The sequence below is a fragment of the Flavobacterium cryoconiti genome (genome assembly GCF_048158645.1).
Taxonomy (GTDB): Bacteria; Bacteroidota; Bacteroidia; order Flavobacteriales; family Flavobacteriaceae; genus Flavobacterium; species Flavobacterium cryoconiti.
On the sequence record NZ_JBLNKW010000008.1, the window covers coordinates 115,344 to 173,014 of the forward strand.

Consider the following 57,671-nt stretch of genomic DNA (forward strand, 5'->3'; position numbering starts at 1 on the left):
ATAAAGCAGATGCAAACGAAGTGGTAAACATTGAAAGTATTGCGTAATCCTAATATTTAGTAAATTAAATATTTATAAAACCATCAATTAATAGTTGATGGTTTTTTTATGGATAAAGATTATATTTGTTAAAATTTTTTGAGTTTAAAAAACATCTTTAATACCACATTCTTAATTTATGTTATTTTCCCTGATTATACCAGTTTACAATCGCCCAGATGAAGTTGATGAACTTTTGGAAAGTTTGTCCCATTCAACTTACAACGAAATTTTTGAAATTGTTATTATTGAAGATGGTTCCACTTTACCTTGTAAGGATGTTGCTCAAAAATATGGAGACAGACTGGATATTTCCTATTATTTTAAAGAAAATTCTGGTCCAGGTGATTCTAGAAATTACGGAATGACAAAGGCTAGAGGAGATTACTTTATTATTTTTGACTCGGATTGCATTATTCCTGAAGCGTATTTAAATGAAGTAGAGAAAGCATTAAAACAAAATTATGTAGATTGTTTTGGTGGTCCGGATAAAGCTTTGGATAGTTTTTCGGATATTCAAAAAGCAATCAATTTTGCGATGACATCTTTTCTTACTACAGGTGGAATTAGAGGTGGTTCTGAAAAAATTGATAAATTTCAGCCTAGAAGCTTTAACATGGGATTGTCTCGAAAAGCTTTTGAGGCTTCCAAAGGTTTTGGAAATATACATCCTGGTGAAGATCCGGATTTATCAATTCGTTTGTGGAATTTAGGTTTTGAGACTAAACTTTTTCCTAAAGCTTATGTGTATCACAAAAGAAGGATTGATTGGGATAAATTTTCTGTTCAGGTGAATAAATTTGGTAAAGCAAGACCCATTCTCAACAGTTGGTACCCACAATATAACAAGCTTACTTTTTTCTTTCCTTCGGTTTTTATAATAGGATTTTTTACTTCATTAGTATTATTGGTTTTCAATTTTGATAAACTATTGCAGTTGTATTTTGTTTATTTTTTGGTATTATTTTTGGTGTCTACTTATCAAAATAAAAGCTTCAAAATAGGATATTTATCTTTAATAGCTGTTTGGAAACAATTTTATGGTTATGGAACAGGATTTTTGGAATCATTTATAAAAATCATCATTCTGAAACAAAAACCACAAGAAACTTTTCCTGAGTTATTTTTCAAAAAATAATATGACAAAAATAATTGGCTTAACCGGGGGTATTGGAAGTGGTAAAACTACTATTGCTACTATTTTTCAATCATATGGCATTCCAGTTTATATTGCTGACGATGAGGCAAAAAAAAATATGCAATCATCAGAAATTATTGAAGCCATTAAAAAGGTATTTGGTAATTCTATTTTTGAAAATGATGTATTGAGTAGAGAAAAATTGGCCGAAATTGTATTTAGTAATTCTGAAAAACTAGAGCAACTCAATAAAATTGTTCACCCTGCCGTAAAAAAACATTTTGATGAATGGATTTTGAAGCATAAAGATAATCCTTACGTTATTTATGAAGCTGCTATCTTATTTGAAAGTGGTCGTTATAAAGATTGCGATGTGATTATAAGTGTCACAGCTCCAGTAGAATCAAGGATTCAAAGGGTTATTGAAAGAGATAAAACGACTAGAGCACTTGTTTTGAAAAGAATAAATTCACAATGGACTGATGATCAGCGTATTTTGAAAAGTGATTTTGTTATTGAAAATACTTCTATTGAAGCTGTAAAAACAGAAATTCTTAAAATTCTTAAAATTTTAAAGATTAAACAAAATGTGTCTTAGATGTTAATCTTTGGTTAATGTATTATTTAATATATTGTTAAAATACTAATTTTGTCTCGATGAATAAACTTTTTTTTAGATTGCTTGTATTGTTGATGAGTTTGTCCCTGATAGGAATAATTCTTGTTCAGGTGTATTGGTTTAATACCTCATTTAAGAATAATGATGAACAATTTAAATTTCATGTTAAGCAAGTTATTGGTAATGTGGCAGATAAGCTTCAGCAACAAGAGGCTTATAGTTTTTATGATAAATACAATCATTATAAAGATAGTACAGGAAAGATTCCTAAAAAAAATGATTTATTAGAATTTTATTATGTTCAAAAAAATCCTAGAACGAATAAAACAATAATATATTCAAATAGTATTATATCTGAAGATTATAATATCTCTTCAACGTTCTTTGATAAAAAATTTGATAGCGAAAGGTTTAAGAGTTTTAATTCTAAACGGGTTACCGAAGTTTATAACAATAATAATATTGATAATCCAGGTGTTCAACAAAGTCTGATACCAGATGTTCGAATTGAAAAATCTGGAAATTTAGATGTTTTAGATAATGCACAGTTTGAAATTTTCTTTAAAGATATTGCCTCTGCAATGCCTCTTGAAGAAAGGGTTTCAAAAGAAATATTAAATAAACTCATTAAAAAAGAATTAGAAGAATATGGTGTTAATACCAAATTTGAGTTCGGAATTTATAATAATAATTTGGCGACTAAAATAAAATCTAAAGATTTTAAATATGACAAAAACGCCACGTATTCTATTCCAATATTTACTGACAATGAAGGAAATAGTAAATACCAATTATTGGTTACTTTTCCTCATAAAAAGAAATATTTATTGTCAGATCTCGTTAGTATAACTATACTATCAATCATATTTACGCTTATTATTCTCATCGCATATTCAAGTGCTTTGAACCAATTGATTCGTCAACGTCATATATCTGAAATTAAAACAGATTTTATTAATAATATGACTCATGAGTTTAAAACTCCTATAGCGACTATTAATTTGGCTTTGGATGCCATTAAAAATCCAAAAATTATTGATGATAAAGAGAAGGTCTTTAGGTACCTCCAAATGATTCGGGATGAAAATAAACGAATGCACGCACAGGTTGAGAATGTTTTAAGGATTTCTAAACTAGAGAAAAAAGAATTGGATATTAATAAAGATTCTAATAATATCCATGATGTAATTAATGATGCCATTGAACATGTTAATTTGATATTAGAAGATAGAGAAGGAACGATTACAAGTCATTTTGATGCCAATAGAACTACCGTTTTAATAAATGATGTTCATTTCACGAATGTGCTAGTAAATATTTTAGAAAATGCTATAAAATATTCTCCAAATACACCAATAATCGACGTGTTTACTGAAAATGTAAAAGATATGGTTATTATAAAAGTAAGAGACAACGGTTTAGGAATGAGTAAAGTCGCTCAAAAAAGAATATTTGAAAAGTTTTATAGAGAACATACCGGAGATATACATAATGTTAAAGGGCACGGACTCGGTTTAGCATATGTAAAAAGAATAGTTGAAGACCATAACGGTCAAGTTTATGTAGAAAGTGAAAAGGGAAAAGGAAGTACCTTCATAATAAAATTACCATTAATAAATTAGGAATATGGAAAATGTAAATAAAAAAATACTTTTAGTGGAGGATGACCTTAATTTTGGTGCAGTACTAAAAGATTATTTAATGCTAAATGATTTCGATGTCACTTTGGCTAAAAATGGAATGGAAGGATTTGAAAAGTTCAAAAAAGATACTTACGATTTGTGTATTCTAGATGTAATGATGCCATATAAAGATGGATATACACTAGCTAAAGAAATCAGAGAAAAGAATAATGAAGTGCCTATTATTTTCTTGACTGCTAAATCTATGAAAGAGGATGTATTGAAAGGATATAAAGCAGGTGCCGATGATTATTTGAATAAACCTTTTGATTCTGAAGTTTTGTTAATGAAAATCAAAGCAATTATTCAAAGAAAATCTTCTGATACCAAAGCGGAACAAGTACAATTTGAGTTTAATATTGGTAAATTCCATTTGAATTCTAAACTTCGTTTCTTAACTTTTGCAGATGAGGAACCAATTAAATTATCTCCAAAAGAGAATGAACTATTAAAAATGTTGATTCTTCATGAAAATGATTTGATGCCAAGAGAATTAGCTTTAACAAAAATATGGAGAGATGATAACTACTTTACTTCAAGAAGTATGGATGTGTACATCGCTAAACTAAGAAAATACCTGAAACTGGATGAAGATGTTGAAATCTTGAACATCCACGGTGAAGGATTCCGACTAGTTGTTAAGAATAAAACAGCAGTATAAAAGTAAAGCTTCGAGAAATCGGAGCTTTTTTTTGGAAACTATTTATTTCGTGAGTTGTTGAAACAACAAATTTATTCTATTTCCAATTCAATTGTAAAGCGAAGCTGGTTTTATCTTCTTTCGTAATACTAAAAATGGTTTCATTATCAGAAATGTTTTCATGGATGATTACTTCGTCTTTTAAAGACAATTCCTTTAGGAAATTCATTTCAAAACTTTTAATCCTTTGATTCAGAATTAATTTTTCATCAACTAAATCCAAACACCATTCCAGGTATTTGACATTATTGACATGATTTACAATATCTAAATCCGACAAGAATACTATTTTTTCAAAGACGATTTCTTTTTCATGATTGAAATTAATCTTAGAAAAACCTTCCTGAGTGGCTTTTTTTTCTGGATATAATTCAAAATGTGCAAACGGCAAGGCTAATCCTTCCGGTCTGCGGGTTTTAGTGTTGAAAACGGCCCAGAAAGTCTCGGAACCTACAATTTTTTCTCCATTTACATGCATTTCTAAAGCACGCACCGAACGGGAATTTTCTAGCGAATTGATCCACGTTTTCACCGTTAAAATATCTCCCCATTTGGGTAATTTAGTAATTTCAACACGCATTCTGCTTAAAACCCAAGCTTGGTTGAATTCCTGCATATCCAAAAAACTAATCCCGCCAATTTCAGAATGTGCCGCAGCCGTTAACTGCAAAATATTACACAAATCAGTATATTTTAAATACCCATTTGGTGCGCATTGCGTGAAATTGATTTCCCAATCTTTGCTTAGAATGGATGTGAAGTTAGGAGAGATGGGCATTGTTTTTAATTTATATATTTATATTTTCGTTTGTATATTCCACTTTGATATTGTTCTTTTCCTAGATATTTTATTTTATTGTCTTTCAATTCTTTTGTAAAATCATCAAAATTATAATTAAATAGTTTTATGAGTTCAAATTGATTTTCATCTTTAGTATATATTACAATAGATTTTGTAGTGTAATTAAAAGGAATTCTTCCATATGAAATTTCTGAATTTGAATAACCCTTAATTTCTTTAAGTCTGATATTTACAATTTTAAATTTCATTACTTGGTAGAATGAAATATCGTTAGTATTTAATCGTGCAAAAGTAAAATGATTTGAAAGTTGATAATAAAAATAGACAAAAATAAATGTAGTAAATATCAATGGAAAAACTGCCCAAAATCTATTTGGGTCATTAATTATAAAAGTAAGTTTTAAAATTAAATAAGATTGAAATAAATATAAAAATTAGAATTCCAAAAAACATGAGGAAAACAAAATTTAATATTAACCAAAGCAAATTAGGATAAGTTCTAATAATTTTCATTTATTACCTTTATATAATCAACAATAACTTCATATGGAGTTTCAAAATCAAACCATTTGGTATTTTCATTTCTTTTGAACCATGTTAATTGACGTTTAGAAAACCGTCGGGTGTTTTTCTTTATTTCTTCAATGGCAAATTCCAATGAAATTTCCCTGTCAAAATAACTAAATAATTCTCTATAACCCACGGTTTGTAAGGCATTCAACTCTTTATTTGGGAATACTGTTTTTGCTTCCGCCAATAAACCTTCGTTTATCATGATATCAACACGTTGATTGATTCGGTTGTAAATTATCTTTCTGTCCGCTTCTAAACCAATTAAAATAGGAGTAAAGTTGCGTGTGTTTTGCTTCTGGTTTAAAAACGAAGAATACGGTTTTCCAGAACCCAAACATACTTCCACAAAACGCATCATTCGTTGTGGGTTTTGCAATGTTTGCGGATTTTCGATTGTCAAAGTTTTATAATAATCAGGATCTAGGGTTTCTAGTTTTTGTTGTAAATATCCAATTCCTAATTTTTCGTAATTAGCTGTTATTTCTGAGCGGACAGCAGCGTCAATTTCGGGAAATTCATCAAAACCTTTCAAAATTGCATCTACGTATAATCCTGAACCACCAACCAAAATCGCATAATCATTCGTCAAGAATAATTCGTTGAGTTTGGTAATTGCTTCTTTCTCGAAATCACCTACGGTATAATTCTCAAATATGGATTTGTTTTGGATGAAATGATGTGGTGCTACTGCCAATTCTGTTGCGCTTGGTACAGCTGTTCCAATGGTCATTTCCTTGAAAAACTGTCGGCTGTCACAGGAAAGAATATCACATTTGAAATAATTGGCTAATACAATACTCAAGGAAGTTTTTCCTATAGCCGTAGGTCCGATAATAGTTATTAGGTATTTCATGTTTTTTATAACGAATTGCCGAAATAAATTTCAACTAAAATTTGATTATTTTCAGCGTTTTACTTTTTCGAACATGACTTTGAATAATATTTCGGGTGTCACGGTTGTTCTGCATTGGGATTATTATGTTTCTAAGAATTTCGATATTGTTAATTTGATAGTTTAAATCATAAAAAGCATATCCTTTGTAAATCCCGTTTTCGATTAAAACTGCACTGCGCTCGTTGATAGTTCTTCCTCTGTCTATAAGGACCATATTTTGATTTTCGAAACTGTTTTTGTCTATAAATTCCTGAACTCTTGCATTGTATTCTTCTGGAGAAATATTGCCAATACAAGCGCCGTCACACTCTTTTATAGTGTATTGAAAACAGTTTGTTTTTGAAACATACAAACCCGTTAATTTTTGGCATAAATTGTAATGGGAAGTGATTCTGAACAAAGCATTTTTTCCTTCTTGTAACGAAGTAAATGAAGTTATCTCTTTTTTTCGTCCGTCTGCTTTTTGAAGTTTCAAATTGAGATACCCTTTTTCGTCTTTTTCGGCATACAAAGCCAATTGGAAAATACTTTTTCTTTGCGCCCGATTATGAATTGGTTTATTGACTTTTATTTCTTCACTTTCTTTTAAAAGTGCAATTAGTTCACTTCCGGTTTCATCGTATGTTACTGTGAAAACTTCGGCTTGTATTTTTTTGCATTTAGCAGAAGTTCCCGTGAAATGTTGGTTGATGCGTTTTTTTATGTTTCGGCTTTTGCCAATATAAATCAGATTTCCTTTTTCGTTATGAATGTAATACGTTCCGGTTTTTGCGGGTAAACTTGAAACAATATCTAATAATTTGGGCGCAATTCCTTTTTCAATTTCTAGTTTAATGAAATCTTTGACAATTTCTTTTTCTAAATCTTTCTCTAAAAGGATTTTGAATAATTTCACTGTTGCCAATGCATCACCACTAGCTCTGTGTCTATCTGCCATTGGAATTCCAAGGGCACGAACCAGTTTGCCTAAACTATGGGAAGGTTGCTCCGGTAATAATTTTTTTGACAATTCGACCGTACAAAGGGTTCTTGCTTCAAAATCATAGCCTAATCGTCTGAATTCAGTTCTTAATATTCTGTAATCAAAAGAAGCATTATGGGCGACAATAACACAATCATTCGTCATTTCGATAATGCGTTTGGCCACCTCAAAAAACTTGGGAGCAGAACGCAACATGGCATTATTAATTCCAGTCAGTTTCACTACGAAAGGCTGAATTGGAATTTCGGGATTAACTAAACTGATGAATTGATCCACAACTTCGTGACCGTCAAATTTATAGATGGCGATTTCTGTGATTCCTTCTTCGTTGAATTGTCCTCCAGTGGTTTCTATGTCGAGTATTGCGTACAAATTTTAGTCTTCAGTGTTCCTTTTTTAGTAATCAGTTTTTTAAGTAGTAATTTTCAAATCTGAAATTAAAAATATTAATCCTCAATCAAAAATCAAATTATCTTCCCCCAAAGATACTACTTCCTATTCGAACCATCGTGCTTCCGCATTCAATTGCGAGTTGATAATCACCAGACATTCCCATTGATAATATTGATACCGTAGAGACGCGATTAATCGCGTCTCTACTGCGAATCGCATCAAAAATCGATTTCAAATGAAGGAATTCTTTTTTGATTTGATTTTTATTGTCTGTAAATGTTGCCATACCCATCAGTCCTACAATTCGAATGTCTTTCATTTCCATAAATTCATTTGATGATAGGAGATAAGCAAGTTCTTCCTCGTCAAGACCAAATTTAGTTTCCTCTTCGGCAATATGAATTTGTAATAAGCAATCGATAATTCTATTGTTTTTTTGAGCTTGTTTGTTGATTTCCTGCAATAATTTCAAACTATCCACTCCATGAATCAAGCTCACAAATTGTGCCATAAATTTGACTTTATTGGTCTGAACGTGACCAATCATATGCCATTGAATGTCTTTGGGCATTTGTTCCCATTTTTCAGCCATTTCCTGGATTTTGTTTTCACCAAAAATCCGTTGACCGGCTTCATAGGCTTCAATCAAATCAGCAACGGGCTTGGTTTTTGAAACCGCAACAAGCGTTACATATTCGGGTAATGTGGATTTTATTTTGAGAAGGTTTTGTGCGATTGACATATTAAATAAATTGTTTAGCAATCTTCTCTGCTTTTTTGCTTTCAGAATAATCGTAGAAACCTTCTCCGGTTTTTACTCCCATTTTTCCTGCCCGAACCATGTTCACTAATAATGGGCAAGGAGCATATTTTGGATTTTTGAATCCGTCGTACATTACATTTAAAATGGCTAAACACACATCAAGACCAATAAAATCAGCTAGTTGTAAAGGTCCCATTGGGTGACCCATTCCTAATTTCATAACCGTGTCAATTTCATAAACACCTGCCACCTTGTTGTATAACGTTTCGATGGCTTCATTAATCATGGGCATCAAAATTCTATTGGCAACAAAACCAGGATAATCATTTACTTCAACCGGAGTTTTACCTAATTTCTCAGATAAATCCATAATGATTTTAGTCACTTCGTCGCTCGTATTGTAACCACGAATGATTTCCACTAATTTCATAATTGGCACCGGATTCATAAAGTGCATTCCAATAACACGCTCCGGATGTGCTACAACAGCTCCAATTTGTGTAATGGAAATCGAAGAAGTATTAGTTGCCAAAATTGTATTATGAGAACAAGCTTCGTTTAATTGCTTGAAAATATTCAGTTTCAATTCAACATTTTCCGTAGCTGCTTCAATTACTAAATCTACGCCTACGACGCCATCTTTGATGTCTGTGTAAGTGATTATATTGGTGATTGTTTTGGCTACATCTTCTTGAGTGATGGTTCCTTTGGTCAACATTCGGTCTAAATTGGCAGCAATAGTTGCCATTCCTTTATCCAAAGATTTTTCGGAAACATCAATTAATTTTACGGTAAAACCACTTTGGGCAAAAGTATGGGCAATTCCATTTCCCATTGTTCCTGCACCTATAACTGCTATTGTTTTCATTGGTATTTTGTTTAAAGTCAAAAAAGTTTAAAGTTTAAAGTGTTATTGAATCCTTTAAACCTTAAACTTTTAGCGTATTTTTTAATTTATTTTTTAAAACAATTGATAATTTGGTATGCCACTCTTAAAGCTTCTGTTGCTTGTTCTAATGTTACAACCGGAGTAGTATTATTGTTGATGGCATCAGCAAATGATTCCAATTCGTCAAGAATAGCATTGTTTTGTTCTACATCAGGATTCGAGAAGTAGATTTGTTTTTTTACACCTTCAGCATTTTGTAGAATGATATCAAAATCACCAGGAACTTCTGGAGCATCTTTCATTTTTACCACTTCGCATTTCTTTTCAAGAAAATCAACTGAGATATAGGCATCTTTCTGAAAGAAACGCGATTTACGCATGTTCTTCATCGAAATTCTGCTCGCGGTTAAATTAGCAACACAACCGTTTTCGAATTCGATTCGGGCATTGGCAATATCCGGAGTTTCACTTATAACGGAAACGCCACTGGCATTGATATTTTTTACTTTGGATTTTACAACGCTCAAAATAGCATCAATATCATGAATCATCAAATCAAGAACTACGGGAACATCCGTACCACGAGGATTGAATTCCGCCAAACGGTGCGTTTCAATAAACATCGGATTTTCAATCATGTTTTTGGTAGCGATAAACGCTGGATTGAAGCGTTCTACATGTCCTACTTGTCCTTTGATGTTATATTCTTTGGCTAAAGCAATTATTTCTTCCGCTTCTTCAACAGTTGTAGAAATGGGTTTTTCAATAAAAACGTGCTTTCCTGATTTGATAGAAACTTTAGCACATTTGTAATGAGAAAGGGTAGGAGTTACGATGTCTATAACATCAACAGCATGAATTAATTTGGCTATAGTCTCAAATTGTTTGTAGCCAAATTCAGCAGCGATTTTGGCTCCATTTTCAAGATTTTCATCATAAAAACCAACCAATTCATATTTTTCTGATTGTTGTAATAAACGCAAATGTATTTTTCCTAGATGACCGGCACCTAATACTCCAATTTTCAGCATAATTATGTAATTTGTACAAAAATAGCAATTAATTGATTAATTTTTTATTGATAATGAACAATTATTTAATGTATTTTAAATTCAATTTTCAATATTTGATATTAGAAATTGTTTTCTATTTTTGCCAAAATAAAATAGTAAACTTTGAAAGACACAGCCAAACATCAAGGACTTCGGAATCAGTTAGTAAGCACTTTGGAACAAAAAGGGATTACGGATAAAAGTGTTTTGGCTGCGATAAAAAAAATCCCAAGACATTTGTTTTTAAATTCTAGTTTTGAAGATTATGCCTACCAAGACAAAGCATTTCCTATTGGCGCAGGCCAAACTATTTCTCAACCGTATACAGTAGCTTTTCAATCCCAATTATTAGAGGTTAAAAAAGAGCATAAAATTTTAGAAATTGGAACAGGTTCTGGGTATCAAACCGCTGTTTTGTGTACCATGGGAGCAAAAGTATTTAGTGTCGAAAGACAAAACGAATTGTTTAAACAAACTTCTATTTTATTCCCAAAATTAGGTATTCGTCCCAAACATCTTTCTTTTGGAGATGGATACAAAGGGTTACCAAGTTACGCACCTTTTGATAGTATTATTGTAACTGCGGGAGCTCCATTTATTCCCCAGCCTTTGATGGCGCAGTTAAAAATAGGAGGAAGGTTGGTTATTCCATTAGGAGAAGATGTCCAAATTATGACTTTACTAATCAGAAAAAATGAAACGCAATTCGAGAAACATGAGTTTGGAGAGTTTCGATTTGTACCGTTATTAGAAGATAGAAATTAATACTGAAACCCGCTAAATAGCGGGTTTTTATTGACCAATAATACTTAGATAACGTTCTAAACTTTCTTTTTCCATTTGAGCTATAAATAACAAAAAATCTTCTTTATTGTTTTTAGTTTGAGCCGTTTCCAGTGTTTGGTAATATTGCATTCTACTTTCATAATCACCTTTTATATTAGCGATGATATAGCCATGTTGCAACAAAATTAAGTTCATCACCAAGCGCGACGTTCTGCCGTTTCCATCGATAAATGGATGGATAGTGACTAAGCGTTCGTGCATTTCAGTAGCCAAAACGATAGGATGAAGACTGTTTTTATTGGTTTCAAACCAAATGAAAAAATCTTCCATTTCTTTGGCAACCAGAAAAGGTTGCGGAGGTATATGACTGCTTCCCTGTATCATGACCTGCACTTTTCTATAGCGACCTGCATCTTCAGGATGGATTCCTCTTAAAATAAGATTGTGAATAGAAAGTACTTCTCGTTCATTTATGGAAATATTTTTTTGCGTCAAATCTTTAATGTAAGCAATCGCTTCCTGATGATTAATTACTTCAAGATGTTCCCGCATACTTTTACCCGAAATTGTCAAACCTTCATTGATAACCAAATCAGTTTCACGAAGTGTCATCGTATTTCCTTCGATACGATTACTTTCAAAAGTGTATTCTAATTCTAATGCCTGAGCAATACGATAACTGTCAAAAGCTCTAAAAGAATCTAATTTTGTCTTCAAGGAATCTATTTCATCTAACATTTTTTGCAATGTTGTGGATAGCTTTTTCTTGGATGCTTTACTTTGGTATCTTATTTCTTCCTCAGCAACCAGCAATGCTTTTAATGCAAATTCATCTTGACCTATTTCATAAATAATTTTCTCTTTAAGCCAAGCTACCATTATTGTTTCTAAATCTATTTCAAGTAAAGCCGCAAGTTTCAAAACTTGATCTCTGGTAGGTTTTCTGGTGCCACTTTCAAATTTACTAATTAAGGCTTGATCAATTCCTAAAAGTTGAGCCACTTCTCTAGTTTTGAGTCCTTTTTGTTCTCTTGCATTTTTGAGTAGTGTTTTCATTTTATAAAAAATGTTTTAAATTGTCTTGACAAATTTAGTCATTTTTATTTAATGAAAAAACAAAAATATGACTTAATATTTAATTTAAAATGATTTTTTTATTCTGTCAAGGTCACGTTTAGTATCTTGTTCTTTTAGCGATTCGCGCTTGTCATAGGTTTTCTTTCCTTTACAAAGACCAATTTGTAGTTTAGCCATTCCTTTTTCATTAGTGAATAATTTCAAAGGAATAATAGTTAGTCCTTTGGCTTGAACGCTTTTGACTAATCCTTTCAATTCTCTTTTATTCAAAAGTAATTTACGTTCACTTCTGGCTTTGTGGTTGAATTGATTTCCAAAAGTATATTCTTCAATATAAGTATTGATAGCAAAAAGTTCATTGTTACTAAATTCACAAAAACTCTCGGTAATATTAGCCTTTCCTAATCGAATGGATTTAATTTCAGTTCCTGCTAAAACAATTCCAGCAGTAAATGTCTCGATTATTTCATAGTCGAATTTGGCTCTTTTATTGTAGATATTTATTGTTTTCAGCATAGGAATACAAAGGTAGAAACAAATCTACGAAACACCAATTGTTTTTATATAAATACTTAAATTTGCAAAATGGAAAATTCGAAATCAAAAGACCCTTTACACGGAATAACACTTCAAAAAATTGTGGAACAATTAGTTGAATATTATGGATTTGATACTTTGGGAGAGCTCATTAAAATTAAATGTTTCACAGATAATCCAAGTGTAAAATCCAGTTTGACTTTTTTACGGAAAACAGATTGGGCTAGAAAACAAGTGGAAGACTTGTATATTAAATCATTGCCTAAATTTCCTAAATAGATTTTAATTTAATTTATAAGAAATCATAACTCCTCCTCGATAAGGCAACCATTCTCCACTTTTGTTATAATCTTTTGCCTTGTCGTAACGTTCGTTAGTACCAACATAATATCCTTTGTAAAAGCCTTGATGGGACCCCCCCCCAAGGAAACAATCCAAGATAAATTTGTTATTGATTTTTTTCTGGTATCCTATTGTAGCTCCTATCATATAGCCGAAACCATTTTCATATTGATTGAACTTTGAATGAATCCCTTTTGATACTTTATACAATGATCCTCCTATATGTGCACCTGCATAAAAACCGTTATATTTTTCTTTGAAAAAATAACGATATTCTGGTATAATGGTTAGGAATTCATAAGGTAATCCATTTATAGATTTCCAAGGAGAAACTAAAATATCAAATTGGAAAGTAGATTTTTTTCCAATACTAGTTTCAATTCCTATGTTTGGTACAGCAACTAAAGCTGTCAATGCATTTACTTTTACATACGTTTGACTTTGAGAATGGATTGAAAAGAAAAGAATTGCAATTACTAATAATTTTTTCATGTTGAAGTTTTCCGAATGCTTTAGAAAAAGCATTTATTTTGGCGGCAAATATAAAGATTATTCTTTCAAAGGAGCTAGTAATTCGGGGTTTTATACTGACACTTTATTGAAATTTTTAAATTATATTTTATTCAAAAGAGAATAAATAACAGTATCTAAAAAGCGTCCATCGTAAAATTCATTTTCTTTTAAATGCGCTTCTTTTATAAAACCGTTTTTTTGTAAAACTTTTTCAGAACCAAAATTTTCAGGATCAATTATAGCTTCAATTGAATGCAGCTTAATTACATTAAAACCATAATCGACAACTTCTTTTACAGCTTCAGGAATAATTCCTTTTCCATTAAATTCAGGAAGTAGCATATAGCCAATTTCGGCGCGAAAATGTTCCGGTTTTATTCTGTAATGTCCAATAATTCCAATTAGTTTTGGGTCGTTTTTCAAAGTAATTCCCCAATTTATACCTTCATTATTTTCGATTTTAGCATCAATCATTGCAATATGTTCCAAGGCATCTTCTTTTGTTTTTAATAATGGTCTTGGAATATATTTCATCGTTTCCGGATTAGAACGTAAAGCAAAAATTTCATTTACATCATTCGCATCAACACGTCTTAATAAAAGACGTTTCGTTTCTAAAATTGGAAATGGATTAAAATTTATAGATAACATATGTTGCTACTTTTTTATAAATTAAAGGATTTCGATGTTAAATTCAGAATCGAAAGTTTCATTTTTATTCAGAATTTGAATGCCTTCTTTTTCAAATATATTCCCCGAATTTTCGCCTGTATCCGAATAGCCAAACCAAGGTTCTATACAAAGAAATGGAGCATCCATTTTTGTCCAAATTCCTAAACTTGGAAAATCCTCAAAATTCACTTTTAAGAAAGGTTTTTTATTTTCTAAAATAGTTAATGATTTAGATTTTAATGTTTTGAAAATCAAGGCGTCATTTTCGAATAATGGGTAAGTTAATGGAATCTGTCTTTCTTGGGTTTCCAGTTTTTTTGTTTTATTTGAAATCAAATCATTTTCAAGAAGATAATATTGTAGAGGATCTTCTTTTTCAAATTGAATGGAATAATTTTCAAAATTCCCTGGTAAAGCAAATGCAGGATGTGCTCCAATAGAAAATGGTATTTGTGAATTTCCTTTATTTATAACTTTATAAGCGATGCATAAATTACTGCTTTCTAAAGTATAAATGATTTGTAATTCAAATTCGAATGGATATACTTTTAGCGTTTCTTCAGAAGATTGTATCGAAAAAGTGGCGCTATTTTCCTTTTTTTCAATTAATTCAAATTCCATTTCTCTTGCAAAACCATGACGAGATAAATGATACTTTTTATTATCGTAATCAAAGGAATTATTTTTCAATGTACCCACAATCGGAAACAAAATAGGAGAGTGTTTACCCCAAAAATCAGGATTTCCTTCCCAGATATATTCTTTATTGAAGTTGTTTTTTAGTGAACATAATTCGGCACCGAAGTTGTTTATTGTAGCGGTTAAAAATGTATTTTTAATGACTGTTTTCAAAGCAGTTTCTGTTTAAATTTAGATTGTAAATATATTTAAAATTTGTTTAATAGTATAAATTAGTTAAAATCTATACTATTTAATAGTACCCTTTTTAATAAATTGTTTTTTTGTTACAATGTGAGTTATTTTTCATTTATTTGTTATAATATTTATTCAATAATTTTTTTTTAATGTAACAAAAGTATTCACTTTTATACTTATTGTTAATCAAACAGATAAAAAGTAAAAAATCAATCAAATTATGAAAAACAATTTCATTAAAGCTACATTGTGTTTAGCTTTCATTTGTGGAGTTTCTTCGCTTCAGGCACAAGATACAAAAGCAAATGTGTCAAAGTATGATTATCATGATGCCTTTGCACCAGGATTTTATACAAAAAATGGAACAGAAACGCGTTCTGCGAGTGGTCAACCCGGTTCAAAATACTGGCAAAATAGAGCTGATTATCAATTAACGGCAAATTTAAATGATAAAACCAGTGAAATCATTGGAACTGAAACGTTAACGTATACTAATAATAGTCCAGATAAATTGACTTTTCTTTGGATGAATGTTGACCAAAATTTATTTAAAAATGATTCTCGTGGAAATGCCGTTATTCCAGTAAGCGGAAGTCGTAACGGAGCAGACGGAGAAATTTTTGACGGAGGTCACAAAATCAAATCAGTTAAAGTTATCGCAACAGTTGGAGGAAAAGTTATTGAAAAAGCAGCAAAATTTACTATTGTAGATACTCGCATGCAAATTATTTTGCCACAAGAATTAAATGGTAATGGTACTTCAATTAAAGTTAAAATTGACTTCTCTTATATTTCACCAAAATACGGTTCAGACAGAACAGGAGTTTTAGATACTAAAAACGGTAAAATTTTCACTATTGCACAATGGTATCCTAGAATGTGTGTGTATGATGATGTAAAAGGTTGGAATACTTTACCTTATATAGGTGCCGGAGAGTTTTATTTAGAATATGGAGATTTTGATGTATCTATCACAGCACCGGCTAATCATATTGTAGTTTGTTCCGGTGATTTACAAAACCCTTCAGAAGTTTACACAGCTGAACAGCAAAAACGTTGGGTTCAAGCTGCTGCAAGTGACAAAACGGTTATGATTCGTACAGCTGCAGAAGTTACAAATCCAAGTTCTAGACCTGCAGGTAAAGCAACTTTGACATGGAAATTTAAAATTAAAAATTCTAGAGATGTTGCTTTTGCTTCATCAGCAGCTTTTATTATTGATGCTGCCAAAATTAATTTACCAAGCGGAAAAAAATCTATTGCAGTTTCAGCTTATCCAGTTGAAAGCGATGGTCAGGAAGCTTGGAGTCGTGCTACTGAATACACTAAAACATCTATTGAAAACTATTCAAAACGTTGGTTTGAATTTCCTTATCCTGCTGCCACAAATGTTGCCGGTAATGAAGGAGGAATGGAATATCCTGGAATTGTTTTTTGTGGATGGGAATCTAAAGGAGATGATTTATGGGGAGTTACTGATCACGAATTTGGTCACGGTTGGTTTCCTATGATTGTAGGTTCAAACGAAAGATTATTTGCTTGGATGGATGAAGGCTTTAATACATTTATCAACTCATTGAGTTCAGTAGATTTTAATAATGGAGAATACAAGCAACCTGCTACAGACATGCATCGTTCATCAAACAGAATGACAAATGCTGAAATTGAGCCAGTTTTCTCTGCACCAGATGCATTAAAAGAAGCAAATTTAGGTGTTTTGGCTTATTTTAAACCAAGTGCAGGATTAATTATGTTACGTGAGCAAATTCTTGGAAAAGAACGTTTTGATTATGCTTTTAGAACGTATACAGAACGTTGGGCTTTCAAGCACCCAACTCCAGATGACTTTTTCCGTACCATTGAAAATGTTGCCGGTGAGGATTTAAACTGGTTCTGGAGAGGCTGGATTATTAATAACTGGCGTTTTGACCAAGCAGTTTCTAAAGTTAAATATATAAAAAATGATCCTGCAAAAGGAGCTATTATTACTGTAGATAATTTAGAGAAAATGCCATTTCCAGTAATTTTGGATATTAAGTCTAAATCGGGCAAAGTGACTAGAGTTAATCTTCCTGTAGAAATTTGGGAACGCAACAAAAGTTGGTCTTTCAAATCAAATACAACTGAAGAAATTGATACAATAACACTTGACCCAGGGCATGTCTTTCCAGATGTTAATACGGATAATGATACTTGGACTTCAGGTAAAGGAGAATTAGAGAAAGATGTAATCTTAGATGCTTACTTGGGATCGTTTTCAAGTAAACAAATTCCTGTAAAGCTTGTTTTTTCTGAAGATAACGGAGTTCTTGTAGGGAAATCGGAAGGACAACCTAATTTGACTCTTGTTGCTGCTGGAAAAGATAAATTTGTTTTTGATGCAGCGGGACTTACTATTCAATTTAATGAAAATAAAAGTGAGTTTACTTTAGGAGTTAACGGTCAGAGTTTCTTATTTACAAGAGATAAATAGTAGTATATTATAATTACAAAAAACGCCAACTGAGAAGTTGGCGTTTTTTTTTTGCTTTATGTTTAAAGGTAAATGTTTATTTTTTATTCAGGAATTTGTTGACTCAAACAATGTAAAGTTCCAAAGCCCCAAATGAAATCAGTGGAGCTAATCCCAATGATTTCTCTATCAGGAAAACATTCTGAAAGGATGTTCAACGCTTTTCTGTCATTACTATCGTTAAAAGTAGGAACCAATACACAATTATTCAAAATAAGGAAATTAGCATAACTGGCTGGCAATCGTAAGCCATCAAATTCCAAACGTTTGGGCATTGGTAAAACCACAATTACTGGTGATTTGCCATTTTCTAATTTAGCATTTTGCAAGCGTTTTAAATTGTCCTGTAACGGTTTGTAGTTGCTGTCTTTAGGATCAGTTTCTACAATAGTTACAATCGTATCTTCGTTTACAAATCGACATAAATCATCAATATGACCGTGGGTATCATCGCCTTCAATTCCGTCACCTAACCAAATCACATTCGTAATTCCAAGATATTCCTTGAAAACTACTTCATAATCGGCTTTGGTGAAATTTGGATTTCTAACCTGAATATCAGGATGCATCAAGCATTCTTCTGAAGTCAGTAAAGTTCCTCTTCCGTTGCTGTCAATAGCACCGCCTTCAACAATTACCGGTTTTCCTTTGTACATTACGGGAGTAACCGGAATATTTAGAAATTCTCCCACTTTGGCAGGAACAAATTTATCTAATTGAATGTTTTTATATTTCGCCCAACCATTAAAATTAAAGTTTAAGGCTTCTCTTTCGGTTCCGTTTTTAACAATTATCGGACCTGAATCACGCATCCAACTTCTATTGGTTTTATGAATGATGTACGAAATATTTACAAGCTTAACATGAGCTATTTCCAGCATCACATTAACTTTTTCTTTCTGGTTTTCATCAGCAACCACTAAAAATACTTGCTCGAAAGTAGCCACTTTTTTAATGAATTCCACAAAAGCCCATTGAACCGCTTCGTATTTTCCTGGCCAATCCTTACCGTTGTGTGGAAAACAAAGTAAAATCCCTTGTTGTTTTTCCCACTCAGCAGGAAATCTTCTATTATTGGTAGTACTCATAATTAGTCGATTGCTCTTTTTGTAATATCACCAAAAGCGTCTATTCTTCTGTCTCTGAAAAAGGGCCAGTTCTGACGTACATTTTCCTGTAAGTCTAAGTCTACTTCGGCAATCAAAATTTCTTCTTTATCGTGTGAGGCTTGCGCCAAAATTTCGCCTTGTGGTCCCGCTATAAATGAAGATCCCCAAAACTGAATTCCTACCGTATCAGGCAAATATTGCTCTAAACCAATTCTATTTGCCGCAGCAACGTATACACCATTCGCTACCGCATGTCCTTTCATTACACTCATCCAAGCGCCATGTTGATTCTCACCGTATTGCTCTTTTTCTTGTGGATGCCAACCAATTGCTGTTGGGTAAAACAACACTTCAGCGCCTTGTAAAGCTGTCAAACGAGCTGCTTCAGGATACCATTGATCCCAACAAATTAATGTTCCAATTTTTCCTTTTTGAGTCGGAATAGTTTTGAAACCTAAATCTCCAGGCGTGAAATAGAATTTTTCATAAAAATGAGGATCATCCGGAATGTGCATTTTACGATACAATCCTGCTTCTGAACCATCTGTGTCAATGATGTAAGCGCTATTGTGGTAGATTCCGGCCATTCTTTTTTCGAAGAAAGGAACAATAATTACCACGCCTAATTCTTTTGCCAAAGCACTGAAAGCAATAAACGAAGTACTGTATAATGGTTCTGCCAAAGCAAAATTATCTACATCTTCACTTTGACAAAAATAATGACTGCTGTATAATTCTGGCAGCGAAATCACTTCGGCACCAAGGTTGGCGGCATCACGAACCCAACTCAAACATTTTTTCAAGTTGTTTTCGGCAATATCATTAAGATTCAATTGAATGACCGCTATTTTGTATTTCTTATTTGGCATGACTAAAATTTTAGACTGCAAAAATAGTGAATTTTATAAAGAGTAGAAAATAGGGGTAATGTGTTTTTTAGGTTTTAAATAGTCTTGAGATATATTGTATTGGATTTTAGGAACTACACTGAAGTCGAGAGAATTTGTCTAGTGATATAAAGAGCATTTACCAATTGTATCAAGAATTTGAGCTGGAGAAAAAATTAATATAAAATTGGCATTAACAAAGTTAAGGAGGCTTTATTTTTGTATAGGGTATTATAACTGACAAAACGGATTAAGTTTTGCTTTGCCAGAATACAGTAATATATAATTCATTAATTTTTATAATTATGACAGAAGAATTCAAAATCATTGAGAAAGAAGACATTGCTTCTCTTAAGTTCCCAACAACAGATGTTCTTGACGATGATAACGAAATAAAAACTAGAATAAGTGATATCAATAGGGCTTTATCATTGGGTAATTTAGAACATTCAAAAATTAAAATTTTCTTTGAAGACAACGAATCCAAAAAAATAGTAGATACTACGGTTTGGGCTGTTACAGACAAAAATGTTATCTTAAAGCAAGGCGTGATGATTCCAATTCACAGAATATATAAGTTGTTTTAGGGTATAGATTTTTTAATTATTTAGAGCGGTTGTTTTCATCACTCCCTTTGCCAGTACAAGCGTCCGGCTTATGACTATTGCGATGTGAATCCAAAACTTTTTATTAAAACGGGTAATTTTTAGTTACTATTCACTCAAAACGTTTCGGTATTTAGTATTACCGTTTTTAATTACTTTTGAAAAAAAATAATATGGGGTTCAAACATGTATTTATAGCCAAATTAGATTGGCTTTTTTCTAAAAAGGAAGCGGCGACGTATACTAAAAGTCATACCATAACGATTGCCGGTAAGGCTGTTTTAAATGTTTCGGCTGCTAAAACTTTCAAAGGAGATCCTGCTTTGTACAATCCTGAAGACCTGTTATTGAGCAGTGTGGTTTCCTGTCATATGATGTCTTACTTATATGTTTGTAAACAAAATGGTATCGACGTGTTGTCATATACAGACGAAGCGGAGGCAACTCTGGAGGTTTTGGCCGACGGTAGCGGACGTTTTATTGCAATTAAACTGAATCCGAAAGTTCGTATCAGCAACAAAGAAAAAATAGGGGAAGCGCTTAGCCTTCATGAAAAAGCAAATCAACTCTGTTTTATAGCTAATTCCTGTAATTTCCCAATTCTACATTTTCCAAGTTGTGAAGTTGCTCCTACAAATTAAAGGTTGTGCATTTTACTTTTTTTGGATATTAATTATAAAATAGCAATTAAATCAGCTGGCTGGTTTAATACATGTTTTGCTCCATTTGAAAGTAATTCTTCCTCTGGTCTATATCCCCATGAAACCCCTACGGCAAACATATTGGCATTCGTTGCCGTTTGCATATCAATACCGGAATCCCCTATGAAAATAATTTCTTCAGCTTTTAATCCAAAGTTTTTACTTATTTCCACTGTTTTAAACGGATTTGGTTTTTTTAGTGATTCTGTCGTCAAACCTACTATTGGATTAAAATAATCAGGAAATAGGGTTGCTGTAATTTCCTTTGTTAGGTCATCTGCTTTATTCGAAAATACGCTTAGTTTTATATTGCGTGATTTTAATTCGTCTAATAATTCGAATATCCCATCATAGGCTTTTGTTTTATGCGTACAATTATCACGATATACGTTAACCATCAAATGGTAACAATGATCAATTTGTGTTTCCTCATTATGTGTTGCCGGCAAGGCTTTAGTTACCAAATTTCTAAGGCCACTACCAATAAAATATTGATAAGCATCATAACTGTGAGTAGGGAAGTTGAGGCTTTGAAGGACACTGTTCATAGCATCTGCAATGTCTTCCAGTGAATTCACTAATGTTCCGTCTAAATCAAAAATAATTCCTTTAAATTTCATTTTTTATTCTTTAAATCAATCGAAAGAATGCGTTTTTCGATTGTTGTTTTGGGATCAGCGGCAAAGGTAGGGATATTGTTTTTTATCTTAGAATGTACAGCTGGTTTAATCTGGTTTTGTTTAAATAGTTTCAATTACACTCTCTTGTAATCTCCTGGATTTTGGTGTAACTTCAATTCGGTTGAAATCATCTTCCGAACCGTAACCTACGGCCATTGCAAATAGTGGTTTGTATGCTGTCATGTTAAGTATGTCCATGTATTTATCCGATTCTATACCTTCCATTGCTGTCGAATCCAGACCTAATGAAATACTAGCCGTCAAACCAACTCCCAAGGCGATATAAACTTGTTTGGACAGCCATATTTTCAAATCGGCTTCTGGCATACTCGCTTTCATTTGATTGTACCAATCCCTTCTGGCTTGCGGTAATTCGTTGTCTACCACTTTTTGAAAAGCATTCAAATCATCCGCTACACTAAAAACCACTAATAGTTGCGCTTGATTTATTTTTTCTTCATTATGCATGGAAACTGAAGCTAATTTTGCTTTAATTTCTGGATTTTGTACAAATGTAAATTTCCAAGGTTGAATATTTATAGAAGAAGGAGTGAGGCGTAAAACTTCTTTCAAATCTTCAATTTTTTCTTGTGGTATAGCCTTGTCAGCGTTGTACTTCTTAGCTGTATATCTTTTTTTTATTAATTCTAAAATATTCATGACTCTGTTTTTTAAACGGTTGTAATAGGATTAATTATTAGCTGCAAAGTTAAGCTAATAATAGGTTTAAACCATTTGATTGAGGTAGTAGTGAAAGGCATTTTCTACGAAGTCATATCAGATGTTCAAAAATATACCTTTCATCAAACGGGACTTCAAACTTATCTAAAAATGCTAAATATTCCTCTTTGAAGGTTTGTTTCTTATGATGCTCTTCCTGATTGGCAATGTATTTATAAACAGTATTAACTTGGGAATGGCTATACGAAAAAACACCATAACCTTCCTGCCATTCAAATCTTGATTTTGTCAGTTGATGGTCATTGATATATTTGGATGATTTTGCTTTAACGGTTTTCATCAATTCTGAAATTGAAACCACTGGTTTCAATCCCAAGAAACAATGCACGTGATCTTCAACACCATTAATAATAATGGTTTTGCACCCAGTTTCATTAATCAAATTACCAATTACACCCATTAGTATAGATTTCCATTCCTTACTAATTACGGCTTCTCGATACTTTACTGCAAAAACTGCTTGAATGTAAACTTGATGATAGGTATTTGCCATTTTTTTTAGATGGATCTTTATTCGTTTTTATTTAGATCAATGGATTAAATTCGTAGCTATAACATGTACCGTTCCTGTGGAACTTTTACCTACGTTTTGTTTTTAACATCAACGGATTAAAATCCGTTGCTACAATATGTACCGTTCCTATGGTAACTTTTACCTACGTTTTGTTTTTAATACCAACGGATTAAAATCCGTTGCTACAATATGTACCGTTCCTGTGGAACTTTTACCTACGTTTTTGTTTTTAATACCAACAGATTAAAATCCGTTGCTATAATATTTACCGTTCCTAAGGAACTTTTACCTACGTTTTGTTTTTAATAGCAACGGATTAAAATCCGTTGCTATAATATTTACCGTTCCTAAGGAACTTTTACATACGTTTTTGTTTTTAATACCAACGGATTAAAATCCGTTGCTACAATATGTACCGTTCCTATGGAACTTTTACATACTTCTCGGAGCCATCGGCTCGACCTATTTTGTAAGGCTGGACTTTAGTCCAGTTGACACAACGGAACTCCCATCACAAAGAGCCATCGGCTCGGCACATATCACTACTACACCAACTACCAACTAAACTCCTTTTTCATATTCAATATACTCTGTCTTAATAAACTCGAATCATAATACTTATATACCATTTTAACTTTCTCCTAAGTCGGCTGACTTCGCACAGCGAGTTATTAGACAGTTTGACGTTCCCTTGCTACAAGTGGTTTGGGGTTAAATTAAGCCTATTTTCGGATTTGCCAAATCATCCCAAATACAAAACCAACTTTCTATTAAGCCTATTGCCCAAATCCGTTTTAGTAGCTGTTACCAGCAGCAAAATTTTTCAATTATATTTTGAAGTTTTCGATGATATAGTTTTTTATTTCAAGAAGAAATTTGTCGTAATCATTTAGAAATTTTTTAAGTTCAATTTGTATAAATTTTGCTTCACTTTTTAAGTCATTATAATGTAAGTTATAAGCAAAAACTACAGGATATTCAGAACCTTTATACGCCATTATTTGAGGATTGATAAATGAATGTTTGAATGTGTTTGATATTTCATTCAACAATCTCAGTAAATCCTTGTTTTTTTCGATTACTTCTATAAAAGGCGTTTTTAAGTTTAAAAATTCTCCTATAGAACTTACTTTAATTTTTTTTGGATATTTACCATTACTTTTGAAATCGGTGCACAAAGAAATTAATGAAATTATTTCATCAGTAGTTTTTCTCAACCAATAAAAAATTTGCTCGGTTATCATTATATCTAAATATGATTCGTCTAAATTATACATTGCAAAACCTTCGGTTTCTCTTTTATGTTTTTCGATATAAAATTTTTGATATAAATCTATAATTTGAGAATTCACGCATTCAATTCTAATAACTATTTGAGTATAATTTAAATTTAGATTACCAAAATCACTATCTGGATTTAAACTTATAAATTGCTCTGCATTAAAATGTGTTTTATACTTTTTTAATGATTCCAAAATTGGATATTCCATTTTTTTACGATTTTCGGATTTATTGCTTGTAACTTGCATATACTCCCTATTAAGTAGCGACTATACAACCGTAATTGGTAGATTATCGCTATTTTATAGCAATATAGTAAACAAATATATTAAATTTTCTTACAAATTATTGATCAACTTTTTATTCCAATATGATTTATAACAGAATCTAACTTTAATAAAAACACTTTTTTCGAAAACTTTATTCTGGAAAAAACTCGTTATTAAATAGCCCCGATGGGAGCAAGTATCCTTTTTTATAAACGCTTTTAACCTTTCAGCGTTTAGAACGCAGATAGAGTTGCGTTTAAAAAAGATACTGCGGACAGCGGGACAACTCGTCATGAAAAATTAGAAATGTTCTGCTCCTAAAAAAAGACATAAAAAAACACCGGCCTTTCGACCGATGTTTTCATTATTTTTAAAATGATTTGGATTAAGAAACTAACTCGGTTTGATTCCTAAAAACCAATTTTCCATCAAACGCATCTATCAAAACGATGCTATCAGTCGTTATTTTTCCGGATAGAATTTCTTTGGATAATTCATTGAGAACATCTCTTTGAATCACTCTTTTCACAGGTCTAGCGCCAAATTGCGGATCATATCCTTTCTCAGATAAATAGGCAATAGCTTCTGGAGTTGCATCCATCGTGATGCCTTGTTGTGCTAACATTTTGGTTACATTTTTCAGTTGTAACCCTACGATTTGGGCAATATTTTCATTAGTCAATGGCGTAAACATCACAATTTCGTCAATACGATTGATGAATTCAGGACGAACCGTTTGTTTCAATAATCCCAGCACTTCCACTTTTGCAGCTTCGGTTGCGGCTTCCACGCTTCCTTTTAGATTTTCGAATTTCTCTTGAATAATCTGGCTTCCCATATTAGAAGTCATGATGATAATTGTATTTTTAAAATCAGCCAAACGCCCTTTGTTATCTGTCAAACGTCCTTCATCCAAAACTTGTAGCAAGATATTGAACGTGTCCGGATGGGCTTTTTCGATCTCATCCAATAAGATTACAGAATAGGGTTTTCTACGAACGGCTTCGGTCAATTGTCCGCCTTCATCATAACCCACATATCCCGGAGGGGCACCCACCAAACGGCTTACGCTGTGGCGTTCTTGGTACTCGCTCATGTCAATACGCGTCATTGCATTCTCGTCGTCAAACAGGTATTCGGCCAAAGCTTTCGCCAATTCGGTTTTACCAACTCCTGTAGTTCCAAGGAAAAGAAAGGTTCCCACCGGTTTTTTCATATCCTGCAATCCCGCACGGCTTCTGCGCACGGCATCACTTACCGCTTGAATGGCTTCTTCCTGTCCTACAACTCGGTGGTGCAATTCATCTTCCAGTTTCAATAGTTTTTCTCTTTCGCCCTGAAGCATTTTCATCACTGGAATTCCAGTCCATTTGGCCACGACTTCCGCAATGTCTTCGCGGGTAACTTCTTCTTTTATCAATGAAGTCCCAGATTGGTTTTCTTGTAATTCCTTGAGTAAAATGGCTAAGCGTTCTTGTGATTCTTTGATTTTACCGTAACGAATTTCGGCTACTTTTCCATAATCACCATCGCGTTCGGCACGTTCGGCTTCGTATTTGAAGTCTTCAATTTCCGTTTTTACGGTTTGAATGTTATCGACTACATCTTTTTCTGATTTCCATTTGGCGTAGATTTCATTGCGATCTTCTTTGAGATTGGCCAAATCCATTCCTAAAATTTTGAGTTTACTTTCGTCTTTTTCTCGTTTAATGGCTTCAATTTCAATTTCCAACTGCATGATTTTACGATCCAAAACATCGAGTTCTTCGGGTTTCGAATTGATTTCCATACGCAGTTTTGAAGCGGCTTCATCCATTAAATCGATGGCTTTATCCGGAAGAAATCGGTTCGTAATATAGCGTTGTGATAATTCGACAGCAGCAATAATAGCGTCGTCTTTAATTTGGACTTTATGGTGCGTTTCGTATTTTTCTTTGATTCCACGCAAAATCGAAATAGCACTTTCGGTATCCGGCTCTTCGACCATTATTTTTTGGAAACGTCTTTCGAGTGCTTTGTCTTTTTCAAAATATTTTTGATATTCGTCTAATGTAGTTGCTCCAATGGCACGCAGTTCACCACGAGCCAACGCCGGTTTCAGAATATTGGCCGCATCCATAGCGCCTTCACCACCACCGGCTCCCACCAGAGTATGGATTTCGTCAATGAATAAAACAATATCGCCTTCAGCAGAAGTCACTTCTTTCACCACGGATTTTAATCGTTCTTCAAATTCTCCTTTGTATTTGGCACCGGCAATCAGCGCTCCCATATCAAGGGAATACACAATTTTATCTTTTAAATTGTCAGGAACATCTCCATCGACAATTCGGTGTGCCAATCCTTCAGCAATAGCAGTTTTTCCCACTCCGGGTTCTCCAACGAGCATTGGGTTATTTTTGGTTCTACGGGTTAGAATTTGTAACACGCGACGAATTTCCTCATCACGACCAATAACGGGATCGAGTTTCCCGGTGCGGGCCAATTCGTTCAGGTTTTTGGCGTATTTATTTAAAGAATTATAGGTTTCTTCAGCAGATGCCGAAGTCACTCTTTCTCCTTTTCGTAATTCGTCGATTGCGGCTTTTAGTCCTTTTTCGGTAACGCCTTGGTCTTTTAGGATCTGGGCAACTTTACTTTTGGAACCAAATATGGCTAAAATTAAATGCTCAACAGAAACGAATTCATCATTCATTTTTTTGGCAATAATCTCGGCTTCGTTTAGCGTTGAATTTGCGGTTCTGGAAAGCATAATTTCTCCACCGGAAACTTTTGGGAAGCTTTGTATTGTGCTGTCTATTATTTGTTCTAATAAACTCACATTTACGTTCAGTTTCTTCAATATAAAAGGAGCCACATTTTCATCTACTTCAAAAATAGCCTTGAAAATATGCTCGTTTTCTATTTGTTGTTGCCCGTGACTTTGCGCCAATTGTTGGGAAAGCTGAATGGCTTCCTGAGATTTGATAGTAAATTTATTTATGTTCATGATGGTATATTGTTTTGTTGTTATTTGACTAACTTTGCGAATTATATTCAATATATATTCCAATACAATAATACAGACAAATTGACGGAAATTTCATGATTTTTATCATACTTTAAAGTCAAAATGTCTTAAAATAAGACAATTATGAGTTTTTTTCAAAATATTTTTAATAGTTCAGACGACAAGGATTTAAAAGAAAACAAAATCAACTGGAATGAACTAACCGATTTGGGGCAACTGAATGAAATTATTTTCATTTCGAATGAAAAACCGGTAGCAATTTTTAAGCACAGTACCCGATGCAGCGTAAGTAGGATGGCGCTGAAACAGTTTGAAAATGAATTCAATAGCTCAGATAAAGTTACGCCTTATTTTTTAGATTTAATAGCGCATCGCGATATTTCTAATGCCATTGCGGATCAATTTAGTGTAACGCATCAATCCCCACAATTGATTTTAATTAAAGACGGAAAAGCCGTTTACAACGTTTCTCATAGCGATATTGATGCGGAGGAATTGGGTAAAAAGGTATAATAATAAACAGTTTGAATTTGAAATATAAAAAAAATCCATCAGCCGCGACTGATGGATTTTTTGTAAGAATTATTTTGGTTTTGAATTAATAAGAATCTTTCATTTTCTTTTTTATGGCATCCAAACAAAGGTTGTTGATGCTTCCTTCATGCGTATGTTTGGTTTCTTTTGGAGATTTAAAAGTGCCATTTTCCAGTTGTTCTGCAACGGCTTTATAGGCATCTCTAAAAGGCATTCCCGCAACCACCATTTCGTTTAAGGAATCTACCGTAAACAAATAATCGTATTTTTTATCGTCTAAAATGTGTTCTTTTACCTTGATGTCTTTAATCGCAAAAATCGCGATATCCAAACACGCTTTCAGGTTTTGAATCGCCGGAAACAACCCTTCTTTCAACAATTGTAAATCCCTGTGATAACCACTTGGAAGGTTGTTGGTAATTAAAGTAATTTCGTATGGCAACGCTTGAATTTTGTTGCATTTCCCACGAATTAATTCAAATACATCAGGGTTTTTCTTGTGTGGCATGATGCTCGAACCTGTTGTAAGATGCGAAGGCAAAGTGATAAAATCAAAATTCTGACTCATATACAAACAAACATCCATCGAGAATTTAGCCAAAGTTGCTGCCACACTACTCATAGCAAAAGCAACTGTTTTCTCTGATTTTCCACGGCTCATTTGTGCCGCTACCGAATTAAATTTTAAAGTTTCAAAACCTAATTCTTGTGTGGTAAATGTCCTGTTGATAGGAAACGAGCTTCCGTAACCTGCAGCCGAACCTAATGGATTTTGGTCCACAATTTTCAAAGCGGCATTCAGCATCGTTATATCATCAATCAAAGTTTCGGCGTAAGCGGAAAACCACATCCCGAAAGAAGATGGCATCGCAATTTGAAGGTGGGTGTAACCTGGTAACAATACATTTTGGTGTTTATCTGCGGATTCCATCAGTAAATCAAAAAGGCTTTTTACTTGCTCTTTAAATGCTGCAACGACATCTTTCAGGTATAAATTGACGTCTACCAAAACTTGGTCGTTACGAGAACGGGCGGTGTGAATTTTTTTTCCGGCGTCGCCTAGTTTTACAGTTAGCAGGTATTCGATTTTGGAATGCACGTCTTCAAAGCTGTCTTCGATTTCAAATTTTCCGTTTTCAACATCTTTTATAATTTCTTCCAAAGCCAAAACCAAAGAAACGGTTTCAGAATCTGTTAAAAGACCGATTTGACCCAGCATTTTTGCGTGAGCTATTGAGCCCAAAGCATCGTATTTGGCCAGAACTAAATCCAGTTCTCTGTCATTTCCAACGGTGAAATGTTCGATTTGCTTATCGGTTGGTATTCCTTTTTCCCAAAGTTTCATAGGTGTATTTTTTTGCTGCAGGGACAAGTCGCGACTTGTCCGTACTAATTAATTTTGAAAAAATCAGTTAGTATTTTGATGTACAATTGGATTCCTTCTTCTATTTCGTTTATAAATATAAATTCGTCTGCCGAGTGTGACCGCAGGGTTTCGCCAGGTCCTAATTTCAAGGATTGACAACTCAAAACCGATTGATCCGAAAGGGTAGGCGAGCCGTACGTGGTTCTTCCCAGTGCTATTCCGGCTTGCACTAATTCGTGTGCCACAGGAATTGATGATGCGTTTAAATGCATCGAACGCGGATTGACTTCGGCAGTCAAATGTTTTCTTACGGTATCTAAAATTTCTTGATTGCTGTAACAATCATTCACGCGAATATCTACAACCAAATGACATTCGGCAGGAACTACATTGTGTTGCTTTCCTGCAGATATTTGCGTAACAGTCATTTTTACAGGACCTAAAACCTCAGATATTTTTTCGAATTGATAGCTGTTAAACCACTCAATAACGGGTATCGCATTGTAAATAGGATTGTCAGGATTGTTATGCGCGGCATGACTTGCAGTACCTTTGACGATGACATCGAGTACTAATAACCCTTTTTCGGCTACGGCCAATTGCATTAAAGTAGGTTCGCCAACAATGGCACATTCCAGTTCCGGTAAATGTTTCAATACGCTGTTTAATCCATTTTTTCCGCTGCTTTCTTCTTCGGCAGAAGCGACCATCACAATATTGTAAGGCAGATTTTCATTTGAATAAAAATATACAAAAGTGGCTAAAAGAGAAACCAAACATCCTCCCGCATCATTACTTCCCAATCCAAATAATTTACCGTCTTTTACGATGGCTTCAAAAGGATCGTTGGTATAACCTTGGTTTGGTTTTACGGTATCGTGATGTGAATTGAGTAAAAGCGTAGGTTTGGTGGTATCAAAATGTTTATTGAAAGCCCAAACATTATTATTCTCTCTTTCGAAAGGGATACTATTTTGTGTAAACCAATTTTCGATTAAAAGTGCTGTTTTGTCTTCTTCACTTGAAAAGGAAGGCGTTTCAATCAGTGCTTTTAATAGCGCAATGGCTTCTTGTGTAAGGATTTCTATACTCTTCATAGTGTAATTGTAGTGTACAATGCCGTTTTATCTTGCAACATCCTGTGATGACCAATTTTTATTTTTTGAACTCCTTTGGACAAACTATTGAAACAGTTGTCTAATTTAGGAATCATACCGGAATGTATCGCTTTTTCGGCTTTTAATTTGGAATATAATTCTTGATTGATGTTCTCAATTACCGAAGAATCATCTTCGGCATCATATAAAACGCCCGGTTTTTCGAAGCAATAATTCAATGTGACATCAAAAACTTCCGATAAAGCAATCGCTAATTCACTGGCAATTGTATCTGCATTTGTGTTTAATAATTGTCCTTTTCCATCGTGTGTTATGGCGCAAAATACAGGAACTATTCCGTTTGAAAGTAACGTTTCCAATAATGGTGTGTTCACTTTTTTGACATCGCCCACAAAACCATAATTGATTGTAGGATGGTTTCTTTTATCCGATTGAATTAAATTTCCATCAGCACCAGAAAACCCCATCGCATTGGTGGATTTTGCTTGCAATTGGGCAACAATATTTTTGTTGATTTGACCGGCATAAATCATCACAACTACATCAAGCATAGGAGCATCGGTAATGCGTCTTCCATCAATCATTTGAGGAACTAAACCAATGCTTTCCGCCATTTTAGTAGCTGATTTTCCGCCGCCATGAACGAGTACTTTATAGCCTTCAATCTTAGAAAAATCAGATAGAAATTGTGATAATTCCGTTGGATTATCAATGATGTTTCCCCCAATTTTTATTAATGTTACCAGTTTTTTATTTTCCATTTTCCAATATTTTTTGCAACACTAATTGGGCGGCGTAGGTTCTATTATTGGCTTGTTCGATAACAATTGAATTTTCGCTGTCGATTACTTCATCAGTAACAATTACATTACGTCTTACAGGTAAACAGTGCATAAATTTAGCATTGTTAGTCAGTTTCATTTTATCGGCAGTTATGGTCCAATTTGGGTCGGAATTGGTTATTTGTCCGTAATCATTGTAATTGCTCCAGTTTTTTGCATAAATGAAATCGGCGTTTTCGAAAGCTTTATCTTGGTCGTATTCAATCTTGGAATCTTTCGTGATTTCAGGATTCAATTCGTACCCTTCCGGATGCGTAATGACAAAATCAGCATCTTGCAATTGCATCATTTGCACAAAGGAATTGGGAACAGCCTGGGGTAATGCTCTGGGATGCGGTGCCCAAGTCAACACTACTTTTGGTCTGTGTTTCGTTTTGTGTTCTGCCATAGTAATGGCATCGGCCAGTGATTGTAATGGATGTCCTGTAGCACTTTCCATATTGACAACAGGTACGGTGGCATATTTTAAGAAACCCATAAGAACGGTTTCTGCATTGTCTTTTTCTTTGTCTATCAGTCCGGCAAAAGCTCTGATGGCAATAATATCGCAATATTGAGAAACAACTGCTGCTGCTTCTTTGATGTGTTCTGAAGCACCAGAGTTCATGATGGCTCCATCTTCAAATTCAAGCGTCCAACCTTCACTGGTAAAATTCATTACCATGACGTTCATTCCTAAATTCAAAGCTGCTTTTTGCGTACTCAAACGTGTTCTCAAACTGGAATTAAAAAACAACATTCCCAAGGTTTTGTTTTTACCCAGTTTTTTGTTTTTAAGTGGCTTTTTCTTGATTTTTAATGCTTCTTTCACCCATTTGTTGAGCGAATCTATGTTTTGTATGGAGATGTAGTTCATTGTCTTATTTGTTTAATCGGGTTATTTGTTTAATCGATTAACCGAATTAACGATTAACCGAATTAACATTTATAGAATTTTAGTAAATGGTATTTCGTTTTTTAAAGCTTTCAAAATAAAGTTGTCTTCTAATCCATTGACAATCCAGGTTTCGATATTAGCGGCTTTGGCAATTGCAGTAGCTTCTATTTTGGATTGCATTCCACCGGTTCCGTGCGAGGATTTAGAATCGCCAATCTCTTTTTCCAATAATTTTAAATCGGTTACCAAAGAAATCGTTTCAGGAACGGCATCATGGATGGATGATTTGGTGTAAATCCCGTTCGTATTAGTCGCAATGATAAGAATATCAACATTTAATAAAACGGCGGTTAAAGCGGCTAATTTATCATTGTCTCCAAACTGAATCTCATCCGTTGCCACAGTATCATTTTCATTGATAATTGGAATATAACTGTTTTTGACCAATACATTTATCGTGTTGACGATATTGAGCTTGGTTTGTTTTTTTTCAAAATCAGAATACGAAAGCAAACACTGCGAGGTATGCAAACCTAAATCGCTAAAGTTTTCGTTATAAATCCGCATTAAATGAGGCTGACCAATAGACGCTAACGCTTGTTTTACAAAAACATCTTTATCGTGGTTATCCAGTTTTACAAATTGTTTGGCCGCAGCAATCGCACCGGAACTTACAATAATAAACTCATAATCATCTTTCAGAGCCGCTATTTGCATTCCAATATCCTCAATCTTTCCTCTCGAAATGTGATTGGTTTCTTTGGTTAAGGTATTGCTTCCCAACTTTAATAAAATTCTTTTTTTACCTGATTTGTCCATTTCCGTAAATATACCACTTATTAGTAACTAAATGTTGCAAACCAATTGGTCCACGTTGGTGTAATTTGTCCGTGCTTATCGCCAATTCTCCTCCTAGACCAAATTGTCCTCCATCGGTGAATCGGGTAGAGGCATTTTGATAAACGGCTGCCGTATCCACGTTTTCCATGAAATCCTTAGCAATTGCATCATTTTTTGTAATTATCGAAGCGGAATGCCCACCACAATATTTATTTATTTTGTCAATCGCTTCTTGATTTGAATGGGTTGTTCCAATGACAATTTTATAATCCAAAAATTCTTCGTACCAAATTAAATCCGATTCGATCTGAGGAACATCTGTTGCTTTTGAAATACTTTCGTCTCCCAAAACCGTAACGTTTCTTTGTTGTAATTCCTCAACTATTTTGATAGCAAAAGTTTCCCAATTTTCAAGATTAGTATCAATTAAAACTTTATCTAAAGCATTGCAAACAGATATATTTGAGGTCTTTCCGTTAATAATAATATCAAGCGCTTTTTTTAAATCAGCTTCCTTGTTTACATACACAAAATTATTTCCTCGACCACTTATTATAACTGGGCAAGTAGCGTGTTTTTTTACAAAAGTAATCAATTTCTCACCACCACGAGGAACGATTAAATCCACTTTTTGTGTTGGTTTCTCTAAAAATGCCTGCGTTTCTTCCCGATTGTAATTTAAATATTCCACCCATTCTGTAGCAACATTGTTTTCTTCCAATGCTTGGTGCCACAATTCTACAATTTTCAAATTTGACAATAAGGATTCTTTTCCGCCTTTCAATAGAATTTTATTTCCGGATTTAAAAGCAATTCCGCCAGCTTCAACAGTAACATCTGGTCTGGATTCATAAATAATCATTATGGTTCCAAAAGCCGCTGTTTTATTGATGATTTTCATTCCGTTTTCATGGTCGAAATTAAAACGCTCCACGCCAATAGGATCTTCTTGACTTGCTAATTGTTGCATGGATAAAATCATGCCGTCAATTTTGGTATCATCAACCAATAAACGTTTTTCCATGGCCAAATCATCCCCAGAATAATTATTTAAATCTTGTTGATTTATAGTCTTAAGATTGGCTCTTTTTTGTTCAAGAAGTTCGGCCATGCGGCTTAAAACTGAATTTCGTTTTTCTATTGGTAATAAGTGGTTCATTAGTTTTTGGTTTTGCTATTTTAGAAAAAAAATCTAAACATATAAGTCATGTAAGTTTAAGAGCTTAGATGACTTATATATTTAAAAAAATCATTTCAATTCTGCCAATGTTTCTTTTAAAGCTATAATAAAGGTGTCGATTGCTTTCTTCTTGATTGTCAATGGAGGAAGGATTCTTAATAAGTTTTTATTATTAGCATTTCCTGTAAAAATATGTTTGTCAATAATCATTTTTTTACGAAGTGTACTTACGTCAAAATCAAATTCCACACCTAGCATTAATCCTTTTCCTTTTACTTTAATAACTTCAGGAACTTGTTTGATTGCTTCTAAAAAATAGGCGTAAACGTCATTTACGTTATCCATTAATTTTTGGCTTTCAATCACATCCAAAACAGCAATTCCAGCAGCACAAGCCAAATGGTTTCCACCAAAAGTAGTTCCCAATAATCCATAACTCGCTGTGAATTTTGGAGAAATTAAGATTCCGCCAATAGGGAATCCGTTACCCATTCCTTTCGCCAGACAAATAATATCTGCTTTGATGTTATGATGTTGGTGTGCAAAAAACTTTCCGCTTCTTCCGTATCCTGATTGTACTTCGTCCAAAATCAAAACGGCATCGTAGGCCTCGCATATTTTTTCTAATGCCTGAAAAAATTCAGTTGTTCCTTGGTCTAAACCGCCAACTCCTTGAATTCCCTCAATAATAACAGAAGAAACATCTCCTTTTTTTAGTTCGTTTTCTACTAACTCGATGTTGTTCAACGGCAAAAAAGTAACAATTTGTTGTGCATTGATCGGCGCAACAATTTTTTTGTTATCTGTAACCGCAACTGCTGCAGAAGTTCTTCCATGAAAGGAATTATCAAAAGCAATTACACGAGATTTTCCGTTGTGAAAAGAGGCTAATTTCAAAGCATTTTCATTGGCTTCAGCTCCAGAACTGCACAAGAATAAAGTATACTCTTCCAATCCGGAAAGTTTTCCTAATTTTTCTGCTAATTCTACTTGCAATGGATTCTGAATCGCATTCGAATAAAAACCAATATTATCCAATTGATTTTTTAATTTGGCAACATAATCCGGTTGTGTGTGTCCAATGGAAATTACTCCATGACCACCATATAAATCTAAATATTCCACTCCGTTTTCGTCTGTAATAGTGCAATTCAGTGCTTTTACAGGAGTGATGTTGTATAATGGGTAAACGTCAAATAAGTTCATTTTTTAATTATTTAAAGATTTAAAAATTGAAAAATTTAAAGATTTAAGTCTTTTCTAAATCTTTTTTGGCTTTAGAATCTTAATAATTTTTCAATCATTAAATCCTTCAATCTTTTAATTATTTCTAGAATCCGCTTGGTTTCAAATGCAATCCTGTGGTTTCGTCCAATCCAAACATTAAATTCATGTTTTGTATGGCTTGTCCTGAGGCTCCTTTTGTTAAATTATCAATTACTGAAGTAATCAATAACCGGTTTCCTTTTTTCATTAAACTAATAATGCATTTATTCGTTTGAACCACTTGTTTCATGTTGATTCCAGTGGTCGTAACGGTTACGAAAGGTTGGTCTTTATAAAAAGCCTCATATTTCGCCACTATATCTTCCAGATTTTCTTCGATTGTTGTGTATAATGTTGCAAAAATCCCTCTGGCAAAATCACCTCTGTTGGGTACAAAAATTAATTCGTTTGTATAATCCGCTTGCAATTGGTTGACACTTTGGTTTATTTCGCCCAAATGTTGGTGCTCAAAAGCTTTATAATGCGACATATTGTTCGATCTCCAACTAAAATGCGTCGTTTCCGAAGGTGAAACTCCAGCTCCCGTGCTTCCGGTTGTTGCATTGATATGAACGTCAGTAGTAAGCATTTCGTTTTTGGCCAATGGCAATAATGCCAATTGAATTGCTGTCGCAAAACAACCCGGATTAGCGATAAATTGAGCGTTTTTGATAACCGCTTTATTCAATTCAGGCAAACCGTAAACGAAAGATTTATTATCGAACTCTTTGTCTTTAATCAATCTGAAATCATTTCCTAAATCGATGATTTTGGTATGGCTTGCAAATTGATTTTGTTCTAAAAATGATTTTGATTTTCCATGACCCAAGCACAAGAAAACAACATTCACATTTGGATTTACGGTATCAGTAAAATTCATTTCAATATCGCCCATCAAATCATGATGCGCAACCGAAAGTGGTTTTCCAGCGTTTGTCGTGCTGTAAACAAAATCAAGTGTAGCATTGGGATGAAACATCAATATTCTGATAAGTTCCCCCGCAGTGTAACCCGAACCTCCAATTATTCCAATATTAATCATGTGTCAGTTTATTTACAGATGAAAATATGTTTTGGGCATTTCCAAGAATTTTGATAAACCCTTTGGCATCGTCAGATGTCCAAGCGTTGTTCATTTCTCCATATTGTCCAAAACCGGTATTCATTAAATCATTTTCAGATTCAATTCCGTCCAATGTGAAGTGATATGGTTTTAGAGAAACGATAACGGTTCCGTTTACAGTCGTTTGAGTGTCTTCTAGGAAAGCCTCAATATTTCTCATTACCGGATCTAAAAATTGTCCTTCATGGAATAACATACCGTACCAGTTTCCTAGTTGTTCTTTCCAGTATTGTTGCCATTTACCCAGCGTATGTTTCTCTAATAAATGGTGTGCTTTGATGATAATTAAAGGCGCAGCAGCTTCAAAACCAACTCTTCCTTTAATTCCAATTATAGTATCGCCAACATGAATATCTCTACCAATTGCATACGCACTGGCTAATTTTTCTAATGCAACGATGTTTTTTGTTGGTGTGTCCAATGTCCCGTTGATGCCTACTAATTGTCCTTTTTCAAATTGTAGCGTTACTTTCTCTTCTCCCGTTTTTTGCAATTGCGAAGGATACGCTTCACTAGGTAAAGTTTGATTTGAGGTCAATGTTTCTTTACCGCCTACGCTTGTTCCCCACAATCCTTTATTAATGGAATATTGTGCTTTTTCCCAAGAATAATGAACTCCATTTTTAGATAAATAATCAACTTCTTCCTGTCTTGATAATTTCAAATCTCTAATAGGAGTGATGATTTCAATTTCGGGAGCAATGGTTTGGAAAATTAAATCAAAACGAATTTGATCATTTCCTGCACCGGTACTTCCGTGGGCGATTGCTTCCGCACCAACAGATTTTGCATATTTTATCGCTTCTATAGCTTGAAAAACACGCTCGGCACTTACTGATAATGGATACGTGTTGTTTTTTAATACATTTCCATAAATCAAATATTTAATGGCTTTGTCATAATATTTATCAACGATGGTAAGATTTGCATGTTGCGCACTCCCTAATTCGTAGGCTCTTTCTTCAATAGCGGCTAGTTCAGCTTCATCAAATCCTCCTGTATTTATAAGAACGGTATGAACTTCATATCCTTTTTCGTTTTTTAAATATTTTAGGCAATATGAGGTGTCTAATCCTCCACTATAAGCTAATACAACTTTTTTCATGATATTATTTTTTTAAGAACAAGGCTTCTTTGATTGATTTTAATCTGTTTAATACTCTAACGTTAAATGGATGTTTAGGTGGGTCTTTTGGCTTTTCTTTTGGATCATAAAGCATTCCGGTACACAAGCACATTTTGTTGTCTTTACTTTTTAGGATTTCATAATTGGTACACGTTTGACATCCTTTCCAAAAACTTGGATCGCTGGTCAATTCTGAAAAAGGAACAGGTTTGTAACCTAAATCTGAATTGATTTTCATTACCGCTAAACCAGTCGTGATTCCAAATACTTTAGCCTCTGGATATTTTTCCAATGAATAATCAAAAACAAATGATTTGATTTTTTTGGCTAAACCTAAATTTCTGTAATCAGGATGTACAATTAAACCAGAATGTGCTACAAATTTCCCGTGTTGCCAACTTTCGATATAGCAAAAACCAGCAAATTTACCATTGTCTAATGCAATGACAGCATCTTTGCTTTCCATCTTTTTTTGGATGTATTCAGGAGTTCTTTTAGCAATCCCAGTACCTCTCAATAAGGCGGACGATTCAATAGTATCGCATATTTCCTGCGAATACTTATAATGTTCTTCCTGAGTTACAATGATAGAAATGTTCATTTCAAGAGATTATTTTGAGTTAAAAAATGAGTTGATTCAAGTTTTGAAAAACAAGAGTTATACCAATCAATTAAAATAGATACATAAAAAGACATTGATCCTGAACATAGCGTTGTGTGGGCTAATGAACAAGAAAATATAGTTTTTTTAGGATATATTAATCCAATGGTTAACTGGGATAATTTCAAAACGATAAAAATGAGAAATGAATAAAAAACAAAAACAAAACACGTTGTGGGTACTATATTATAGCATCCGTACTTCGGGAGAAGCCGTAGGTTTGTTTGTCCGTGATATAGAAGTTATATGTACACTTATATTATTCATGGGTGCAAAAATACAATTATTTTGCAAATAGAATACTTATTTTGATTTTTGTAACAAAATTTTAATACAATGTTTGTTTTATGTAAATAAAAAACTCCCTGAAATAATTTATTTTCAGGGAGTCGTTATTTTTCTATTGATTTAACCAATTAATTTCGAAATCTATTGCGACTAATAATATCTTTTAACTTGGCTTTTAAATCCTCTCCTGTGTCATAAACCATTTCTTCGCTGCTAGGAAAAGCGACTGCTCTTTTATCAAAATAGGAGTAATAACTATCGTCAGAAGCGCGTCGGTCTCCTTTATAGGTTGCATAAATGTTTTCGAATGTAAACTCACTTGTCACTGGAAAGGACTGCAGAAGTTGATTGCTTCTTAGGTTTACATAATCTACTTTTGCGGTAATCTGACAGGATTTAAATTGTCTCGATTCATAAATACGGGCGTTTACGGTTCTAAGATTATCAACCAGAACCACTTTTCCTTTTTCGTCTAAAACTTCTCTTCCGTTAGCGTCAATTAGTTTTTTTACCCCATCTTTTATAATGCGTTCTTTTACAAATTCTCTTTCTTTGATTTGCTCCGGTGAAATATAAATTTGGCGAAAATTAATCATCATTCCATAATCATAATCAATTCCTCTTTGTTTGTTACTGTGGTAAACGGTCCATTTATCATTTAATCCATAGGTGCTAAAATCCAATAAATCATTTTGTAGACGAGCTGGAATAATCATATTGGTTTCATTTTTGGTGTAAACTGAAACATAATCAGAACCTTTGAATTTAGCTTCGTCTATGAGTTGTAAAACATTTTTGTAATTTGGATTTATTTGATTCAAATAATCTAAATCATCAAAAGCCTTTCGGAAATTCATCTTGTCCGAAGTAAGCATTAACTTTTTTGCATTAGCATATAAATAAACGGATAAGGCATTTTTGCTGTCTACAATTTGGTTATTATAATTGTCAAAAGGAAAAATTGCGTTCCTGCCTTCTTTAATTAATTTTAAAGGTAGTATCGGTTTGATTTTTTCCTGACGGTTATTCAATTGTATATAGGTAGTGTATATTTTTTCCAATTGCGCCGGATTTGCCTCTTTTACCAATAAGTTTATGGTATTTAAATCACGCTCTTTGGCTTTGGCGAAAGCCTCTTCGAGTAAATAAACATAATCCTGCTTGCCTTTTTTATCTTTATTGGATTGTAAATTTGAAATGGCATTATCAATTGCTGGATCGTAATTTCCGGAGCTTAATAAGTTTTGAGTTTGCTTTACGCCACAAGACGAAACAAGAATAAACAACGATAATAAAAGAGTAATTTTTTTCATAAGCAAAAAAAGTAAGTAGTTGATTATTTGAAGCCGTAATCCTATTTTTAAAATTCAAATTCCAAAAATAATGCCACAAAAAAACCTAACAAAAATAGAATAAATGTTAGGTTTTGAAAAGTATATTTTAATTTTTTATTTTCTCACAAATGGTGGTAGCAACTTACTGGAAACTTCGCCAAAACCAATGCGAACTTGTCCATTTTGACAAAATCCTTTCATAGTTACAGTATCGTTATCATTGATGAATTTACGTTCTGTACCGTCATTCATTTTTATTGGATTTTTTCCTCCCCAAGTTAATTCCAACATCGAGCCAAAACTATCTTCGGTTGGTCCTGAGATTGTTCCTGATCCCATCATGTCACCGGAATTTACGCGACAACCATTAGAGGTATGATGTGCTAACTGTTGGCACATTGACCAGTATAAATATTTAAAATTAGAATGAGAAACAACAGTTTCTTCGGTATTTTCAGGTTGAATTGTCACTTCTAAATTGATGTCGAAAGAATGCTTACCTTTTTGTTGTAAATAAGGTAACGGGGTAGGTTCTTGTTTTGGACCTTTAGTTCTAAATGGTTCCAAAGCATCCATGGTTACAATCCAAGGAGAGATTGAAGTTGCAAAGTTTTTTGATAAGAATGGTCCTAGTGGCACATATTCCCATTTTTGAATATCGCGGGCACTCCAGTCATTCAATAAAACCATTCCAAAAATATAATCTTCGGCTTCATTTATAGGAATATTTTCTCCCATAATATTGACGTCGGTTGTTATAAAAGCAGTTTCCAATTCAAAATCTACGGAACGGGAAGGGCCAAAAACAGGTGTAGTTTCGCCATTTGGCAACGTTTGCCCCATTGGTCTGTGTACTGGAATTCCCGAAGGAACAATAGTAGAACTTCTTCCGTGATAGCCTACAGGGATGTGAAGCCAGTTAGGTAATAACGCGTTTTCTGGATCGCGAAACATTTTTCCTACATTAGTTGCGTGCTCTTTACTGGAATAGAAGTCCGTATAATCACCTATTAGTACCGGTAATTGCATTTCTACATCTTCCATTTTGAAGATAACAATATCTCTGTCTTTTGTATTATCTCTTAATTTTGGATTTTTTTCGTCAAAAATTTCGGCGATGCGATTTCGAACCAATCGCCATGTTTTTTTTCCATCCGAAATAAAATCATTCAAGGTGTCTTGCATGAACATATCGTCCGTCAGCTCAATACCTTCAAAATAATTTAATTGTTGTAATGCTCCCAAATCAATTGCAAAATCTCCAATTCTAGTCCCTACCGTCACTATGTTTTCTTTGGTAAGAAAAACACCAAAAGGAATGTTTTGAATAGGAAAATCGCTGCTTGGAGCTACTTCTAACCATGATTTTCTTTTAGTATTGTTGGCTGTTATAGGCATATCGGTGTTAATTATTTTGTTGAAAATTACTCATCAAATATATTATAATCTAACTATTAACCAAACGTTTTTTTGTATTTTTGCAACATATTAACGAAAATCAAAGAAATGCAACGCGACGAACAAATTTTTGACCTTATTCTAGAAGAACAAGAAAGACAAATACACGGATTAGAACTTATCGCTTCGGAAAACTTCGTAAGTGATGAAGTAATGGAAGCAGCTGGCTCTGTTTTAACCAATAAATATGCAGAAGGATATCCTGGCAAAAGATACTACGGCGGTTGCGAAGTAGTTGATGTTATTGAGCAAATTGCGATTGACAGAGCCAAAGAATTATTTGGTGCTGCTTACGCAAATGTGCAGCCACACTCTGGTTCACAAGCGAATACAGCAGTTTATCATGCTTGTATCAAACCAGGAGATAAAATTTTAGGTTTTGATTTGTCCCATGGGGGACATTTAACTCACGGTTCTCCTGTAAACTTTTCTGGACGTTTATATACACCTTCTTTCTATGGTGTAGATAAGGAAACAGGAAGATTAGATTACGATAAAATTCAAGAAATAGCAACAAAAGAACAACCAAAACTAATCATAGCTGGAGCTTCGGCTTATTCTCGTGATATGGATTTTGAGCGTTTCAGAGTAATTGCTGATAGTGTTGGTGCTATTTTACTAGCTGACATTTCTCATCCTGCAGGTCTTATTGCTAAGGGTTTGATGAACGATCCATTGCCTCATTGTCATATTGTAACTACTACAACACACAAAACATTACGTGGTCCTCGTGGAGGTTTAATTTTAATGGGTAAAGATTTCGAAAATCCATTTGGTTTAACTACTCCAAAAGGAGAAATCAGAATGATGTCTTCTCTATTAGACTTAGCTGTTTTTCCTGGAAATCAAGGTGGTCCGTTAATGCACATCATTGCTGCAAAAGCGGTAGCATTTGGTGAAGCATTAAATGATGAATTTTTCACTTATGCTTTACAATTGCAAAAAAATGCTAACGCAATGGCTGATGCTTTTGTAAAAAGAGGATATGAAATCATTTCTGGAGGTACAGATAACCACATGATGTTGATTGATTTAAGAAACAAAAATATTTCTGGAAAAGATGCTGAAAATGCATTGGTAAAAGCAGAAATTACGGTAAATAAAAACATGGTTCCATTTGATGATAAATCACCATTTGTAACTTCAGGAATTCGTGTAGGAACTGCAGCAATTACCACTCGTGGTTTGCTTGAAGAAGACATGGAAACTATTGTTGCTTTAATTGATAGAGTGCTAGTGGATCATACTAATGAAGATGTTATCGAAGCAGTAGCTGCTGAAGTAAACGAAATGATGAGCGAAAGAGCTATTTTCGTATACTAAATAAAATACGTCTTAAAGTTTTAAAGTCGAAAGTCGAAAGTCTTGAGGAGGAATTTAATGATTCGTTCTTAATTTTGACTTTCGACTTTCGACTTTATGACCTTTTAACATTTTGATTTAAAAATTATGTCTGTACTAAGATTAAAATTGCCAACCGATCCGAGATGGGTGAATATTGTAGAGAAAAACATTGAGGAAATCTTGACGGATCATGCTTGGTGTGAACAAAAAGCAGCTACAAATGCCATAACAATTATAACTAATAACTCGGAACACCAGGATTTAGTGAAGGATTTATTGGCTTTGGCCAAAGAAGAAATCGATCATTTTGAACAGGTACACAACATTATCATCAAACGTGGCTTAAAGCTAGGACGCGAACGAAAAGATGATTATGTGAACGAATTGTATTTGTACATGAAGAAAAGTGGTGATGGGAGTAGGGTTTCAGGTTTAGTGGAACGGTTATTGTTTTCAGCTATGATAGAAGCCAGAAGCTGCGAACGCTTTAAAGTACTTTCAGAAAACATCCAGGACGAAGAATTATCTGTTTTTTACAGAGATTTAATGGAAAGTGAAGCGGGTCATTATACCACTTTTATAACCTATGCAAGGAAATATGGAGTAGGAATTGATGTTGAAAAACGTTGGCGAGAATGGCTTAAATTCGAAGAAAATATTATAACAAATTACGGTAAAAGTGAAACGATTCACGGATAATTTTAATTATTATTTTTTTAAGAATAAATGTAATTTATTCAAGAGTATTAATAATCAGCTTTTTATGTTTTTTACTTTTCAAAGAAATCAATGTTTAACATTATAAATTAATTTATTTGTGAAGGATTAATAATTTTTGATTTACTTTTAGCGTTTGATTTTAACTTTAACTATTGTTTACAGCTATGAAGCTCAACTTTAATTATGATGGAAATATTGCCTGCAGGGCGATATTGCAAGATCAATTAGAAAATTTAGATATTAAATATCAACTTTTAGATTTAGGACAAATAGAAATTAGTGATGATGTTTCAGAAGATAGCTTTACAGCACTTCAAGACAGTTTAAAGAAGTATGCAATTCATATTATAGATAACCCAAAAGGGCAATTAATTCAAAAAATTAAAGATGCAATAATTGAAATTGTCTATGAAAAGGATAAATTCCCTAACATAACAATCTCTCAGTATTTATCGGATAAATTGAACTTTAGATATGGATATATCACGAATGTTTTTTCAGAATATACGCATACGTCAATTGAGAATTTTATTATTATCCAAAAGATTGAAAGAGCAAAGAAATTAATAATTGAAGAGAAGCTAACTTTAACTGAGATTTCTCATGAACTGAATTATAGCAGTGTCGCTTATTTATCAACTCAATTTAAAAAAGTAACAGGATTAACGCCTTCCATGTTTAAAAGAATTGTTGGTAAAAGAAGAGAGTTAGCTAATAATGAATAATAAAAACAGAAAATAACCCCCGATATTTTATGATTTCACACCAAGATTCAATGCATATTCTTTTAGCTGACGATGACGAAGATGATCGTGCATTTTTTAGTGAAGCTATACAGGAGCTTAAAATGAATAATAAGTTGACTCTATTTAAAGATGGTAAGGATCTAATGGATTATTTAGTACATCCTGATATTAGGTTGCCCCATGTTTTATTTCTTGATTTAAATATGCCAGGAAAAACAGGTATAGACTGTTTGAAAGAAATAAGAGCAAATATTCGTTTTAAAGATGTTTCTATTGCCATATATTCTACTTCTTCATCAGAAAAAGATATTGAAGATACATTTATAGAGGGCGCTAATATTTATATCAAAAAGCCAAACGATTTTTCAATGTTGAAAAAAGTAATTAAGGAAGTGGTAAATATGAATTGGCAATTTCATACCTCAGGTTTAAATATAGAAACTTTTTTCTTCAGCATATAAAAGAGGGTAAATGAAAATTCTAGGACTATATAAAAACGCTCAAGTGTTTAAAATAGCTTTAGCTATTGCAATTGTTGTGGTTTGCTATATAGCCTCAGTGTTTTATTCCCAAATGAAAAATCTTGACTCAACGGTTGAGTTAATTGCAAATTCAAATGAGACTCAACTTGAGCTAGAAAAACTTTTATCGGTAATCAGTAGTTACGAAACGAGTTTGCGAAGTTATATTATCACAAAAGATGAATCGTATATAGCAAACCGGTTTTTGAGCAGAGGTAAAATTGAAGAAAACTTAGAGAATTTAAAAAAGTTGACTTCGAAGAATCCTGCCAGAAATAAGGATATTGAACGACTTAAAAAAATCATTGATTATAGATTTAAGCTGTTCCGACAAACATTAATTATTGCTAAAAGTAAAAATTCAGGTCCATTATACTTAAACGCTAAGTTGCTTGAAAGTAGTGAAGTTACTGACATGATGAAATCTTTTGTCACTAAAATAATATTTTCAGAAAGTGCAAAAACAAAATTTCAAAATGACAGCCATCAATTTGAATTGCGTGACTCTATAATAACTGCTTTTTTACTAGTTCTCCTTTCTCTTTTAATATTGTTGTTATCATTCAATAAAATGAATGTGGATATTGATGAACTCAAAAAAGCAAATGATAAATTAAAACTGCTTAACGAGTCCTATAATACTGCTGAAATGACTGCTGGTTTTGGGCATTGGATGGTTAATCTGGAAACAAATACGTATACTTTTTCAGATAATTTGTTTCGTCTTATGGGGGTTGAACCCAATGCTTTTGAACCCAATATAAAAAATACAATTAAATATATTCATCCGGATGATTTAGATTATGTAACGAAAGTGCATAAAGATTCTTTGATTAATCACCAGTCTACTTCGATGATATTTAGATTTTTAACTCCAAATGGAGATGTTAAATATATTTTGGGTGTAGGGAGTTTTACTAATGATGGAAATGGAAATTTAATTAAAATAGGTGTGAATTGTGACATTACAAACCAATACAAAAAAACACTTGAATTAGAGGAAAATAATAAAGAGCTTAAATATATCAATAAAGAACTTGAAGCTTTCAACAATATAGTGAGTCATGATTTGCAGGAACCGCTTCGTAAGATTCAAATGTTTATTTCCAGGTTAGAAGAAAAAGAATTGGATTTGCTAACCCAACAAGGAAAAGAATATTTTTCTAAAATTCGGGTTGCGGCTAATAGAATGCAGACCTTATTAATAGATTTAGTCGATTATTCCAGAACAATAAAAGGAGATAAGGTTTTTGTAGAAACAGATTTAAACAAAGTGGTAGATGAAACGCTTCAAGATTTATCCTCTACTATTGAAGAGAAAAAAGCTACTATTCAAACGGGAAATTTACCTTCAATTAAAGTAATACCGTTTCAGATGAAACAACTTTTTATAAACTTAATTTCCAATTCTCTTAAATACAGTAAAGACGATGTACCGCCTCAAATAAGTATCGTTTCTAAAGAAATTACTGAAAAAGAAGTAATAGATTATAAAATTGCGAATGCAGCGGATTATTATAAAATTGTCGTAGAAGATAACGGAATTGGTTTCAAACAGGAGTATGCCGAAAAAATATTTCTTTTGTTCAAACGTTTAGAAACGGATCCTAAATACTCAGGAACTGGACTTGGTCTGGCTATTTGCAATAGAATTGTAGAGAACCACAAAGGTTTCATAAAAGTAAAAGGAGAACCTGGAGTAGGGGCTACATTCTATGTATTTATTCCTAAAGGGGATTTGCTTTAATTTCAATAAATAAATTACAATGATTACAATAAAAGAAGCTTCAATTGCAGACTTAAATACAATTCAAGAGATTGCTTATAAATCTTGGCCTGATACTTATGGCGAAATACTTTCGCAGGAACAAATCGATTTCATGCTTAATTTATGGTATACATCAGATGTTTTGATTGATAACATGACTAATAAAGGACATTTCTTTTTATTGGCTTTTGATGGAGCTGTCTGCCTTGGATTTGCTTCATACGAACACAATTACTTAAACAAAAATGTAACCCGTCTGCACAAAATTTATTTACTTCCTGAAGCACAAGGTAAAGGAGCAGGGAAATTATTGATTGATACCATCGAAAATTTGGCAAAAGAAAATCATTCTGTTGCTATTTCCTTAAATGTAAATAAATTTAATAAAGCATTTACTTTTTATCAAAAAATAGGTTTTGAAATCGTTGATGAATATGATACCGAAATTGGGAACGGCTATTTGATGGAAGATTATATTATGCAAAAAGGCTTGTAATTTATTGCTGGATTTTCTCTTACAAAAAACGCTTTTTTATTACATAATTAAGTACCTGTGATTTAATATTAAAATGTATATTATCGTACATTTGATTGAAAGAATTTATAGTAACTTATAATGTTAAATAAAAAATTAAATGAGTTTTAAATCAATATCATTATTTTATTTATTGCTTTTTGCCATTCTATCCTGTTCAAAAAAAGAGAATCAAGAAACAAAACCCACTTTGGGTGATGTAACGGAAAGTGTTTATGCTTCAGGTGTTATTAAAGCTGATGGTCAATATACCGTTTTTTCTACAGTTAACGGAACCTTGCAAAAAGTAAATGTAGTTGCAGGTCAATCCATAATTAAAGGTCAATCATTATTTGAACTGGAAAGTGATAAAGCGGAATTGAATACTGAAAATGCCCGATTAGCGTATCAATTAAGCGAGCAAAGTAACCATTACATTCAAGATAAAATTTCCGAAATGGAAATGAAAGTCGAGTCTTCCAAAGACAAATTAACTTTAGACGAATCAATTTATAACAGGAACAAGAACATTAAAAATCAAGGTGGAATTTCAGAAGTTGATTTTGAAAGAGTAGCATTAACTTTTAAAAGTTCTAAAATCAATTATGAATCAGCCAAAAAACAATTGGGCCAACTCAAAGCACAATTAGAAAACGACCAAAATCGCAATCGCATTAATCTTAAAATCAATCAAAAGTCCCAAAGTGATTTTAGTGTTAAAAGTGCCTTTTCAGGGGAATTATTCGATGTGTTGGTGAAAGAAGGAAGTTTGATTACTCCGCAAACTCCTTTGGCAATCATAGGTAAAGCCGATTCTTTTTTATTGGAATTAGAAGTAGATGAAAATGACATGGTACACGTTACGCTGGGGCAAAAAGTGCTGGTGACGATGGACAGTTATAAAGGTCAGGTTTTTGACGCAGTTGTCGATAAAATTTATCCTATCATGGATGAGCGTTCCCGTACTTTTAAAATCGAAGCTCATTTTATAAAACCGCCTGATAAATTATATCCTAACCTTACCGCTGAAGCGAATATTATAATTCAGGTTAAGAAAAATACAATCACGATACCTAAGTCTTATTTAATTCAAAACAAATATGTTTTGGTGAATAAAGATGAAAAACGAGAAGTAAAAATAGGTTTGAGTGATTATCAGAAAGTGGAGATTCTAAAAGGATTAAAAGCGGAAGAAACAATTTATATGCCTAAATAATGAACTTCAAATTAATTTTAAATATTGCGCTACATTTGCTTCGAGCCAGACTAAAACAAACTATTGTTGCGGCCGTTGGAGTAACTTTTGGTATCGCCATGTTTATTTCTTTGGTTAGTTTTATGCATGGTTTAAATGATTTATTGGATGGATTAATGCTCAATAGAACTCCTCATGTTCTTTTGTATAACGAAATTAAACCTTCTGAAAATCAACCTGTTTCATTAGCTAAGGATTATAAAAATAACGTCAATTTTATTCATTCTATAAAACCAAAAGACAGAGGAAAATCTATTTACAATGGTAAAACGATTATTAAAGTTTTAAAAGAAGATTCACGTATTATTGATGTCGCGCCAAAAGTTACAACTCCAGTTTTTTTTAATTCTGGAACCATTGAAATTTCAGGAATAGTTAACGGTATTGATGTTTTGCCGGAAGAAAAATTATTTAAAATCAGCGATTATATCATAGAAGGGAAAGTAGCTGATTTGCTTCAGAATAACAGTATTATCATAGGAAAAGGATTGGCAGATAAAATGTTGCTTTCTAAAGGAGATATTATTAAAATCACTACTTCCAAAGGAAATTTGGCCTCTTTGAAAATTGTTGGAATCTCTGAAATTGGTATTGCTGAAATTGATAATACGATGAGTTATACGTCATTGGCCACAGCCCAAAAAATCTTAGGAGAACCCACAAATTATATTACTGATATTCAAATTAAACTTTTTGATATGGCTTCGGCTCCTGCTGTTGCAAAAGAGTTTAGGGACAAGTTTAACTTGGATACCATCGATTACCAAACAGCAAATTCACAGTTTGAAACAGGAAGTACAATACGGAGTATTATTTCCTATGCAGTAGGCGTTGTGTTGCTTATTGTGGCTGGTTTTGGGATTTATAATATCCTAAATATGATGATTTATGAAAAAATGGATAGTATAGCAATTCTAAAAGCGACAGGTTTTTCAGGGAATGATGTCAAATGGATTTTTGTTTCACTTTCTATTATTATTGGACTTGCCGGGGGATTATTTGGATTGTTATTTGGTTATATTTTATCCTCCATTATAGATGTAATTCCATTTGAAACCGCTGCGTTACCCACAATAAAAACCTATCCCATAAATTACAATCCCTTATTTTATGTTATCGGAATTACTTTTGCATTATTTACCACTACAATTGCGGGACTTTTTCCTGCTTTGAAAGCCAGTAAAGTTGATCCAGTAGAAATAATCAGAGGAAAATAACGATGGAGAATAATAAAGTTTTAGAGGCTGTTGGTTTGAGTAAATATTTTTATGACCCTGTAAAATTTCAGGTCTTAAAAGAAATTAACATGAGTATTAATCATGGTGAGTTTGTTTCAATCGTGGGAAAATCGGGTTGCGGAAAATCGACCTTGTTGTATTTGCTTTCTACGATGGATACGGATTATGACGGTAAAATATTTATTCATAATGAACTTGTTACTGGAAAAACCGACAAAGAACTGGCATTAATACGAAATGAGAAGATAGGTTTTGTATTTCAGTTTCATTATTTGCTTGCGGAATATAATGTCTTGAAAAATGTCATGCTTCCAGGAATGAAATTGGGTAAATATTCCAATCAGGAAATCGAACATCGAGCGATGAAACATTTGAAAACATTGGACATGGAAGACCAAGCCTTAAAAATGCCAAATCAATTAAGCGGAGGACAAAAACAACGTGTGGCTATAGCCAGGGCTTTGATAAATGATCCACTGATTATTATGGGTGATGAGCCTACAGGAAATTTAGACAAGAAAAATAGCGACTTGGTTTTTGATATTTTTAATAAATTGACCCAAGAACAAAATCAGACTTTATTGGTTGTTACGCACGATACTGATTTTGCTGAACGGACTAATAGAATCATTACCATGGAAGATGGGAAAGTAATTTCGTAACTAATTATTTAACAATAATTTCGTGTTTGTAAAGCAATCCTTTTATACCTTCTAAAGAAAAAACAGCTTTCTTTAATTTTGTCTTGGTTGGGTCAATAGCGTAGTTATAACTTGTTTTAAAATTCGCTTTATTAGCAATTGCTTTTGCAAATTCAGAACGGTATAAATCGCAATTTTCAAATAGGACTTCGGTTAAATCTGTGGCCATAAAATCTACTGCAATTAAACTACAATTGGTAAAGGATGTTCCTTTGATTTTTAAGGTATAAAACTTGGAGAAATCCAAAATACAATCATTAAAAGTAATTTCGAAAATTAATTTGTCGGACATGGCAAAATTTACTTCTTTGATTTCGCAGCGATTGAAAGTCACGGTTCTAAAGGCGACATAATTTATTCTAGCATTACTAAAAGTACAATCGTTGAAGGTACAGTCAATAAAGGTTACTGCCAGAAATATACATTGGGAGAAATTACAATTCGTAAAAGTACAACACTCAAATTCCTTAAAATTGACTTCTTCTTCGCTATAAATGATGTTGTTGTATTCAATATCTAGAAAATATTCTGGCATTTACGGGGTTTAAATTCAAGTTTAAGGCGATTATTTTGCGCAACAAAGAAACAAAATTCTATAGCTATACAATTCAGAATTTGGAATAATTATTTTTAAAATTTTAAACTCTGTTGAAATCTCCTTTCCAATTAATAATTCCTTTTTTAATTGTTGTTCCCGAAAGATTTTCATTCAACGTTCTTTCCATAAGCGCGGGAAGTTCTTCATCTGGTGCAAATCGCAAGGCAAACAATTGGTCGTCATTTAGTTGGTATTCAAAATCCTCCAATCTTTTTCCTGTAATAGAAAAATAGCGGTACCGAAGCTCTAAACGTACGATTCGGTTTTGCAAAGTCAATGCATAATGTTGGCGCAACATGAAAGCCAGACAAAACAGAACAACAAAAATACCACTGATAAAAGCCCAAATCAGTTTGTCTTCGGAGGTGCAACTAAAATAAACACTGAAGGTCAGAAATATCATTATTATAGGATAATAAACAAAATGATGAGGCAGATAATACCGAACATGATTTTTATAAGATTGTGGTTCCATGATTTTCTTTTAAAGTTTTTTAAAGATAGTCAAAACAACTTATTTGGAAGAAAGTAGAAGCAACATTGTAAAAAGGTTATAAAAGTAAAATCCTAAACATTTTAGGTGTTTAGGGTTTATTGTGACCTTGACGGGACAATTTTCGAACCTTTTTTTAGCTGATTTAAAAAATTGAGTAGAGTTGACTATTGAAGTAGGAATGTTATGTTGTAAATTATTATGATTCGAATATTACTAAAGCATATGCAACGAATAAATTTTGGTGAATCTAATAAGAACTCAATAATGGTTTAGGTTTTTTACGCAATCTCTGTACAAATAGGTTATCTCTGACAAGAAAGAGCAAGTTGAAAAGTGCCTCATCTGTCACACATCCTTCAGAGGAGCTTTTTACGGAATAGTAACACCACTCTGTGCTTGTGCCGGAGGTCTCATCCATCTTCTTCGAGGTATTTTCATCTTTATAGAGAATAAAACAGCAACAATAACGTTCTTAAAAGCAAAACTATATTATGGGCTTATTTGATTTTATGATAGTGGAAATAGCTATGGATTTAGGGACGGCAAATACTTTAATAATTTATGACGGAAAAATAGTAGTGGATAGTCCTTCTATGGTAGCCAGGGATATTAGAAATGGGAAAATTATTGCGGTAGGTAAAGAGGCCAGTTTAATGCAGGGTAAGACACATGAGAATATTAAAACAATTCGGCCACTTAAAGATGGAGTTATTGCAGATTTTGATGCCTCAGAGAAAATGATCAGCTGGTTTATAAAGAATATACCTGAAATAAAGAAAAATTTCTTTACTCCCGCACTGCGAATGGTTGTATGTATTCCCAGTGGTATTACCGAGGTAGAAATGAGAGCCGTAAAGGAGTCTTGTGAGCGGGTAAACGGGAAAGAAGTGTATTTAATTCATGAGCCTATGGCTGCCGCTATTGGAATTGGTTTAGATGTGATGGAGCCCAAGGGAAATCTCATCGTTGATATTGGCGGGGGGACTACGGAAATTGCAGTTATTGCCCTTGGAGGAATAGTTTGTGACAAATCCATAAAAATTGCTGGGGATGTTTTTACCAATGATATATTGTTTCATATGAGAACGCAGCATAATTTGTATGTTGGAGATGCTTCTGCCGAGAGAATAAAAATTGATGTTGGTGCTGCAATGGAAGAACTTGAGGAAGCTCCTGATGACATAACGGTTCGTGGAAGGGATTTGCTTACGGGGAAACCTAAGGAGGTCAGGATTACCTTTAGGGAAATTGCAAGAGCTTTGGATAAATCAATACAGAGAATTGAAGACGCGATTATGGTAACGCTTTCATTGACACCACCAGAACTGGCTGCTGACATTTATAATACGGGTTTGTATCTCGCAGGGGGAGGGGCAATGCTACGCGGTCTTGATAAAAGGATTTCGTTGAAGACGGATTTGCCAGTCTTTATTGCAGAAGATCCTTTAAGAGCCGTGGTTAGAGGTACTGGTACTGTCTTAAAAAACATACCTAAATATAGAAGTGTACTGATAAAATAAGTTCGTTATTGCATCCGTACAATTGGGTTTTGCATCTGATCTAACAAAAAGGTTGTTGAATATACTGAAAAAGACAAAAAAAATCCCATTTCGATAGAAATGGGATTTTAATTTTGTGACCTTGACTGGATTCAAACCAGTAACCTCTTGAGCCGTAATCAAGTGCGCTATTCAGTTGCGCCACAAGGCCTTTTTTGCTATTTAAGGGCTTATTAAAGCGCCTTATTGCGGGTGCAAATATAGGTATAATTGTGTAATTTGCAAGTCTAAATTTATAAAAAAATAAAAAAATATGCCACTTAAGAATTACATACGTGATATTCAGGGTTTTCCAAAAGAAGGAATTTTGTTTAAAGACATTACTCCCTTGCTAATTGACCCCGAAGCAAGGAATAAATGCCTTGAAATATTGGTTTCAACACTTAAAGATAAAAAAATTGACAAGGTAATAGGAGTGGAGAGTCGGGGATTTTTCTTTGGGATGCTTATTGCACAAGAATTAAATGTTGGTTTTATTCCGGTTCGAAAACCTAATAAGTTGCCTTACGAAACCATTTCAGCTACTTATGATTTAGAATATGGAACGGATACTTTAGAAATTCATATCGATGCAATTCAAAAAGGAGATCGGATTCTAATTCACGATGATGTTTTGGCAACTGGAGGAACGGCTAAAGCAGTTTGTGAGTTAGTAGAAAGATTGGGTGGTGAAATTGTACAATGTAATTTCCTTATGGAACTGGCTTTTCTTAATGGAAGAGCAAAAATTAAAGGGAATGCCATTTTTGCAGCGATTACGTATTAATCCAAAGCGCGGGTTGTTACATAATATCGATACCCAATAATTGCCATTTGCCATTTCTTGGCTTTAGCCAAATCTAATCGCTGTTTGGTGAAACTTGGAAGAATGACTTTATTGATTTGGGCTAAGATTTTAAACATAGATGATTTTTTTCAAAGATATAAAAAAGACGGTCTTGATGAGTGACCGTCTTTTTAATGATTTTCAGAAAGATAAAATTAATTATTACGTTTTTCCATGGCATCTCTGTACTTTTCCATGGCATCTTCGTATTTAGCCATTTCTTTTTCAAATATTTGTTCGCGTTTAGCCATTACTTCTTCCACTTCTTTTTCATAAGCACTCATGTCTGGCTCGAAAGATTCCATCTTTTTTTCGAATTCTTTCATTTTTTTCTCAAATTCAGCCATTGCTTTTTTATCTTTCATATTCGATGGATGAGCAGGTGGTGCAGGTAGTTTTGACATATCAATAGGAGGAGCTACAGGCATTGGTCCGTCAGGAAATTTTGGAGGTGTTGGCGGAGCTGGAATATTGGTATCATTGAAAGTTTGAGTATTAGTTTTAGTAGTGATTCTAATTGTTTTTTCTTTTTTATTGACATCCATTTTGTCAATTGTATTTTGGTCTAATTGTAACAATTCATTTTTATCTGCTTTTTCGCCATTGATATAAATGTCATTTTCAGTAATTGTTTTGTGGAATTTTTTTGTAACTATTCTGATTTCTTGTTGGTTATTTTTTTTATTTACATCCATGCGTTCAATTTCATTAGGATCTAATTTATCCATATCATTTTGACTTACTTTTTCTCCATTAATGAAAATTTCTTTGTCAATAGAAAGCGTTTTATCTGATGATGAGGCTATTCTGTCATTTTTAATTTTCGCATCAATTTCAGCATCAGTGATATCAATTTTTCCTCCTTCATGCTTGATATAAATATCTTTGATTGCATTCGAGCTATGTTGTTTGTAAGTACCATTACCATATAAATTTCCATTGTAATTTACTGTTATTCCTGTGATTTCACTACTTGAATTACGCTCTATTTCAGAGAATATTAAATCGCAATTAAATTCTTTTTTGAAAAATTCGGCTTTCTTTTTTAATTCTTCATCTGAAAAATTCTTGTTAATCGTTGTCACGACATCCCGTGCACTTTTTGACACATTCTCATTTGTTTTTTCCTGCGCAATGGTTTTGATTTGGAATAAGAATACAAACGCGACTAATAATGGAAGCACTAAAGCATACTTCCAGGAATTCCATTTTTTTGATTGATTTTTGTTTAACATAACGATTCGTTTTTTGATTAATGATTGATAAAAATGATTGGTGATGGCAACACAATTTTCGTATGTTGTTATTTTTAAAAGCGTGATTTGATAGGCTTTTTTGTCGGATATTTTCTTTGTGGCTTCACTGTCTGCAATGAATTCAAGGTTTTGTAAAATTGCTTTTTTGTACCACCAAATGAATGGATTGAACCAAAATACAATACAAAACAATCTCGAAATCAATACATCAATGGTATGATTTTGTTCGCTGTGTACTTTTTCATGCTCCAAAATATTTTCTAATTCGGAAGCGGTGTATAAAGCCGAATTGTAAACGATGGTATTGAAATAGGAAAATGGAGCTACATTTTCTTTAGTATCTATAAATTTAAAATCAGCTTGTTGCTGAATGGATTTTCCTTTTAGAACAGCATTCAAACTATAAAAATCAAAGGCAAATTTGCCTAGTAAAAGCAATGTTCCAATTCCGTAAGCAAGAGTTGTAATTATTGGTAAATAATCTTCAAATGTTTTTTCTTCCGTATAATTCGTCATGGGCATATTTGACCAATTTATAGGAGTTGCAGCCGGTTCTACCCAGATTATTTTTGTGATAAAAACAAATGGTAAAAGAACTGAAGTGATTAATCCAGCCAATAAAAACCAACGATTACTGTTGAAAAAGGTTTCTTTTCGCAGCATTAAAAAATAGGCTAAATAAAATAGGACGATTAATCCGCTGGATTTGATGAGATAAATAAACAGTGCTTCCATACGCTATGTATTATATTTTATTCTAGTTTATTACTTTTTTTTGGCTGCTACAAACGGCTCTTAATAAAGAATTATTTCTTTTCTTCTTCTTCTTGATTCTCAATCATGGTTAGAATCTCCCGTAATTCGGCAGCAGAAATTTTCTCTTCTTTAGCAAAAAAGGAAACCATGTTTTTATACGAGCTATTAAAGTAATTGTCGATTGCCGTATTCATAAAACGTTTTCTATATTCTTCTAAACTAACGATAGGGTAGTATTGATGGGTATTCCCAAAAGCATTATGAGAAACAAACCCTTTTTCTTCCAGATTACGCACAATAGTGGATAGCGTGTTGTAATGAGGTTGTTCTTCAGTAATTTCGGCCATGACTTCTTTTACAAAAGCTTTTTTGAGCCTCCATATAATGTGCATGATTTCTTCTTCTTTATTGGTTAACTTTTGCATGATTTTTTTATTTGAATCAAACGTACAACTATATTTTTAGTTACACAACTATAAATATAGTTATTTAACTAATTTTTTAGTTTTTAAATTATTTTGACTTGTTTATCAAGTTCTTTTGGAAAGATAAAATCACTGATTTTCAGGGGAATTGTTTTGAAAATGAGTTTGCGTGAGGGATAAAAGCTAGCTACCAAAGTAGCGCGTATAGCCCGACCGCCTTGATAAAAGGGGCAGTTTAACCATCTAGTTAGTTTGCCCCTTTTATCAAGGCGGTCACGCCCAAAGTATTAAAATAGGATTATTTATGTTCTATTTGAACGAGTTTTTGCAGCCAAACACAACCTAAAACGGAAAGAACGCCTAAGCTGCCCATGAAAAACCAATTAGTCTGGTAACCAAAATGGGCTATGAGTTCCAGTCCAGTCTTGGAACTCGCAATATGCGCTAAACTAAAACTCATGGTAAACAACGCCATGTAACGTCCTTCATGCCCTTTTGGAGCCCGACTTAGTGCAAAAGAATTGGAGAAAGGAAAGATGAACATTTCCCCAAAAGTGATTATAATGATACTGATTACTAATATTCCCGCCCAAGTGTTGATCAAAAGCAGATAAAAACTAATAGACATGAGTACGCAGCCCCAAAGGATAATTTTGAGTTTTTCAATGCCTTTTCTTTGGCTGAAACTGACAATGGGCATTTCCAAAAAGAAAATTAATAATCCGTTCAGGGATAATAAAAGTCCACTTTGAAATTCCGTAAGTCCAAATTTCTCATTGTGGTACAAGGGTAAAGTGGTGAAAAGTTGGAAAAATAACATAGCTGTGGCAAAACATACAAACAGGAATATCCAAAATATTTTGTCTTTAAAAACTGAAGCAGGTATTTCGGTTTCACTATTAATAGTGTTTAAATCAGCGGGTTTTTTGCGTTCTTTTACCAATAATGCAAAAATCAAAATGGAAACAATACAAGAGCTTCCATCTACCCAAAAAAGTCCGCTATATCCCAAATTCATGATGATTAAACCTCCTAAAGCGGGTCCGGCAGTAAACCCTAAATTTACCGCTAGTCGTACTAAAGTCAATGCTCTGGTACGATTTTCTGGTTTGGCATACGTGCCAAGGGAAACGAACATGGCGGGGCGAAACATATCGGCCACGGTCATAATAACAAACATTCCAATACACAATCCCCAAAAAGTACGGATGTATTGGACTAAGAATAATAAGATTCCACTGGTAAATAAACTGAAAACCATGATTTTATAAAACCCAATTTTATCAGATAATTTGC

59 protein-coding genes and 1 tRNA gene (2 of these 60 cut by a window edge) are annotated in these 57,671 nt (G+C 33.3%); 22 read left to right on the top strand and 38 right to left on the bottom strand.

The features are described 5' to 3' along the window. From fabV to ACM55H_RS12660, 5 genes are all read left to right on the top strand, one after another. Positions 1 to 47 carry the 3' portion of an enoyl-ACP reductase FabV gene (gene fabV / locus ACM55H_RS12640; protein WP_416836828.1) on the top strand. The gene continues 1,144 nt to the left of window position 1, outside the view, so the window shows 47 of its 1,191 coding nt (coding positions 1,145-1,191); the start codon falls outside the window, past its left edge; its stop codon occupies positions 45 to 47. A gap of 131 nt (positions 48 to 178) precedes the next feature. Further along, the gene (locus ACM55H_RS12645) at positions 179 to 1,177 is read left to right on the top strand and encodes a glycosyltransferase family 2 protein (RefSeq protein WP_416836829.1); all 999 of its coding nucleotides are present in this window, start codon (positions 179 to 181) and stop codon (positions 1,175 to 1,177) included. Between the two features lies 1 nt (position 1,178). Further along, complete coding sequence (gene coaE, locus ACM55H_RS12650; RefSeq protein WP_416836830.1) at positions 1,179 to 1,775, top strand: dephospho-CoA kinase; 597 nt, start codon at positions 1,179 to 1,181, stop codon at positions 1,773 to 1,775. Positions 1,776 to 1,834: 59 nt separating this feature from the next. Continuing rightward, complete coding sequence (locus ACM55H_RS12655) at positions 1,835 to 3,418, top strand: sensor histidine kinase (protein ID WP_039110614.1); 1,584 nt, start codon at positions 1,835 to 1,837, stop codon at positions 3,416 to 3,418. Positions 3,419 to 3,422: 4 nt separating this feature from the next. After that, positions 3,423 to 4,139: a response regulator transcription factor gene (locus tag ACM55H_RS12660; protein WP_039110615.1), complete on the top strand. Its 717-nt coding sequence runs from the start codon at positions 3,423 to 3,425 to the stop codon at positions 4,137 to 4,139. Between the two features lie 76 nt (positions 4,140 to 4,215). Here the strand turns inward: ACM55H_RS12660 and ACM55H_RS12665 are convergent, their stop codons facing one another. The 7 genes from ACM55H_RS12665 to ACM55H_RS12695 all read right to left on the bottom strand — a co-directional run bounded on the left by ACM55H_RS12665 (position 4,216) and on the right by ACM55H_RS12695 (position 10,506). Further along, on the bottom strand, positions 4,216 to 4,956 hold the full coding sequence (locus ACM55H_RS12665) for an acyl-[acyl-carrier-protein] thioesterase (RefSeq protein WP_416836831.1): 741 nt from the start codon (positions 4,954 to 4,956) through the stop codon (positions 4,216 to 4,218). Between the two features lie 5 nt (positions 4,957 to 4,961). After that, positions 4,962 to 5,228 (bottom strand): hypothetical protein, encoded by a 267-nt coding sequence (locus ACM55H_RS12670; protein WP_416836832.1) that lies wholly within the window; start codon positions 5,226 to 5,228, stop codon positions 4,962 to 4,964. Positions 5,229 to 5,479: 251 nt separating this feature from the next. Continuing rightward, a complete protein-coding gene (gene miaA, locus ACM55H_RS12675) occupies positions 5,480 to 6,406 on the bottom strand; it encodes a tRNA (adenosine(37)-N6)-dimethylallyltransferase MiaA (RefSeq protein ID WP_416836833.1) in 927 nt (308 codons plus the stop codon). 34 nt (positions 6,407 to 6,440) lie between these two features. After that, entirely contained in the window at positions 6,441 to 7,802 is a 1,362-nt protein-coding gene (locus ACM55H_RS12680) for an exonuclease domain-containing protein (RefSeq protein ID WP_416836834.1), read from the bottom strand. 97 nt (positions 7,803 to 7,899) lie between these two features. Beyond that, the gene (locus ACM55H_RS12685) at positions 7,900 to 8,565 is read right to left on the bottom strand and encodes a YggS family pyridoxal phosphate-dependent enzyme (protein ID WP_416836835.1); all 666 of its coding nucleotides are present in this window, start codon (positions 8,563 to 8,565) and stop codon (positions 7,900 to 7,902) included. A 1-nt stretch (position 8,566) separates the two neighbouring features. Next, positions 8,567 to 9,454 carry a 3-hydroxyacyl-CoA dehydrogenase family protein gene (locus ACM55H_RS12690; protein WP_039110621.1) on the bottom strand — a complete coding sequence of 296 codons (888 nt, stop codon included), beginning with the start codon at positions 9,452 to 9,454 and terminating at the stop codon, positions 8,567 to 8,569. 86 nt (positions 9,455 to 9,540) lie between these two features. Further along, positions 9,541 to 10,506 (bottom strand): Gfo/Idh/MocA family protein, encoded by a 966-nt coding sequence (locus tag ACM55H_RS12695; protein WP_416836836.1) that lies wholly within the window; start codon positions 10,504 to 10,506, stop codon positions 9,541 to 9,543. A 144-nt stretch (positions 10,507 to 10,650) separates the two neighbouring features. Between ACM55H_RS12695 and ACM55H_RS12700 the strand changes: the two genes are divergently transcribed. Further along, positions 10,651 to 11,292 (top strand): protein-L-isoaspartate(D-aspartate) O-methyltransferase, encoded by a 642-nt coding sequence (locus ACM55H_RS12700; RefSeq protein ID WP_039110623.1) that lies wholly within the window; start codon positions 10,651 to 10,653, stop codon positions 11,290 to 11,292. Between the two features lie 27 nt (positions 11,293 to 11,319). On the opposite strand, the gene ACM55H_RS12705 is transcribed toward ACM55H_RS12700, so the two are convergent. Then, complete coding sequence (locus ACM55H_RS12705; protein WP_416836837.1) at positions 11,320 to 12,369, bottom strand: Fic family protein; 1,050 nt, start codon at positions 12,367 to 12,369, stop codon at positions 11,320 to 11,322. Positions 12,370 to 12,453: 84 nt separating this feature from the next. Continuing rightward, positions 12,454 to 12,906, bottom strand: a complete 453-nt coding sequence (gene smpB / locus ACM55H_RS12710) for an SsrA-binding protein SmpB (RefSeq protein WP_416836838.1) — start codon at positions 12,904 to 12,906, stop codon at positions 12,454 to 12,456. Between the two features lie 69 nt (positions 12,907 to 12,975). On the opposite strand from smpB, the gene ACM55H_RS12715 reads away from it, so the two are divergent. After that, positions 12,976 to 13,206: a VF530 family protein gene (locus tag ACM55H_RS12715; RefSeq protein WP_416836839.1), complete on the top strand. Its 231-nt coding sequence runs from the start codon at positions 12,976 to 12,978 to the stop codon at positions 13,204 to 13,206. A 3-nt stretch (positions 13,207 to 13,209) separates the two neighbouring features. Here ACM55H_RS12715 and ACM55H_RS12720 read toward each other — a convergent pair whose 3' ends face one another. The 3 genes from ACM55H_RS12720 to ACM55H_RS12730 form a co-directional block, all read right to left on the bottom strand. Beyond that, the gene (locus ACM55H_RS12720; RefSeq protein WP_416836840.1) at positions 13,210 to 13,761 is read right to left on the bottom strand and encodes a DUF3575 domain-containing protein; all 552 of its coding nucleotides are present in this window, start codon (positions 13,759 to 13,761) and stop codon (positions 13,210 to 13,212) included. 120 nt (positions 13,762 to 13,881) lie between these two features. Beyond that, positions 13,882 to 14,433, bottom strand: a complete 552-nt coding sequence (locus tag ACM55H_RS12725; RefSeq protein ID WP_416836841.1) for a GNAT family N-acetyltransferase — start codon at positions 14,431 to 14,433, stop codon at positions 13,882 to 13,884. A gap of 21 nt (positions 14,434 to 14,454) precedes the next feature. After that, positions 14,455 to 15,306: an aldose 1-epimerase family protein gene (locus ACM55H_RS12730; protein WP_416836842.1), complete on the bottom strand. Its 852-nt coding sequence runs from the start codon at positions 15,304 to 15,306 to the stop codon at positions 14,455 to 14,457. Between the two features lie 244 nt (positions 15,307 to 15,550). Here ACM55H_RS12730 and ACM55H_RS12735 point away from each other — a divergent pair, with 244 nt between their 5' ends. Continuing rightward, a complete protein-coding gene (locus ACM55H_RS12735; RefSeq protein ID WP_416836843.1) occupies positions 15,551 to 17,803 on the top strand; it encodes a M1 family metallopeptidase in 2,253 nt (750 codons plus the stop codon). 83 nt (positions 17,804 to 17,886) lie between these two features. Here the strand turns inward: ACM55H_RS12735 and ACM55H_RS12740 are convergent, their stop codons facing one another. Next, complete coding sequence (locus ACM55H_RS12740; protein WP_416836844.1) at positions 17,887 to 18,930, bottom strand: agmatine deiminase family protein; 1,044 nt, start codon at positions 18,928 to 18,930, stop codon at positions 17,887 to 17,889. 2 nt (positions 18,931 to 18,932) lie between these two features. Beyond that, positions 18,933 to 19,820 (bottom strand): carbon-nitrogen hydrolase, encoded by an 888-nt coding sequence (locus ACM55H_RS12745; protein ID WP_416836845.1) that lies wholly within the window; start codon positions 19,818 to 19,820, stop codon positions 18,933 to 18,935. 323 nt (positions 19,821 to 20,143) lie between these two features. Between ACM55H_RS12745 and ACM55H_RS12750 the strand changes: the two genes are divergently transcribed. Then, positions 20,144 to 20,425 carry a hypothetical protein gene (locus tag ACM55H_RS12750; protein WP_416836846.1) on the top strand — a complete coding sequence of 94 codons (282 nt, stop codon included), beginning with the start codon at positions 20,144 to 20,146 and terminating at the stop codon, positions 20,423 to 20,425. Between the two features lie 191 nt (positions 20,426 to 20,616). Beyond that, a complete protein-coding gene (locus ACM55H_RS12755) occupies positions 20,617 to 21,084 on the top strand; it encodes an OsmC family protein (protein ID WP_416836847.1) in 468 nt (155 codons plus the stop codon). Positions 21,085 to 21,116: 32 nt separating this feature from the next. Here ACM55H_RS12755 and ACM55H_RS12760 read toward each other — a convergent pair whose 3' ends face one another. From ACM55H_RS12760 to clpB, 5 genes are all read right to left on the bottom strand, one after another. Then, positions 21,117 to 21,764, bottom strand: coding sequence for an HAD family hydrolase (locus ACM55H_RS12760; protein WP_416836848.1), 648 nt, complete (start codon positions 21,762 to 21,764; stop codon positions 21,117 to 21,119). Positions 21,765 to 21,884: 120 nt separating this feature from the next. Beyond that, on the bottom strand, positions 21,885 to 22,484 hold the full coding sequence (locus ACM55H_RS12765; protein ID WP_416836849.1) for a nitroreductase family protein: 600 nt from the start codon (positions 22,482 to 22,484) through the stop codon (positions 21,885 to 21,887). 112 nt (positions 22,485 to 22,596) lie between these two features. Further along, positions 22,597 to 23,058 carry an IS200/IS605 family transposase gene (tnpA, locus tag ACM55H_RS12770; protein ID WP_416836850.1) on the bottom strand — a complete coding sequence of 154 codons (462 nt, stop codon included), beginning with the start codon at positions 23,056 to 23,058 and terminating at the stop codon, positions 22,597 to 22,599. A gap of 848 nt (positions 23,059 to 23,906) precedes the next feature. Continuing rightward, entirely contained in the window at positions 23,907 to 24,569 is a 663-nt protein-coding gene (locus ACM55H_RS12775; RefSeq protein ID WP_416836851.1) for a hypothetical protein, read from the bottom strand. Between the two features lie 445 nt (positions 24,570 to 25,014). Then, a complete protein-coding gene (gene clpB, locus ACM55H_RS12780; protein WP_416836852.1) occupies positions 25,015 to 27,618 on the bottom strand; it encodes an ATP-dependent chaperone ClpB in 2,604 nt (867 codons plus the stop codon). Positions 27,619 to 27,762: 144 nt separating this feature from the next. Here clpB and ytxJ point away from each other — a divergent pair, with 144 nt between their 5' ends. Further along, positions 27,763 to 28,152 (top strand): bacillithiol system redox-active protein YtxJ, encoded by a 390-nt coding sequence (ytxJ, locus tag ACM55H_RS12785; RefSeq protein WP_416836853.1) that lies wholly within the window; start codon positions 27,763 to 27,765, stop codon positions 28,150 to 28,152. 85 nt (positions 28,153 to 28,237) lie between these two features. Here the strand turns inward: ytxJ and argH are convergent, their stop codons facing one another. The 12 genes from argH to fahA form a co-directional block, all read right to left on the bottom strand. After that, positions 28,238 to 29,518: an argininosuccinate lyase gene (argH, locus tag ACM55H_RS12790; RefSeq protein ID WP_416836854.1), complete on the bottom strand. Its 1,281-nt coding sequence runs from the start codon at positions 29,516 to 29,518 to the stop codon at positions 28,238 to 28,240. Positions 29,519 to 29,562: 44 nt separating this feature from the next. Next, entirely contained in the window at positions 29,563 to 30,636 is a 1,074-nt protein-coding gene (locus tag ACM55H_RS12795; protein ID WP_416836855.1) for a M20 family metallo-hydrolase, read from the bottom strand. Then, positions 30,633 to 31,418 (bottom strand): acetylglutamate kinase, encoded by a 786-nt coding sequence (gene argB / locus ACM55H_RS12800; RefSeq protein ID WP_416836856.1) that lies wholly within the window; start codon positions 31,416 to 31,418, stop codon positions 30,633 to 30,635. The genes ACM55H_RS12795 and argB overlap by 4 nt, the downstream gene beginning before the upstream one ends. Next, on the bottom strand, positions 31,408 to 32,355 hold the full coding sequence (locus tag ACM55H_RS12805) for an N-acetylornithine carbamoyltransferase (RefSeq protein WP_416836857.1): 948 nt from the start codon (positions 32,353 to 32,355) through the stop codon (positions 31,408 to 31,410). The genes argB and ACM55H_RS12805 overlap by 11 nt, the downstream gene beginning before the upstream one ends. A 69-nt stretch (positions 32,356 to 32,424) precedes the next feature. Beyond that, on the bottom strand, positions 32,425 to 33,195 hold the full coding sequence (gene proB, locus ACM55H_RS12810) for a glutamate 5-kinase (RefSeq protein WP_416836858.1): 771 nt from the start codon (positions 33,193 to 33,195) through the stop codon (positions 32,425 to 32,427). Then, positions 33,179 to 34,375 (bottom strand): glutamate-5-semialdehyde dehydrogenase, encoded by a 1,197-nt coding sequence (locus ACM55H_RS12815; protein WP_416836859.1) that lies wholly within the window; start codon positions 34,373 to 34,375, stop codon positions 33,179 to 33,181. Before ACM55H_RS12815 ends, proB begins: the two co-directional genes overlap by 17 nt. 90 nt (positions 34,376 to 34,465) lie before the next feature. Continuing rightward, positions 34,466 to 35,602 (bottom strand): aspartate aminotransferase family protein, encoded by a 1,137-nt coding sequence (locus tag ACM55H_RS12820; protein WP_416836860.1) that lies wholly within the window; start codon positions 35,600 to 35,602, stop codon positions 34,466 to 34,468. A gap of 124 nt (positions 35,603 to 35,726) precedes the next feature. Beyond that, positions 35,727 to 36,704, bottom strand: coding sequence for an N-acetyl-gamma-glutamyl-phosphate reductase (argC, locus tag ACM55H_RS12825; protein WP_416836861.1), 978 nt, complete (start codon positions 36,702 to 36,704; stop codon positions 35,727 to 35,729). Continuing rightward, complete coding sequence (locus ACM55H_RS12830; protein WP_039110645.1) at positions 36,697 to 37,890, bottom strand: argininosuccinate synthase; 1,194 nt, start codon at positions 37,888 to 37,890, stop codon at positions 36,697 to 36,699. The genes argC and ACM55H_RS12830 overlap by 8 nt, the downstream gene beginning before the upstream one ends. 4 nt (positions 37,891 to 37,894) lie before the next feature. After that, complete coding sequence (locus ACM55H_RS12835; protein ID WP_039110646.1) at positions 37,895 to 38,512, bottom strand: GNAT family N-acetyltransferase; 618 nt, start codon at positions 38,510 to 38,512, stop codon at positions 37,895 to 37,897. 476 nt (positions 38,513 to 38,988) lie between these two features. After that, entirely contained in the window at positions 38,989 to 40,173 is a 1,185-nt protein-coding gene (locus tag ACM55H_RS12840) for a hypothetical protein (protein ID WP_416836862.1), read from the bottom strand. A 135-nt stretch (positions 40,174 to 40,308) separates the two neighbouring features. After that, positions 40,309 to 41,592, bottom strand: a complete 1,284-nt coding sequence (gene fahA / locus ACM55H_RS12845; protein ID WP_416836863.1) for a fumarylacetoacetase — start codon at positions 41,590 to 41,592, stop codon at positions 40,309 to 40,311. Positions 41,593 to 41,700: 108 nt separating this feature from the next. On the opposite strand from fahA, the gene glyA reads away from it, so the two are divergent. From glyA to ACM55H_RS12890, 9 genes are all read left to right on the top strand, one after another. After that, the gene (glyA, locus tag ACM55H_RS12850) at positions 41,701 to 42,975 is read left to right on the top strand and encodes a serine hydroxymethyltransferase (protein WP_039110650.1); all 1,275 of its coding nucleotides are present in this window, start codon (positions 41,701 to 41,703) and stop codon (positions 42,973 to 42,975) included. Positions 42,976 to 43,101: 126 nt separating this feature from the next. Further along, complete coding sequence (locus ACM55H_RS12855; RefSeq protein ID WP_416836864.1) at positions 43,102 to 43,695, top strand: MiaE family protein; 594 nt, start codon at positions 43,102 to 43,104, stop codon at positions 43,693 to 43,695. Positions 43,696 to 43,880: 185 nt separating this feature from the next. Beyond that, entirely contained in the window at positions 43,881 to 44,441 is a 561-nt protein-coding gene (locus ACM55H_RS12860; RefSeq protein WP_039110652.1) for a helix-turn-helix domain-containing protein, read from the top strand. 29 nt (positions 44,442 to 44,470) lie between these two features. Next, positions 44,471 to 44,923, top strand: a complete 453-nt coding sequence (locus ACM55H_RS12865; protein ID WP_416836865.1) for a response regulator — start codon at positions 44,471 to 44,473, stop codon at positions 44,921 to 44,923. 10 nt (positions 44,924 to 44,933) lie between these two features. After that, positions 44,934 to 46,730 (top strand): ATP-binding protein, encoded by a 1,797-nt coding sequence (locus ACM55H_RS12870; RefSeq protein WP_416836866.1) that lies wholly within the window; start codon positions 44,934 to 44,936, stop codon positions 46,728 to 46,730. A gap of 19 nt (positions 46,731 to 46,749) precedes the next feature. Next, positions 46,750 to 47,247: a GNAT family N-acetyltransferase gene (locus ACM55H_RS12875; protein ID WP_416836867.1), complete on the top strand. Its 498-nt coding sequence runs from the start codon at positions 46,750 to 46,752 to the stop codon at positions 47,245 to 47,247. Between the two features lie 139 nt (positions 47,248 to 47,386). Next, a complete protein-coding gene (locus tag ACM55H_RS12880; RefSeq protein ID WP_416836868.1) occupies positions 47,387 to 48,481 on the top strand; it encodes an efflux RND transporter periplasmic adaptor subunit in 1,095 nt (364 codons plus the stop codon). Further along, positions 48,481 to 49,737 carry an ABC transporter permease gene (locus tag ACM55H_RS12885; protein WP_416836869.1) on the top strand — a complete coding sequence of 419 codons (1,257 nt, stop codon included), beginning with the start codon at positions 48,481 to 48,483 and terminating at the stop codon, positions 49,735 to 49,737. Before ACM55H_RS12880 ends, ACM55H_RS12885 begins: the two co-directional genes overlap by 1 nt. 2 nt (positions 49,738 to 49,739) lie before the next feature. Then, the gene (locus tag ACM55H_RS12890) at positions 49,740 to 50,420 is read left to right on the top strand and encodes an ABC transporter ATP-binding protein (RefSeq protein WP_416836870.1); all 681 of its coding nucleotides are present in this window, start codon (positions 49,740 to 49,742) and stop codon (positions 50,418 to 50,420) included. Positions 50,421 to 50,424: 4 nt separating this feature from the next. On the opposite strand, the gene ACM55H_RS12895 is transcribed toward ACM55H_RS12890, so the two are convergent. Next, positions 50,425 to 50,994 carry a pentapeptide repeat-containing protein gene (locus ACM55H_RS12895; RefSeq protein WP_416836871.1) on the bottom strand — a complete coding sequence of 190 codons (570 nt, stop codon included), beginning with the start codon at positions 50,992 to 50,994 and terminating at the stop codon, positions 50,425 to 50,427. Positions 50,995 to 51,097: 103 nt separating this feature from the next. Beyond that, the gene (locus ACM55H_RS12900) at positions 51,098 to 51,532 is read right to left on the bottom strand and encodes a DUF6526 family protein (RefSeq protein WP_416836872.1); all 435 of its coding nucleotides are present in this window, start codon (positions 51,530 to 51,532) and stop codon (positions 51,098 to 51,100) included. 512 nt (positions 51,533 to 52,044) lie between these two features. Here ACM55H_RS12900 and ACM55H_RS12905 point away from each other — a divergent pair. Next, positions 52,045 to 53,073, top strand: a complete 1,029-nt coding sequence (locus ACM55H_RS12905; RefSeq protein ID WP_416836873.1) for a rod shape-determining protein — start codon at positions 52,045 to 52,047, stop codon at positions 53,071 to 53,073. A gap of 116 nt (positions 53,074 to 53,189) precedes the next feature. Here ACM55H_RS12905 and ACM55H_RS12910 read toward each other — a convergent pair. Next, positions 53,190 to 53,263 (bottom strand) — tRNA-Arg (locus ACM55H_RS12910). 102 nt (positions 53,264 to 53,365) lie between these two features. Here ACM55H_RS12910 and ACM55H_RS12915 point away from each other — a divergent pair. Continuing rightward, entirely contained in the window at positions 53,366 to 53,878 is a 513-nt protein-coding gene (locus ACM55H_RS12915; protein WP_416836874.1) for an adenine phosphoribosyltransferase, read from the top strand. On the opposite strand, the gene ACM55H_RS12920 is transcribed toward ACM55H_RS12915, so the two are convergent. The 4 genes from ACM55H_RS12920 to ACM55H_RS12935 form a co-directional block, all read right to left on the bottom strand. Next, positions 53,875 to 54,015 carry an SsrA-binding protein gene (locus ACM55H_RS12920; RefSeq protein WP_416836875.1) on the bottom strand — a complete coding sequence of 47 codons (141 nt, stop codon included), beginning with the start codon at positions 54,013 to 54,015 and terminating at the stop codon, positions 53,875 to 53,877. The genes ACM55H_RS12915 and ACM55H_RS12920 overlap by 4 nt on opposite strands. Positions 54,016 to 54,093: 78 nt before the next feature. Then, the gene (locus ACM55H_RS12925; protein ID WP_416836876.1) at positions 54,094 to 55,929 is read right to left on the bottom strand and encodes a M56 family metallopeptidase; all 1,836 of its coding nucleotides are present in this window, start codon (positions 55,927 to 55,929) and stop codon (positions 54,094 to 54,096) included. A 71-nt stretch (positions 55,930 to 56,000) separates the two neighbouring features. Further along, entirely contained in the window at positions 56,001 to 56,375 is a 375-nt protein-coding gene (locus ACM55H_RS12930; protein WP_416836877.1) for a BlaI/MecI/CopY family transcriptional regulator, read from the bottom strand. Between the two features lie 298 nt (positions 56,376 to 56,673). Continuing rightward, on the bottom strand, positions 56,674 to 57,671 hold the 3' portion of the coding sequence (locus ACM55H_RS12935; RefSeq protein ID WP_416836878.1) for an MFS transporter. It continues 220 nt past the right edge of the window; the window shows 998 of its 1,218 coding nt (coding positions 221-1,218); its start codon lies beyond the right edge, outside the window — the gene reads right to left on this strand; it ends in the stop codon at positions 56,674 to 56,676.

Bases quoted from the DNA above. Each gene is read 5' to 3' on its own strand.
- ACM55H_RS12645 (WP_416836829.1), top strand. From the start codon at position 179: ATGTTATTTTCCCTGATTATACCAGTTTACAATCGCCCAGATGAAGTT.
- coaE (WP_416836830.1), top strand. From the start codon at position 1,179: ATGACAAAAATAATTGGCTTAACCGGGGGTATTGGAAGTGGTAAAACT.
- ACM55H_RS12655 (WP_039110614.1), top strand. From the start codon at position 1,835: ATGAATAAACTTTTTTTTAGATTGCTTGTATTGTTGATGAGTTTGTCC.
- ACM55H_RS12660 (WP_039110615.1), top strand. From the start codon at position 3,423: ATGGAAAATGTAAATAAAAAAATACTTTTAGTGGAGGATGACCTTAAT.
- ACM55H_RS12665 (WP_416836831.1), bottom strand. From the start codon at position 4,956: ATGCCCATCTCTCCTAACTTCACATCCATTCTAAGCAAAGATTGGGAA.
- ACM55H_RS12670 (WP_416836832.1), bottom strand. From the start codon at position 5,228: ATGAAATTTAAAATTGTAAATATCAGACTTAAAGAAATTAAGGGTTAT.
- miaA (WP_416836833.1), bottom strand. From the start codon at position 6,406: ATGAAATACCTAATAACTATTATCGGACCTACGGCTATAGGAAAAACT.
- ACM55H_RS12685 (WP_416836835.1), bottom strand. From the start codon at position 8,565: ATGTCAATCGCACAAAACCTTCTCAAAATAAAATCCACATTACCCGAA.
- ACM55H_RS12690 (WP_039110621.1), bottom strand. From the start codon at position 9,454: ATGAAAACAATAGCAGTTATAGGTGCAGGAACAATGGGAAATGGAATT.
- ACM55H_RS12695 (WP_416836836.1), bottom strand. From the start codon at position 10,506: ATGCTGAAAATTGGAGTATTAGGTGCCGGTCATCTAGGAAAAATACAT.
- ACM55H_RS12705 (WP_416836837.1), bottom strand. From the start codon at position 12,369: ATGAAAACACTACTCAAAAATGCAAGAGAACAAAAAGGACTCAAAACT.
- smpB (WP_416836838.1), bottom strand. From the start codon at position 12,906: ATGCTGAAAACAATAAATATCTACAATAAAAGAGCCAAATTCGACTAT.
- ACM55H_RS12715 (WP_416836839.1), top strand. From the start codon at position 12,976: ATGGAAAATTCGAAATCAAAAGACCCTTTACACGGAATAACACTTCAA.
- ACM55H_RS12720 (WP_416836840.1), bottom strand. From the start codon at position 13,761: ATGAAAAAATTATTAGTAATTGCAATTCTTTTCTTTTCAATCCATTCT.
- ACM55H_RS12725 (WP_416836841.1), bottom strand. From the start codon at position 14,433: ATGTTATCTATAAATTTTAATCCATTTCCAATTTTAGAAACGAAACGT.
- ACM55H_RS12735 (WP_416836843.1), top strand. From the start codon at position 15,551: ATGAAAAACAATTTCATTAAAGCTACATTGTGTTTAGCTTTCATTTGT.
- ACM55H_RS12740 (WP_416836844.1), bottom strand. From the start codon at position 18,930: ATGAGTACTACCAATAATAGAAGATTTCCTGCTGAGTGGGAAAAACAA.
- ACM55H_RS12745 (WP_416836845.1), bottom strand. From the start codon at position 19,820: ATGCCAAATAAGAAATACAAAATAGCGGTCATTCAATTGAATCTTAAT.
- ACM55H_RS12750 (WP_416836846.1), top strand. From the start codon at position 20,144: ATGACAGAAGAATTCAAAATCATTGAGAAAGAAGACATTGCTTCTCTT.
- ACM55H_RS12755 (WP_416836847.1), top strand. From the start codon at position 20,617: ATGGGGTTCAAACATGTATTTATAGCCAAATTAGATTGGCTTTTTTCT.
- ACM55H_RS12760 (WP_416836848.1), bottom strand. From the start codon at position 21,764: ATGAAATTTAAAGGAATTATTTTTGATTTAGACGGAACATTAGTGAAT.
- ACM55H_RS12765 (WP_416836849.1), bottom strand. From the start codon at position 22,484: ATGAATATTTTAGAATTAATAAAAAAAAGATATACAGCTAAGAAGTAC.
- tnpA (WP_416836850.1), bottom strand. From the start codon at position 23,058: ATGGCAAATACCTATCATCAAGTTTACATTCAAGCAGTTTTTGCAGTA.
- ACM55H_RS12775 (WP_416836851.1), bottom strand. From the start codon at position 24,569: ATGGAATATCCAATTTTGGAATCATTAAAAAAGTATAAAACACATTTT.
- clpB (WP_416836852.1), bottom strand. From the start codon at position 27,618: ATGAACATAAATAAATTTACTATCAAATCTCAGGAAGCCATTCAGCTT.
- ytxJ (WP_416836853.1), top strand. From the start codon at position 27,763: ATGAGTTTTTTTCAAAATATTTTTAATAGTTCAGACGACAAGGATTTA.
- argH (WP_416836854.1), bottom strand. From the start codon at position 29,518: ATGAAACTTTGGGAAAAAGGAATACCAACCGATAAGCAAATCGAACAT.
- ACM55H_RS12795 (WP_416836855.1), bottom strand. From the start codon at position 30,636: ATGAAGAGTATAGAAATCCTTACACAAGAAGCCATTGCGCTATTAAAA.
- argB (WP_416836856.1), bottom strand. From the start codon at position 31,418: ATGGAAAATAAAAAACTGGTAACATTAATAAAAATTGGGGGAAACATC.
- ACM55H_RS12805 (WP_416836857.1), bottom strand. From the start codon at position 32,355: ATGAACTACATCTCCATACAAAACATAGATTCGCTCAACAAATGGGTG.
- proB (WP_416836858.1), bottom strand. From the start codon at position 33,195: ATGGACAAATCAGGTAAAAAAAGAATTTTATTAAAGTTGGGAAGCAAT.
- ACM55H_RS12815 (WP_416836859.1), bottom strand. From the start codon at position 34,375: ATGAACCACTTATTACCAATAGAAAAACGAAATTCAGTTTTAAGCCGC.
- ACM55H_RS12820 (WP_416836860.1), bottom strand. From the start codon at position 35,602: ATGAACTTATTTGACGTTTACCCATTATACAACATCACTCCTGTAAAA.
- argC (WP_416836861.1), bottom strand. From the start codon at position 36,704: ATGATTAATATTGGAATAATTGGAGGTTCGGGTTACACTGCGGGGGAA.
- ACM55H_RS12830 (WP_039110645.1), bottom strand. From the start codon at position 37,890: ATGAAAAAAGTTGTATTAGCTTATAGTGGAGGATTAGACACCTCATAT.
- ACM55H_RS12835 (WP_039110646.1), bottom strand. From the start codon at position 38,512: ATGAACATTTCTATCATTGTAACTCAGGAAGAACATTATAAGTATTCG.
- ACM55H_RS12840 (WP_416836862.1), bottom strand. From the start codon at position 40,173: ATGAAAAAAATTACTCTTTTATTATCGTTGTTTATTCTTGTTTCGTCT.
- fahA (WP_416836863.1), bottom strand. From the start codon at position 41,592: ATGCCTATAACAGCCAACAATACTAAAAGAAAATCATGGTTAGAAGTA.
- glyA (WP_039110650.1), top strand. From the start codon at position 41,701: ATGCAACGCGACGAACAAATTTTTGACCTTATTCTAGAAGAACAAGAA.
- ACM55H_RS12855 (WP_416836864.1), top strand. From the start codon at position 43,102: ATGTCTGTACTAAGATTAAAATTGCCAACCGATCCGAGATGGGTGAAT.
- ACM55H_RS12860 (WP_039110652.1), top strand. From the start codon at position 43,881: ATGAAGCTCAACTTTAATTATGATGGAAATATTGCCTGCAGGGCGATA.
- ACM55H_RS12865 (WP_416836865.1), top strand. From the start codon at position 44,471: ATGATTTCACACCAAGATTCAATGCATATTCTTTTAGCTGACGATGAC.
- ACM55H_RS12870 (WP_416836866.1), top strand. From the start codon at position 44,934: ATGAAAATTCTAGGACTATATAAAAACGCTCAAGTGTTTAAAATAGCT.
- ACM55H_RS12875 (WP_416836867.1), top strand. From the start codon at position 46,750: ATGATTACAATAAAAGAAGCTTCAATTGCAGACTTAAATACAATTCAA.
- ACM55H_RS12880 (WP_416836868.1), top strand. From the start codon at position 47,387: ATGAGTTTTAAATCAATATCATTATTTTATTTATTGCTTTTTGCCATT.
- ACM55H_RS12885 (WP_416836869.1), top strand. From the start codon at position 48,481: ATGAACTTCAAATTAATTTTAAATATTGCGCTACATTTGCTTCGAGCC.
- ACM55H_RS12890 (WP_416836870.1), top strand. From the start codon at position 49,740: ATGGAGAATAATAAAGTTTTAGAGGCTGTTGGTTTGAGTAAATATTTT.
- ACM55H_RS12895 (WP_416836871.1), bottom strand. From the start codon at position 50,994: ATGCCAGAATATTTTCTAGATATTGAATACAACAACATCATTTATAGC.
- ACM55H_RS12900 (WP_416836872.1), bottom strand. From the start codon at position 51,532: ATGGAACCACAATCTTATAAAAATCATGTTCGGTATTATCTGCCTCAT.
- ACM55H_RS12905 (WP_416836873.1), top strand. From the start codon at position 52,045: ATGGGCTTATTTGATTTTATGATAGTGGAAATAGCTATGGATTTAGGG.
- ACM55H_RS12915 (WP_416836874.1), top strand. From the start codon at position 53,366: ATGCCACTTAAGAATTACATACGTGATATTCAGGGTTTTCCAAAAGAA.
- ACM55H_RS12920 (WP_416836875.1), bottom strand. From the start codon at position 54,015: ATGTTTAAAATCTTAGCCCAAATCAATAAAGTCATTCTTCCAAGTTTC.
- ACM55H_RS12925 (WP_416836876.1), bottom strand. From the start codon at position 55,929: ATGGAAGCACTGTTTATTTATCTCATCAAATCCAGCGGATTAATCGTC.
- ACM55H_RS12930 (WP_416836877.1), bottom strand. From the start codon at position 56,375: ATGCAAAAGTTAACCAATAAAGAAGAAGAAATCATGCACATTATATGG.